General features: G+C 66.3%; 47 protein-coding genes, 1 tRNA gene and 1 pseudogene (1 of these 49 only partly in view). 28 read left to right on the plus strand and 21 right to left on the minus strand.

Going from position 1 to position 57070, the window contains the following annotated elements:
- Positions 1-176, plus strand: the 3' portion of a protein-coding gene (locus VVR85_RS05510) for a 2-polyprenylphenol hydroxylase (RefSeq protein WP_368519944.1). 1006 nt of this gene lie to the left of the window's left edge; only the last 176 of its 1182 coding nucleotides appear in the window; the start codon falls outside the window, past its left edge; the stop codon is at positions 174-176.
- Positions 177-189: 13 nt separating this feature from the next.
- Here the strand turns inward: VVR85_RS05510 and VVR85_RS05515 are convergent, their stop codons facing one another.
- Positions 190-1005, minus strand: coding sequence for a carbon-nitrogen hydrolase family protein (locus VVR85_RS05515; protein ID WP_368519945.1), 816 nt, complete (start codon positions 1003-1005; stop codon positions 190-192).
- Positions 1006-1109: 104 nt separating this feature from the next.
- Here VVR85_RS05515 and VVR85_RS05520 point away from each other — a divergent pair, with 104 nt between their 5' ends.
- Together VVR85_RS05520 and VVR85_RS05525 are read left to right on the plus strand one after the other, a co-directional pair.
- Positions 1110-1391 (plus strand): hypothetical protein, encoded by a 282-nt coding sequence (locus VVR85_RS05520; RefSeq protein WP_368519946.1) that lies wholly within the window; start codon positions 1110-1112, stop codon positions 1389-1391.
- Positions 1388-2569: an alpha/beta hydrolase gene (locus VVR85_RS05525; protein ID WP_368519947.1), complete on the plus strand. Its 1182-nt coding sequence runs from the start codon at positions 1388-1390 to the stop codon at positions 2567-2569. Before VVR85_RS05520 ends, VVR85_RS05525 begins: the two co-directional genes overlap by 4 nt.
- Here VVR85_RS05525 and VVR85_RS05530 read toward each other — a convergent pair.
- The 5 genes from VVR85_RS05530 to dnaK all read right to left on the minus strand — a co-directional run bounded on the left by VVR85_RS05530 (position 2566) and on the right by dnaK (position 8695).
- Positions 2566-4086: an aldehyde dehydrogenase family protein gene (locus tag VVR85_RS05530; protein ID WP_368519948.1), complete on the minus strand. Its 1521-nt coding sequence runs from the start codon at positions 4084-4086 to the stop codon at positions 2566-2568. The genes VVR85_RS05525 and VVR85_RS05530 overlap by 4 nt on opposite strands.
- Before the next feature lie 268 nt (positions 4087-4354).
- Positions 4355-4765: a heat shock protein transcriptional repressor HspR gene (locus VVR85_RS05535; protein ID WP_368519949.1), complete on the minus strand. Its 411-nt coding sequence runs from the start codon at positions 4763-4765 to the stop codon at positions 4355-4357.
- 13 nt (positions 4766-4778) lie between these two features.
- Entirely contained in the window at positions 4779-5969 is a 1191-nt protein-coding gene (dnaJ, locus tag VVR85_RS05540; RefSeq protein WP_368519950.1) for a molecular chaperone DnaJ, read from the minus strand.
- A gap of 126 nt (positions 5970-6095) precedes the next feature.
- The gene (gene grpE, locus VVR85_RS05545) at positions 6096-6833 is read right to left on the minus strand and encodes a nucleotide exchange factor GrpE (RefSeq protein ID WP_368519951.1); all 738 of its coding nucleotides are present in this window, start codon (positions 6831-6833) and stop codon (positions 6096-6098) included.
- Positions 6833-8695 carry a molecular chaperone DnaK gene (gene dnaK / locus VVR85_RS05550; protein WP_368519952.1) on the minus strand — a complete coding sequence of 621 codons (1863 nt, stop codon included), beginning with the start codon at positions 8693-8695 and terminating at the stop codon, positions 6833-6835. Before dnaK ends, grpE begins: the two co-directional genes overlap by 1 nt.
- Before the next feature lie 421 nt (positions 8696-9116).
- Here dnaK and VVR85_RS05555 point away from each other — a divergent pair, with 421 nt between their 5' ends.
- The 6 genes from VVR85_RS05555 to VVR85_RS05580 all read left to right on the plus strand — a co-directional run bounded on the left by VVR85_RS05555 (position 9117) and on the right by VVR85_RS05580 (position 17259).
- Positions 9117-9308 carry a hypothetical protein gene (locus tag VVR85_RS05555; protein ID WP_368519953.1) on the plus strand — a complete coding sequence of 64 codons (192 nt, stop codon included), beginning with the start codon at positions 9117-9119 and terminating at the stop codon, positions 9306-9308.
- Between the two features lie 317 nt (positions 9309-9625).
- Positions 9626-10810 (plus strand): sensor histidine kinase, encoded by a 1185-nt coding sequence (locus VVR85_RS05560; RefSeq protein ID WP_368519954.1) that lies wholly within the window; start codon positions 9626-9628, stop codon positions 10808-10810.
- A gap of 96 nt (positions 10811-10906) precedes the next feature.
- Positions 10907-11071 carry a hypothetical protein gene (locus VVR85_RS05565; protein ID WP_168166941.1) on the plus strand — a complete coding sequence of 55 codons (165 nt, stop codon included), beginning with the start codon at positions 10907-10909 and terminating at the stop codon, positions 11069-11071.
- Positions 11056-11724, plus strand: a complete 669-nt coding sequence (locus VVR85_RS05570) for a response regulator (protein ID WP_368519955.1) — start codon at positions 11056-11058, stop codon at positions 11722-11724. Before VVR85_RS05565 ends, VVR85_RS05570 begins: the two co-directional genes overlap by 16 nt.
- A 650-nt stretch (positions 11725-12374) precedes the next feature.
- Positions 12375-15839 carry a proline dehydrogenase family protein gene (locus VVR85_RS05575; RefSeq protein ID WP_368519956.1) on the plus strand — a complete coding sequence of 1155 codons (3465 nt, stop codon included), beginning with the start codon at positions 12375-12377 and terminating at the stop codon, positions 15837-15839.
- Between the two features lie 52 nt (positions 15840-15891).
- The gene (locus VVR85_RS05580; RefSeq protein ID WP_368519957.1) at positions 15892-17259 is read left to right on the plus strand and encodes an AI-2E family transporter; all 1368 of its coding nucleotides are present in this window, start codon (positions 15892-15894) and stop codon (positions 17257-17259) included.
- 90 nt (positions 17260-17349) lie between these two features.
- On the opposite strand, the gene VVR85_RS05585 is transcribed toward VVR85_RS05580, so the two are convergent.
- From VVR85_RS05585 to VVR85_RS05600, 5 genes are all read right to left on the minus strand, one after another.
- Positions 17350-17943 carry a nucleosidase gene (locus tag VVR85_RS05585; protein WP_368519958.1) on the minus strand — a complete coding sequence of 198 codons (594 nt, stop codon included), beginning with the start codon at positions 17941-17943 and terminating at the stop codon, positions 17350-17352.
- Positions 17944-18030: 87 nt separating this feature from the next.
- A complete protein-coding gene (locus VVR85_RS05590) occupies positions 18031-18846 on the minus strand; it encodes an arylamine N-acetyltransferase (protein ID WP_368519959.1) in 816 nt (271 codons plus the stop codon).
- Entirely contained in the window at positions 18846-19358 is a 513-nt protein-coding gene (locus tag VVR85_RS11185; RefSeq protein WP_409338182.1) for an amidohydrolase family protein, read from the minus strand. The genes VVR85_RS05590 and VVR85_RS11185 overlap by 1 nt, the downstream gene beginning before the upstream one ends.
- Positions 19325-19846: an amidohydrolase family protein gene (locus VVR85_RS11190; RefSeq protein WP_409338183.1), complete on the minus strand. Its 522-nt coding sequence runs from the start codon at positions 19844-19846 to the stop codon at positions 19325-19327. The genes VVR85_RS11185 and VVR85_RS11190 overlap by 34 nt, the downstream gene beginning before the upstream one ends.
- A gap of 33 nt (positions 19847-19879) precedes the next feature.
- On the minus strand, positions 19880-21289 hold the full coding sequence (locus VVR85_RS05600; protein ID WP_368519960.1) for an MFS transporter: 1410 nt from the start codon (positions 21287-21289) through the stop codon (positions 19880-19882).
- 238 nt (positions 21290-21527) lie between these two features.
- On the opposite strand from VVR85_RS05600, the gene VVR85_RS05605 reads away from it, so the two are divergent.
- Positions 21528-22415, plus strand: coding sequence for an Lrp/AsnC family transcriptional regulator (locus VVR85_RS05605; RefSeq protein ID WP_368519961.1), 888 nt, complete (start codon positions 21528-21530; stop codon positions 22413-22415).
- Between the two features lie 18 nt (positions 22416-22433).
- On the opposite strand, the gene VVR85_RS05610 is transcribed toward VVR85_RS05605, so the two are convergent.
- From VVR85_RS05610 to VVR85_RS05620, 3 genes are read right to left on the minus strand one after another with little or no spacing between them, the layout of a single operon-like run.
- Positions 22434-23729 (minus strand): sulfate adenylyltransferase subunit 1, encoded by a 1296-nt coding sequence (locus tag VVR85_RS05610; RefSeq protein WP_368519962.1) that lies wholly within the window; start codon positions 23727-23729, stop codon positions 22434-22436.
- Positions 23729-24628: a sulfate adenylyltransferase subunit CysD gene (gene cysD / locus VVR85_RS05615; protein WP_368519963.1), complete on the minus strand. Its 900-nt coding sequence runs from the start codon at positions 24626-24628 to the stop codon at positions 23729-23731. The genes VVR85_RS05610 and cysD overlap by 1 nt, the downstream gene beginning before the upstream one ends.
- The gene (locus VVR85_RS05620; protein WP_368519964.1) at positions 24628-25413 is read right to left on the minus strand and encodes a phosphoadenylyl-sulfate reductase; all 786 of its coding nucleotides are present in this window, start codon (positions 25411-25413) and stop codon (positions 24628-24630) included. The genes cysD and VVR85_RS05620 overlap by 1 nt, the downstream gene beginning before the upstream one ends.
- A gap of 201 nt (positions 25414-25614) precedes the next feature.
- On the opposite strand from VVR85_RS05620, the gene VVR85_RS05625 reads away from it, so the two are divergent.
- From VVR85_RS05625 to VVR85_RS05660, 8 genes are all read left to right on the plus strand, one after another.
- A complete protein-coding gene (locus tag VVR85_RS05625) occupies positions 25615-26034 on the plus strand; it encodes a methylenetetrahydrofolate--tRNA-(uracil-5-)-methyltransferase (RefSeq protein ID WP_368519965.1) in 420 nt (139 codons plus the stop codon).
- 126 nt (positions 26035-26160) lie between these two features.
- Positions 26161-27882 carry an ABC transporter ATP-binding protein gene (locus tag VVR85_RS05630; RefSeq protein WP_368519966.1) on the plus strand — a complete coding sequence of 574 codons (1722 nt, stop codon included), beginning with the start codon at positions 26161-26163 and terminating at the stop codon, positions 27880-27882.
- A gap of 3 nt (positions 27883-27885) precedes the next feature.
- Positions 27886-29856, plus strand: coding sequence for an ABC transporter ATP-binding protein (locus VVR85_RS05635; RefSeq protein ID WP_368519967.1), 1971 nt, complete (start codon positions 27886-27888; stop codon positions 29854-29856).
- A 75-nt stretch (positions 29857-29931) separates the two neighbouring features.
- Positions 29932-32985, plus strand: coding sequence for a (Fe-S)-binding protein (locus tag VVR85_RS05640; protein ID WP_368519968.1), 3054 nt, complete (start codon positions 29932-29934; stop codon positions 32983-32985).
- Between the two features lie 91 nt (positions 32986-33076).
- Positions 33077-34546, plus strand: coding sequence for a cation:proton antiporter (locus VVR85_RS05645; RefSeq protein WP_368519969.1), 1470 nt, complete (start codon positions 33077-33079; stop codon positions 34544-34546).
- Positions 34547-34556: 10 nt separating this feature from the next.
- Positions 34557-35192, plus strand: a complete 636-nt coding sequence (locus tag VVR85_RS05650; protein WP_368519970.1) for a DUF1707 domain-containing protein — start codon at positions 34557-34559, stop codon at positions 35190-35192.
- 56 nt (positions 35193-35248) lie between these two features.
- Positions 35249-36481: a pyridoxal phosphate-dependent aminotransferase gene (locus VVR85_RS05655; protein WP_368519971.1), complete on the plus strand. Its 1233-nt coding sequence runs from the start codon at positions 35249-35251 to the stop codon at positions 36479-36481.
- Between the two features lie 94 nt (positions 36482-36575).
- Positions 36576-37835 (plus strand): YibE/F family protein, encoded by a 1260-nt coding sequence (locus tag VVR85_RS05660; protein ID WP_368519972.1) that lies wholly within the window; start codon positions 36576-36578, stop codon positions 37833-37835.
- Here VVR85_RS05660 and VVR85_RS05665 read toward each other — a convergent pair.
- A complete protein-coding gene (locus tag VVR85_RS05665; protein WP_368520043.1) occupies positions 37774-39090 on the minus strand; it encodes a UDP-glucose/GDP-mannose dehydrogenase family protein in 1317 nt (438 codons plus the stop codon). The two genes, VVR85_RS05660 and VVR85_RS05665, sit on opposite strands and share 62 nt — an antisense overlap.
- Positions 39091-39160: 70 nt before the next feature.
- Positions 39161-39724 carry a dCTP deaminase gene (dcd, locus tag VVR85_RS05670; RefSeq protein ID WP_296203483.1) on the minus strand — a complete coding sequence of 188 codons (564 nt, stop codon included), beginning with the start codon at positions 39722-39724 and terminating at the stop codon, positions 39161-39163.
- A 115-nt stretch (positions 39725-39839) separates the two neighbouring features.
- On the opposite strand from dcd, the gene VVR85_RS05675 reads away from it, so the two are divergent.
- The 4 genes from VVR85_RS05675 to VVR85_RS05690 all read left to right on the plus strand — a co-directional run bounded on the left by VVR85_RS05675 (position 39840) and on the right by VVR85_RS05690 (position 41935).
- Positions 39840-39913 (plus strand) — tRNA-Gly (locus VVR85_RS05675).
- 350 nt (positions 39914-40263) lie between these two features.
- Complete coding sequence (locus VVR85_RS05680; protein WP_368519973.1) at positions 40264-40677, plus strand: hypothetical protein; 414 nt, start codon at positions 40264-40266, stop codon at positions 40675-40677.
- On the plus strand, positions 40677-40886 hold the full coding sequence (locus tag VVR85_RS05685; RefSeq protein ID WP_368519974.1) for a PLDc N-terminal domain-containing protein: 210 nt from the start codon (positions 40677-40679) through the stop codon (positions 40884-40886). Before VVR85_RS05680 ends, VVR85_RS05685 begins: the two co-directional genes overlap by 1 nt.
- Positions 40887-41590: 704 nt before the next feature.
- Positions 41591-41935 (plus strand): pentapeptide repeat-containing protein, encoded by a 345-nt coding sequence (locus VVR85_RS05690; RefSeq protein WP_368519975.1) that lies wholly within the window; start codon positions 41591-41593, stop codon positions 41933-41935.
- 142 nt (positions 41936-42077) lie between these two features.
- Here VVR85_RS05690 and VVR85_RS05695 read toward each other — a convergent pair whose 3' ends face one another.
- Together VVR85_RS05695 and VVR85_RS05700 are read right to left on the minus strand one after the other, a co-directional pair.
- The gene (locus VVR85_RS05695; RefSeq protein WP_368519976.1) at positions 42078-43769 is read right to left on the minus strand and encodes a VanW family protein; all 1692 of its coding nucleotides are present in this window, start codon (positions 43767-43769) and stop codon (positions 42078-42080) included.
- 124 nt (positions 43770-43893) lie between these two features.
- Positions 43894-45168: a glycoside hydrolase family 3 N-terminal domain-containing protein gene (locus VVR85_RS05700; RefSeq protein WP_368519977.1), complete on the minus strand. Its 1275-nt coding sequence runs from the start codon at positions 45166-45168 to the stop codon at positions 43894-43896.
- Positions 45169-45228: 60 nt separating this feature from the next.
- Here VVR85_RS05700 and VVR85_RS05705 point away from each other — a divergent pair, with 60 nt between their 5' ends.
- Genes VVR85_RS05705 through VVR85_RS05715 form a run of 3 tightly spaced genes read left to right on the plus strand, consistent with a single transcriptional unit; the run spans position 45229 to position 49109 of the window.
- Positions 45229-45735, plus strand: a complete 507-nt coding sequence (locus tag VVR85_RS05705) for a universal stress protein (RefSeq protein ID WP_368519978.1) — start codon at positions 45229-45231, stop codon at positions 45733-45735.
- Between the two features lie 18 nt (positions 45736-45753).
- Positions 45754-45951 carry a DUF2613 domain-containing protein gene (locus tag VVR85_RS05710; protein ID WP_070768425.1) on the plus strand — a complete coding sequence of 66 codons (198 nt, stop codon included), beginning with the start codon at positions 45754-45756 and terminating at the stop codon, positions 45949-45951.
- A 53-nt stretch (positions 45952-46004) separates the two neighbouring features.
- The gene (locus tag VVR85_RS05715; RefSeq protein ID WP_368519979.1) at positions 46005-49109 is read left to right on the plus strand and encodes an alpha-(1->3)-arabinofuranosyltransferase family protein; all 3105 of its coding nucleotides are present in this window, start codon (positions 46005-46007) and stop codon (positions 49107-49109) included.
- Positions 49110-49171: 62 nt separating this feature from the next.
- Here the strand turns inward: VVR85_RS05715 and VVR85_RS05720 are convergent.
- A pseudogene (locus VVR85_RS05720) lies at positions 49172-50185 on the minus strand (acyltransferase family protein); the annotation flags it as partial.
- Between the two features lie 101 nt (positions 50186-50286).
- Here VVR85_RS05720 and VVR85_RS05725 point away from each other — a divergent pair.
- Both VVR85_RS05725 and VVR85_RS05730 read left to right on the plus strand, forming a co-directional pair.
- Positions 50287-51459 carry a porin PorA family protein gene (locus VVR85_RS05725; protein ID WP_368519980.1) on the plus strand — a complete coding sequence of 391 codons (1173 nt, stop codon included), beginning with the start codon at positions 50287-50289 and terminating at the stop codon, positions 51457-51459.
- Between the two features lie 18 nt (positions 51460-51477).
- Entirely contained in the window at positions 51478-53067 is a 1590-nt protein-coding gene (locus VVR85_RS05730) for a hypothetical protein (RefSeq protein ID WP_368519981.1), read from the plus strand.
- Here VVR85_RS05730 and VVR85_RS05735 read toward each other — a convergent pair.
- Positions 53021-54124 (minus strand): glycosyltransferase family 4 protein, encoded by a 1104-nt coding sequence (locus VVR85_RS05735; RefSeq protein WP_368519982.1) that lies wholly within the window; start codon positions 54122-54124, stop codon positions 53021-53023. The genes VVR85_RS05730 and VVR85_RS05735 overlap by 47 nt on opposite strands.
- Positions 54125-54147: 23 nt before the next feature.
- On the opposite strand from VVR85_RS05735, the gene VVR85_RS05740 reads away from it, so the two are divergent.
- Entirely contained in the window at positions 54148-54912 is a 765-nt protein-coding gene (locus VVR85_RS05740) for a class I SAM-dependent methyltransferase (RefSeq protein WP_368519983.1), read from the plus strand.
- Between the two features lie 5 nt (positions 54913-54917).
- On the opposite strand, the gene VVR85_RS05745 is transcribed toward VVR85_RS05740, so the two are convergent.
- Positions 54918-56747, minus strand: a complete 1830-nt coding sequence (locus VVR85_RS05745; protein WP_368519984.1) for a phosphoenolpyruvate carboxykinase (GTP) — start codon at positions 56745-56747, stop codon at positions 54918-54920.
- Between the last annotated feature and the right edge of the window lie 323 nt (positions 56748-57070).

Raw genomic sequence — 57070 nt, forward strand, 5'->3', positions numbered from 1 at the left:
GCCCGGCGGATCCGGCGCAATCGCTGAACGTCGAGGTTACCGACGACCCGGCGGCGGCCATCACCGCCATCGCCGGCGGGCGGCCCACCCACGTGGTCGGCCCGGGGATTACGCAGCTAGCCGGCCGCGTGGCGGCGCAGGCCGCGGACTGGCAGCCGGCCGGTTTTCAGGCCTAGCCGACTACGGCTTTTAGGTCCGCGACTCCAGCACCGGCAGGGAACGACGCATGTCCGCGACCTCGTCGGCGTCGATATCGGCGTAGATGATCTCTTCCTCATAGCCGGCCTCGGCGAGGCGCCGGCCCTGCGGGTCCACAATGACCGAGTGGCCGATGCCCGTGGGCCCGGAGGGGTTGCCCGCCTCGTCGTTGCCGCCCGGGCGGGCCTGGCCGGCCGCGCACAGGTAGCTGGTCGAGTCCAGCGCGCGGGCCGCAGACAACAGGCGCCACTGCTCGAGCTTGCCCGGGCCGTCGGCCCAGCTGGTGGGCACGACGATGAGCTGCGCGCCGCGCTGGGCTAGGGCCCGGAACTGGTCCGAGAAGCGGATGTCGAAGCAGACGGCCACGCCGACGGTCCACTCGCCCACCTCGAAGGTCACGAGGTCGACGCCGGGGCGCACGGTGTCGGATTCGCGGTAGTCGAAGGCGTCGTAGGTGTGGATCTTGGCGTAGCCGCGGTGGATATCCGGCCCGGTTATTAGCGCGGTGTTGTAGACGCGGTTGATGGTCTTGTCGCCCTTGACGTAGCTGTCGGCGGGGCTGAACATGCCCGCTACCACGGTGACGCCGAGCTCGGTGGCGAGCGCGTGCAGGCGCTGAGCAAATTCACCATCTAGGTCTTGGGCGCCCTCGTCGAGACGACCCGTGGCAAAGGCCTGCATGGTCGCTTCCGGAAGGACCACCAACTGCGCGCCTTCCGCCGCCGCTTTGCGTATCTGACCTTCGGCTTTGGCGAGGTTCTCCGCCCAGTCAGGGCCCGTGGTTACCTGGACTGCTGCAATCTTCATGGTCTCCACAGTAGGGGGATATCCGCCCGGTTGCGAGAAAAATTCTGGCACTAGATCCGTGACAGCCCTAGCGCCCGCGGCGCAAAGGGGCCCAGACTAAAGGCATGAACCAGTTAACTATTAGTAGCTCTGCCCGTGAATTAGTACGCCAGCAATTAGCCACCACCTACCCCTACCCGGCGGCGGAGACCACCCCGCACCTAGGGCGCTACGGCGCCCGGACGGCGGCGGCCCTCCACCGCGCGCACGCCGCCTGGAGCGCCCGCACCACCGGCTGGGAGGCGCGCCGGAGGGCGCAATTAGCCGACCTGTCCTACTTCCTCGACCACGTGGCCGACACCGATGAGACACTGTCCGCCGCCTTCGAGAGAGGGCAGCACCGATGACGACCTCGCTCGCCCTGCGCCAGGCCGCCGGGACCCTAGACGCGGCCAGCGGAACGCTCGCCGGCCGCTCTGCACTACTTACCCATGATGGGGCCGCGCTATTGTGGGCTGGACTAAGCGGCGACGCACCGCTGGTGGCCAGCCAAAACCTGCGGCACTACGCCCGGCAGCTCGAGCCCGAAGCACAGCAGATGCGACTGGCGGCCGGGCTCCTGGAGGCCTACGCGGAGCTCCATGCTCGCCTCGAAGACTTGGAAGGCCGCGCCGTCCTAGCGCTGGGCGGGACCGCGGCCACGCCGCTGCTGCTGGCCCTGCGCGGCATCGGCGACGGGCTGGACTGGGCGTGCGCGCGCAGCATCGACGCGCTGTGCACGGGCACGCTGCCGGAGCCGCCGCAGCGGCTGGGCGATTTCGAGGACCTGAGCGTCGATGCCATCCACGAGCTCAACCTGGTGACCTCCTCCGAATTCGTCCAAGAACTGGCCCGGGCCAACCCGGATATCCGGCTCCTGGAGGTCTCGAAAGGCCGGATGGTGGCGATTGTCCCGCCGCCCGGGGAGCCGGTATCCACCGAGCCGGCCAGTGTTACCACCTTCATCGAGGGGGTCGGCTCGGCCGAGCCGGAGAAATGGCAACGCACCATCGACAGGACGCGCCAGATAGCCCAGGCCACGGGCGGGACGGCCGTCGCGTGGGCCGGTTACGCCGCCCCTCCCGGCCTCGCGCACGGGGTCCACGCGGAGCCCGCCCAGCGCGCCGGCCGCGACCTGGCCCGCTTCCAGCGCTCACTGCGGCAGCGTTACCCGGACGCGCGGCATACGGTGGTCGGCTACTCCTACGGCAGCGTCGTCGCCGGCTCCGCCGCCACCCAGCCGGAAGGCCTGGCGGCGGACGACCTGGTCCTGCTGGGCAGCCCCGGCGCGGTGGCCGAAAACGCGCAGGACTACCGCCTGCACGGCCACAACCCGCAGGTGCACGCGCTCACGGCGAAAGGGGATCCGATCGACGCGGTCGCCTCACCGTGGGGCGGGATCCACGGTCCCGATCCCACCAGCCGCGGTTTCGGGGCCCGGCCCTGGCCCGAGCCGGTGTACGGCGATCACGGCGCGTATTTCTCGGATCCCCGGTTCTTCGCCCACCTCGGCGACATCGCGCGAGGTAAGACAGGAGGTGCTTAGAACAGGCCCGTCGGCTTCTCGGAGTAGGACACGAGCATGTTCTTGGTCTCCTGGTAGTGGTCCAGCATCATCAGGTGGTTCTCGCGACCCAGGCCGGACTCCTTGTAACCGCCGAAGGCAGCGTGCGCCGGGTAGTTGTGGTACTGGTTAATCCACACGCGACCAGCCTGGATGGCGCGGCCAGCGCGGTAGCAGATGTTCTGGCTGCGCGACCACACGCCGGAGCCCAGGCCGAAGTTGGTGTCGTTGGCGATCTGGATGGCTTCGTCGAAGTCCTTGAAGGTCGCCACGGACAGCACCGGGCCGAAGATCTCCTCTTGGAAGATCCGCATGTCGTTGGTGCCCTTGAAGACAGTCGGCTCGATGTAGTAACCGTTTTCCAGGCCGTCGAGCTGGTTGACGTTTCCGCCGATGAGCGTCTCGGCGCCCTCTTCCGGGCCGATTTTCAGGTACTCGGTGATCTTGTCCATCTGCTCCTGGGAGGCCTGCGCGCCCATCATGGTCTCGGTGTCGAGCGGGTGTCCGATCTTGATCTTCTTCACGCGCTCGATGGCCAGCTCCAGGAACTTGTCCGCGATGTCCTCGTGGACCAGCGCGCGCGACGGGCAGGTGCAGACCTCACCCTGGTTCAGGGCAAACATGACGAAGCCCTCGACGCACTTTTCCAGGTAGGAGTCGTCCTCGTCCATGATGTCCGGGAAGAAGATCGACGGGGACTTGCCGCCGAGCTCCAGGGTGACCGGGATGACCTTGTCCGCGGCGGTCTTGTTGATGATCTTGCCGACCGGGGTGGAGCCGGTAAACGCAATCTTGGCGATCCGGTCGGAGCCGGACAGCGCGGCGCCGGCCTCGTCGCCTAGGCCGTTGACCACGTTGAGCACGCCCTCCGGCAGGAGGTCGCCGATAAGATCGAGCAGGAAGAGGATGGAGGCCGGGGTCTGCTCGGCGGGCTTGAGGACAATGCAGTTGCCGGTGGCCAGGGCCGGGGCGATCTTCCACGCGGCCATCAGGAGCGGGAAGTTCCACGGGATGATCTGGCCCACGACGCCGAGCGGCTCGTGGAAGTGGTAGGCCACAGTGTTCTCGTCCAGCTGGGAGATGCCGCCCTCCTGGGCGCGGATCGCGCCGGCGAAGTAGCGGAAGTGGTCCACGGCCAGCGGGATATCCGCGGCGAGGGTCTCGCGCACGGCCTTGCCGTTTTCCCAGGTCTCGGCGACGGCGATCTTTTCGAGGTTTTCCTCGATGCGATCGGCGATGCGCAGCAGCACGAGGCTGCGCTTGGCCGGGGAGGTCTTGCCCCAGGTCTCGAAGGCCTTCTCGGCGGCATCGATAGCCAGGTTGATGTCCGCTTCCTTACCGCGGGCGACCTGGCAGAAGACCTCGCCGGTCACGGGCGTGATGTTGTCCATGTACTCGCCATCGACCGGCGGGACCCACTGCCCGCCGATGTAGTTGTCGTAGCGCTCGCGGAAGTTGGCGATTGCGTCCGGGGTGCCGGGGTTTGCGTACTGCGTCATGGTGTGGAGTCCTTCAACTGGTAGTCGGCATTGAGTGTGGTTTATGTGAAGACCTTCGCACCAAGCTCTACTTAGTGAGCCCAGTCACGAAATCTTGCACGCCATCATATCCAGTCGTTCCGGCTGCCGCTAGGGGGTGATCCTTTCCTGCTACGAACTACCAGTTGGGACAAGCAAAAATCCCTGCCCCCGGAGTCGGGGAACAGGGATTGACGTGGCCGCGCACAACGCACACGGCGCGGCCTAAACAACACGCAAACGGAGGCGCTTAGGCGGGGCGGTGTTTGCCGCCGCGGCGCGGGGACCACATGACCACGGAGGTCGAGCGCGGCACGTGGACCAGCTCGCCGCGCTGCGGCTGGTTTCCGCGCTTTTGTAATTCGGCGCGCAGCTGCGCGACCTCGTTTTCCAATTCGTCGCGCTCGGCGGCCAGCTTGTCGCGTTCCTCGGTGAGCTCGATGATTGCCTTGATGCCGGCCAGGTTGACCCCGTCCTCTTGGGACAGGTTCTGGATCTTGCGCAGCATCGAGATGTCGCGGTCCGAGTAACGGCGGCCGCCGCCGCTGGTGCGGGCCGGGGTGACCAGCCCGAGGCGGTCGTAGGTACGCAGCGTCTGGGCGTGCATACCGGACAGTTCCGCTGCCACGGAGATGACGTACATGCTAGAAAACTCGCTCATAGCTTTTCACCTCCTAGTTCCGCGTGGTGTCCCCGGCCCATCCGGCGCGGGGGTTGAACCCGGAGTCCTTCTCGGCCTGGGCGTAGGAGCGCAGCGCGCTGAAGGCGGCGGCGTCCAGGTTGTTCGGAACCTTGACTTGGACGGTGACCAGCAGGTCGCCGGACTTGCCGCCCCGGGCCGGGATGCCCCGGTTGCGTACGCGCAGCGTCCGGCCGTCCGGCGTGCCCGCCGGGACCTTGACGCGCACCGGGCTATCCAGGGTCGGCACCGTAATGGTGTCGCCCAACGCTAGTTCCGCGAAGGAGACCGGGACGGTGATTTCCAGGTCGTCGCCCTTGCGGGTAAAGACCGGGTCGGATTTCACGTGCACGGAGACGAACAAGTCGCCGGCCGGGGTGCCGTTGGGCCCGGCCTCGCCCTGGCCCGCCAGGCGCACCTTCTGGCCGTCGATAACGCCGGCCGGGATGCGCACGGTGATAGAGCGGGTGCGGTGGACGGTACCGGTGCCGTTGCAGGTCTCGCACGGATCGGTGACGGTCTGCCCGGTGCTGCCGCAGTTCTGACAGGGAGCGGAGAAGCCGAAGCTACCGCGGTTTTCCGAGGTAAAGCCCGTGCCGTTGCACTTCGTGCAGGTGGTGGTGTGGCCGGTCTTCGAGCCCGAGCCGTGGCAGGTGGTGCACGGGGCCTCGCCGCTGAGCTGCAGCGGGATGGTGCCGCCCTTGGCGGCCTCGCGGAATTCGAGGGTTATTTCCGTTTCGACGTCCGCCCCGCGCGTCGGCCGAGCTGCGTGGCCAGCACCACCGCCGCGGTTGAAAACGCCACTGAAGATATCCCCAAAACCACCGCCTCCAGTTTGTCCAGAGTTCCCGAAGAGGTCGGAGAGGTCGAAGTCTTGCGCCCCGTGCGTTTGGCGAAACCCGCCGGGAAATCCGGCGCCTCCTGCCCGGCCGAAGCCGCCGCCCCTGCGCAGCATGGCCTTAAAATCGTCGTACTCCTTGCGTTCCTTCTCATCGGAGAGGACGTCGTACGCCTCGGCGGCTTTCTTAAACTTCTCCAGCGCCTCCGGGTTGTCCGGGTTGGCGTCCGGGTGGTTTTCCCGGGCTAGCTTGCGGTAAGCGTGCTTAATCTCGCTAGCGCTCGCGGACGAGGAGACCCCCAGATCCGCGTAATAATCTTTGTCTGCCCATTCTGGTTTAGCGCTCACTGGGCATCTCCTCCTTTCGAGGTGAAATAGTGTTTCTCAGCCTCGCTATGTGTTTACTAAAAATTTTATCTAAGACTAAATAAAAGGGGCGCCGAGGATAACCTCCCCCGGCGCCACCATTAGGAACTAGCTCTGCTCGGACCCGTGCGAGTCCGCGCCGCCTTCCGCCTCATCCGCGGATGCGGACGAACCACTGGGGTCGGCGATGATAACCATCGCGTTGCGTACCAGCCGGTCGCCGACACGGTAGCCGCGTCGCAAGACGGTGCCCAGCACCTTCTCGTCACCGCTGGAAAGGTCCTGAACTGCTTCGTGGATCTCCGGGTCGAAGGCGTCGCCCTCTTCGCCGAAGGCGGCGAGCTTCTGGCCCTGCAACACGTTGTTGAGCTTGTCGGCCATCGACTTCAGCGGGCCTTCCTCCAAGTCCCCGTGCTGGCGGGCCAGCTCGAGGTCGTCGAGGATGGGCAGAAGCTGGGCGATGACCTGGGCCTTGGCGTTGTCAATAACACCCTGGCGCTCGCGCTCGGTCCGGCGGCGGTAGTTGGTGTACTCCGCGTTCAGACGCTGCAGGTCCTCGGTGCGCTCGGCCAGCTGTGCCTCGAGGTTCGGCTCGGCGGCCGCCTCCGGGTCGACGTCGCCTTCGACGTCGGCCAGGGCCTCGTCCACATCTGCCTCGAGCGTGGGATCCAGCACGGCTTCTTCGGCGGCGTCCGCCTCCGCGTCGGCCTGGGCGTCCGCGGCTTCGGCCGACTGGGCATCGGCAGCCTCGGCGGCAGCTTCCTCAGCACGGTCCGCCGAGGTAGCCTCCGGATCGGTGTTGTCCGGGTCGCCGGGGTTATCCGGCATTCCGTTGAACTGAGTCATTACTTGTCGCCATCCTTGTTGTCGGTGTTGTCGGTGTCCTCGTCCACGACCTCAGCGTCGACGACGTTCGGATCTCCCTGGGCGCCAGCGTCACCGGCCTGGCCTTCCTGGCCAGCCTCGGCAGCCTGTGCCTCGTAGATCTCCTTGCCCATCTCCTGGGAGACGGTGGACAGCTTCTCCACGGCGGACTTAATAGCCTCGATGTCGTCACCCTTGAGGGCCTCGTCGACGGCATCGGCAGCCTCGGTCACCTTGGTCTTGGACTCCTCGGAGACCTTGTCGGAGTTCTCGTCCAGGAACTTGCGGGTCTGGTAGGAGGTGGATTCCGCGTTGTTGCGGGTCTCCTGCTCCTCGCGGCGCTTCTTGTCCTCTTCGGCGTGCTGCTCGGCGTCCTTGACCATGCGGTCAATCTCCTCCTGGGACAGGCCGGAACCATCCTGAATCTTGATGGTGTTTTCCTTGCCGGTGCCCTTGTCCTTGGCGGACACGGAGACGATGCCGTTGGCGTCGATGTCGAAGGTGACCTCAATCTGCGGAACGCCACGCGGTGCCGGGGCGATGCCGCCCAGCTCGAAGGAACCCAGCAGCTTGTTGGCGGAAGCCATCTCGCGCTCACCCTGGAAGACCTGGATCTGGACGGAAGGCTGGTTGTCTTCCGCGGTGGTGAAGGTCTCGGACTTCTTGGTCGGGATGGTGGTGTTGCGCTCGATGAGCTTGGTCATCACGCCACCCTTGGTCTCAATGCCCAGGGACAGCGGGGTGACGTCCAGCAGGAGGACGTCCTTGACCTCGCCACGCAGGACGCCGGCCTGCAGGGCAGCGCCCACGGCGACTACCTCGTCCGGATTAACGCCCTTGTTCGGATCGCGGCCGGTCAGTTCCTTGACCAGGTCAGACACGGCCGGCATACGGGTGGAGCCACCAACCAGGACGACGTGGTCGATATCGCCGACGGACATGTCAGCGTCCTTGATGACCTGGTTGAACGGAGCCTTGGTGCGGTCCAGCAGATCCTGGGTGATCTTCTGGAACTCGGTGCGGGTCAGGGTCTCGTCCAGGAACAGCGGGTTCTTGTCAGCATCCACCGTGATGTACGGCAGGTTGATGTTGGCCTGCTGGGAAGCGGACAGCTCAATCTTGGCCTTCTCCGCGGCCTCGCGCAGACGCTGCAGAGCCATCTTGTCCTTGGTCAGGTCAATGCCCTGGGCGCTCTTGAACTTCTCGACCAGCCAATCAACGATGCGCTGGTCCCAGTCGTCGCCGCCCAGCGAGTTGTCACCGGCGGTGGCCATGACCTCGACGACGCCGTCGCCGATTTCCAGCAGGGAGACGTCGAAGGTGCCGCCGCCCAGGTCGAAGACCAGGATGGTCTGCTCCTGCTCGCCCTTCTCCAGGCCGTAAGCCAGTGCAGCCGCGGTCGGCTCGTTGACAATACGCAGGACGTTCAGGCCTGCAATCTGGCCGGCCTCCTTGGTGGCCTGGCGCTGCGCGTCCTCGAAGTAAGCCGGCACGGTGATGACCGCGTCGGTGACATCCTCACCCAGGTAGGACTCCGCGTCGCGCTTCAGCTTCATCAGCGTGCGGGCGGAGATCTCCTGCGGGGTGTACTTCTTGTCATCAATGTCGACGGTCCAGTCGGTGCCGATGTGGCGCTTGACGGAGCGAATGGTGCGGTCGACGTTGGTCACCGCCTGGTTCTTAGCGGACTGGCCGACCAGGATTTCCCCGTTCTTGGCGAAGGCCACGACGGACGGGGTGGTGCGGGAGCCTTCCGAGTTAGCGATAACGGTGGCCTCGCCACCTTCCAGTACGGAAACCACCGAGTTAGTGGTACCGAGGTCAATACCTACTGCGCGTCCCATAGTTCTTTACTCCTTCTAAGTGTTTGTTTCTCGTAAGTTGATTGCCTGTGGCTCAACTTCTGATGAGTACGTCAGCCACTCTAACAGAAGTTTGCTTCAAGTCGTTCCAAACCTGAGTGCTGGCCACTCAATCTACACAACGCACCACTCGTCAAAGTTGTTCCCACTCGACTCAACTTTTTAAATCTTTTTCGTTTTCCCAGTTCAGAACACGTCGTCCACCTTCGGTTCCGCGAGCGTGTCCGAAAGTTACCTCCAACAAGTATCCGAAAGAGGATAGGCAGCAGGCCCAAAACTCGGCAGACTGTAAAGCACAGCAGCCGGGAACGGTCGCAACAGCAACGGGACTGGCTGGTTTTCGACCACCCCGGGCTGCTCCTACTCGAGAGACTCAGATTCTTATACACCGAAAGGAACTTTCATGTTCGACTTCCTGACCGACCTCAGCTCCGCCATCGACTTCGAGCAGCTCATCAAGGGCATCTCCGGCCTGATCGACAGCTCCTCCGAGGGCTCCGAGGGCGAGGGCCTGTCCTCCGCTTTCGAGGGCCTGTCCTCCTCCGAGGACTCCGCTTCTGAGGCTGCCGAGTCCACCGAAGCTGCTTCCGAGTAAGCCTTAAACCTCCACTAAACAGAGGCACGAGACTCTTTCACTGAACTTCCCCCGCCGCCCGAGTTCGCGCCGCTCCCAAAAAGAGCGTCGCATGGGACAGACTCGGACGGCGGGGGTTCCTCTATCTTCAGCCCGACCACAGCCCACCGGCACACCAGCGCTAACGATGCCACCCGGCCCGCACCGGCCGCTCCGCCCCACCGCCCCAGCTCGGCCCATCCGACTCCGCATAGCTCGGACGATTCCTTTACGGACTAACGTTGAATACAGAACTTTCATCAAGACCGCACCTCGTTCCGCTCGCCAAAGGAGTCCGCATGTCGGCACTACGACCCCTGCCCGCCCTGCGCAAGCTCCGATCCGTCATGACGCTCGAGCGGGCCGCGATCGTCGTGGGCGCCTTTTGCCTGCTACTTACCCTGCTCGGTGCCGCCATGGAGCCGCCGGAACTCCAACTGGTCTCCGTAGTATTGGGAATCGCGCTGAGCTGCGCGACCGTAGGGGCCTACCGCTATCCGCTGGCTATGACGACACTCTTCCTCATCGTCTGGTTGACCGCCTCGCTCAGCACGCACAACACGTATCTCAGCTGTATCTTTATCGTCCCAGTCTTGGCCGCCATCGTGGCCTACCACGGACGGGTGTGGCTCACCGCGGGCGCTGGGCTCACGCTGTGGGTGGCCGGGCTCATCGATCCGGTCTCAGACCAGAGCACCGTCAACCTCCCTACGGCTGCTACCTGGGGTATGTACGTCAGCCTGGGCATCGTCATCGGCAGCGCCTACGGCCACTCGGCGCGGCGCTACAAAGCGGCCATGGTGGAATGGGACCGTGACGTCCGGAGGCGGCAGAACGATCTCGCCGAGATGCTGCATAATTCGGCCGTGTCCAGCATGACGGTCAACACCATGCAGCTGGAGGCCTTGAGCTTGGAATACGCCAAGGACCCCAAGCTGGCCGAGCGCCTCGATGAGCTCAGTGACTCCATGCGCGCGACCATGTCGGAGATCCGCGCCTTGACTAGCGTGCTGCGCAGCTCCAACGACGATCCCCAGTCGGTCCTCGGCATCGGCGACAAGACCGGCAAGAAGCCCACCACGTTCGCGAAGCTGCTGACCGAAGAAGCCTCCCGACTCCAGAAGCTGAACCGCCAGCCTAAGACGACGGTCCAGCTGGACGATTTCGATCCCAGCTTCAGCCAGGACGTCCTCGACGCGGTCGCCGCCATCGTCAACGAGGCGTGCATCAACGCCGTCAAATACTCCCCGCCCGGCGCGGACATCGACCTACTTGTCCGGCCTTATCTGGGATGGATCAGCCTGACGATTTCCAACCCGATCGCCACGTCCCGAGTCGCTGACAACGCCATGTCTTCGGGCATCGGCCAGGCGTCCATGCACCGGATCGCCACCACTATCGACGCCAAGCTCAGCAGCACGGAAAACGACGGCAACTGGGAAGTCACGTTGTCTCTTCCACCACATAGCTATACACGTCGATGATCTCACATAACCTTGGCGGCTATCATTGAGCTAAGTTATGCTAACGCTTGCTACCATCTCGAACACTCTCTAGAGACATCCCTGGAAAGGACCCCAATGAACGCTCTCGCAGGTTTCCTCGCACCTTTGCTCCTCTCTTCGCAGCTGATCGGCGGCGCCCCCGCCCTTAGCTCCCAGGACGCACCGGTTACCGTCGCCCCGTACGAGTCCGCCGCTGAAAAGGCCTTCGGCTGCCCGTCCCCGTTTTGCCCGGGTCGGTAATTAACCTCCTGGTCGTCGACGACGACCCGCTGGTACTCGAAGCGCTAGGACACTACTTCGCTAGCGCGGACGACATGAAGGTGGGCGCTACCGCCGAAAATGGAAAAGCCGCCCTTGCTCTGCTCGGGGAGCAAGATTTTGACGTCATCGTGGCAGATATTCACATGCCGGAAATGGACGGCACGACACTGCTGCGCAAGGTCGGGGAGATGGACAATCCCCCGGTCTTTATCGCGATGACCGCCATGGACAATGACGACACCCTGTTGGACGTCATGTCCCACAAGGCGGCCGCCTATATCCTAAAAAGCTCGAAGCCCGCCTATATTTTGGAAACGGTGCGCGAAGCCGTGAAGGGCGGCACGGTGGTCACGCCGCAGTCGCTGACCCGCCTGGTTGAGCACCTGCCGGAGCTACAGAACACCACCACTATGCGGCCGACGGCGGCGCTCGACAATCACGATGTTCCCCCGGCGCAGCTGCGGGTACTGGAGCTGCTGTGCGAGGGCCAGTCGAACGCGGAGATCGCGGCATCGACGGGCTATGCCGACGGCACGATTAAGAAATACATCTCTTACCTGCTGGCCGAATTCCAGGCCAAGTCTCGTCTTGATCTCGCCATCAAGGCGCTCAAAGCCGGCTACGGCCAGTAAAAGCTGCCCAGCCCCGCCCTACCCCCTAGGTCGGAACTTCCTGCGGAAACAAATCAACCTTTCTACCCCCATCGGGCATTTTCGCCTACCCACTAGCGTCAGTTGTGTGGGTTTCTTATAATGACCGCAATAGCAAGCAGCATTACACCCACCCGCTTGTGGTTGCTTAGGTCACAAGGGGAGTAGGGTGGCTGCACAACATAACGGCCGTTCCGCCCGGGGCGTCCGCAACCACGAGTCTTAGTCTTAGCTCTAGTGCCTGTGTGCTAGCTCCAGACCTAGTTCTATCTCTTTGTCCTCTAGCCAGGTAAGGAAGGTGAGCGTTGAACGTCTTTCTGGCGCGGATTCGCCGCGCGAGTGACCGGCCTCCCGTATAGATAGCCGGCACACTCCGCCAAAAGATTGGTCCAACCTGCGGCACGCGCACCCGCGTGCACGGCAAGCGTATGGCTGCTTCCCCGCCAGAGACTTCTGCCCCAACCCTGTTGGGGCGACGTTTGGCGCGGCGGAAGCGTTAAACAACACTTTCCATTTCCACCCGGCCCGGGTAAGACCCGGGACGCTCGACTAACCCGCATGCCAGCTGGAGATAGCCGCAGCGGGCCACCATCACCGGCCCGGGTCTCACCGCACAAAGAGGTAGAACCACTATGACTTCTCCTGCCAACACCCGTTTGCCCGAATCCGACGACGTCGAAGCCATCGTCGAATCCGCCGTCCGCCAGGCCCGCACCTGGCTCGCCGCTAGCGCCAACGAGAAAGACCAGGCCACCGAGCAGCTCGCGGACCTGCTGCGCGACACCGACGGTGTGAAGTTCACCATGGACTTCGTCGACCGCGTTATGCGCCCGGAAGACGACAAGGTCGCAGCTCACGCGCTGAAGAAGATTAACGAAAACTTCGATCCGGCCTTCCTCGGCAAGATCAACGCCTCCCTGATCGGCTTGGGAGGTTTCTTCGGACCGATCCTGCCGAACCTCGTGATGCCGCTGGCCCGCATGCGCATGCGCCAAATGGTCGGCCACCTGGTCGTCGACGCCGAGTCCGACGCCCTGAACAAGACCCTGGACAAGGCCACCGAGTCCGGCGAGCAGCTCAACCTGAACCTGCTGGGCGAGGCCGTCCTCGGCGAGGACGAGGCCCGCTCCCGTGCCGAGCGCACCCTGGCGCTTATCCGCAACCCACGCGTGACCTACGTGTCCGTGAAGGCCTCCTCCATCGTGGCCCAGCTCAACCCGTGGGACATCGACGGCTCCGTCGAGCGCCTCAAGGAGCGCCTGCGCCCCCTCTACGAGGAGGCCGCCAAGCGCAGCCCGAACGTCTTCATCAACCTGGACATGGAGGAGTACCACGACCTCCACCTGACCATCCGCCTGTTCAAGGAACTGCTCAGCGAGCCGGAGTTCAAGGAGCTGGAAACCGGCATCGTCCTGCAGGCCTACCTGCCGGACACCTTCGCCGCCCTGCAGGAGCTGGCCGAGTTCGCCAAGCAGCGCGTGGCCGAAGGCGGCGCCAAGATCAAGATCCGCCTGGTCAAGGGCGCCAACCTGTCCATGGAGCACGTCCAGGGCGAGGTCCACGGCTGGCCGGTCGCCCCCTACATCACCAAGCCGGAGGTCGACGCCAACTACTTCCGCCTGCTGGACTACATCCTGCGCGAAGAATTCGCTGACTCCGTCCGGATTGGTGTAGCCACCCACAACCTCTACACCGCCGCCCTGGCCGCGGAGCTGGGCAAGAAGCGCGGCGTGATGGACATGATGGATTCCGAGATGCTGCAGGGCATGTCCCCGGCCCAGCAGGAGGCCGTCCGCAAGGTCTTCGGCGGCCGCCAGATCCTCTACACCCCGGTCGTGCACATGGAAGACTTCGACGTCGCCGTGTCCTACCTGGTCCGCCGTCTGGAGGAGAACTCCGCCCCGCAGAACTTCCTCTACGCCCTGTTCGCCCCGGACGAGGCCCGCAGCGATCACCTGACCCCGCTGCAGGATCAGGAAGCCCGCTTCCGCCGCGCCGTGGAAGACCGCTGGGACACCTTCGCCGGCGCCCGCCGCCAGCAGGACCGCACCGCCGAGGAGGGCCAGGGCCGCCAGGCTCCGGTCACCGGCCGCTTCGTCAACGAGCCGGACACCGACCCGGCGCTGCAGGCCAACCGCGAGTGGGCCCTGAAGTGGCTGTCCACCGACCCGGGCGAGCACACCGTCACCCAGGTCACCGATCCGGCCGAGGTGGAAACCGCCGTGGCCAAGGCCAAGACCCTGGCCGAGGACTGGGGCTCCAAGACCGGCCACGAGCGCGCTGAGGTCCTGGAGACCATCGGCGACCGCCTGGCCGATTACCGCGGCCGCCTGGTCAGCGTCATGGCTCACGAGGCCAACAAGACCGTGACGCAGTCCGACCCGGAGGTCTCCGAGGCCATCGACTTCGCCACCTACTACGCGCACTCCGCGCGCCTGCTGGACGAGGCCCGCTCCAAGTTCACCCCGAACCGCGTGACCGTGGTGACCCCGCCGTGGAACTTCCCCGTGGCCATCCCGGTCGGCGGTGTGCTGTCCTCCCTGGCGGCGGGCTCCACCGTCATCATCAAGCCGGCCCCGCAGGTGGTTCACTGTGCCCAGGTGGCCGTGGAGGCCATCCACGCCGGCCTGAAGGAGCATGGCCTGGACACCGACCTGGTCCAGCTGGTCTACACCGATGAAAGCGAAGCCGGCAAGACGCTCATCTCCCACGCGGACGTCGACGCCATCATCCTGACCGGCGCTTCCGACACCGGTGCGCTCTTCCGCTCCTGGCGCCCGGACATGAACCTGATGGCGGAGACCTCCGGCAAGAACGCTCTCATCATCACCCCGGCCGCCGACCCGGATCTGGCCATCCAGGACCTGTACCTGTCCGCTTTCGGCCATTCCGGCCAGAAGTGCTCCGCCGCCTCCCTGGTGATCTTCGTCGGCGCCGCCGGCACCTCGGAGCGCCTGCGCAACCAGCTGCTGGACTCCGTGCGCACGCTCATCCCGGGCCCGGGCTACGAGGTCAAGACCACCATGAACGGCCTGGCTGAGCCGCCGAGCGAGAAGCTCTACCGCGGCCTGACCCAGCTGGAGCCGGGCGAGAAGTGGCTCATCAAGCCGGAAAAGCTCAACGAGGAGGGAACCCTGTGGTCCCCGGGCATCCGCGACGGCGTCCAGCCGGGCTCCTGGTACCACCTCAACGAGTGCTTCGGCCCGGTGCTGGGCATCATGCACGCCGAGACCCTGGAGGAGGCCATCGAGTGGCAGAACTCCACCGGTTACGGCCTGACCGGCGGCATCCACTCCCTGGATGACGAGGAGATCGACTACTGGATCGACCACGTCGAGGTCGGCAACGCCTACGTCAACCGCGGCATCACCGGCGCTATCGTCCAGCGCCAGTCCTTCGGCGGCTGGAAGAAGTCCGTCATGGGCCCGGGTGCCAAGGCCGGCGGCCCGAATTACGTGCCGCAGATGGGCACCTGGGAGGACGGCGAGCTGCGCGCCCGCGACGTGGACATCAAGGCCAACATCGCCGGCGAGCTGCGCCAGTGGACCGACCGCCTGGACTCCGTGCTGGACGAGGGCGACGCCGCCTGGCTGTTGCGCGCCGCGGAGCTGGACCAGCTGGCCTGGCAGGAAGAGTTCGGTCGCAACCACGACCGCACGGCCCTGATCTCGGAGGCCAATATCTTCCGCTACCGCCCACTGCTGTCGGCCCTGTCCGTCCGCGTCGGCGAGGGCTACAAGGTCCGCGACGTGGCCCGCCAGCTGCTGGCCACCGCCATCACCGGCACCCCGATCGACATCTCGGCCCCGGCGAATATCGCCGCGGACCTGCGCGACATGGGCTTCCGCGCCCGCACCGCCAGCGCCGAGGAGTTCGCCAACGAGGTCGCCGAGATGTCCTCGGCTCGCATCCGCGCCCTCGGTGCGGTGGAGCAGCCGGTCCAGGAGGCCGCGGTCAAGTCCAACTCGGTCGTCCTCGACCAGCCGGTCCTGGCCGACGGCCGCCGCGAGCTGCTGCCGTACCTGCTGGAGCAGGCCGTCTCCGTGACCATGCACCGCTTCGGCATCATCCGCGAAATCGGCGATATCCGCCGCTAGGGGCGGTACCAGCGTTTCCGCGGCCGCCGCTTGTATGGCATAGTTGGTTCCTATGGATAGCCAGCATGACGATATAAGCACCGGACAGGCGTCCGCCTCCCGCCAGGCGGACGCCCAACCGGCCAAGGAAAACGCTGAACAGGACGCTAAGAAGGACCAGACCACCACCCTGGTCAGCCAGGACGACCACGGCCTGGGCCGGGAGACCGCGCGCGATACGCCCGGCGACCCGGACAAGAAGGCCCAGGTCCTGCGCGCGGACTTGAAGTCCGCCTCGCTCACCTCGCTGCAGCTCATCGCTGTCATCGCGGGCGTGGCCGTGGTCGGCTACCTCCTGCGCTTTATCTGGGTCGGGCTCCTGCCGGTCATCCTGGCCATCCTGGTCAGCACCGTGCTCTTTCCCATCACGGCCTGGCTGCGCCACCACAAATTCCCGCGCGCTCTCGCCGCGGTGACCACTTTGCTGGCATTCTTGCTCATCTTCGTCGGCATCTTCTCCGCGATGGCCCCGGTGGTCTCCAACCAGGGCGCGACCCTGGTCAGCCAGGCCGAAAGCGGCATCAATGAGCTGGGCCGCCTGGTCGAAGAATCCCCCATCAACGTCGACGGGCAGCAGCTCGAATCCGTCATGGAAGACGCGGTCAACTTCCTCAAGGGCCAGGCCAGCAACATCGCCACCGGCGTGATGACCGGTGTCTCCGCGGCCAGCTCCATCCTGGTGGCCTTTGTCATCATGCTCTTCGTGACGTTCTTCATCATCAAGGACGGCGACAAGTTCCTGCCGTGGCTGCGCAAGTACACCGGCTCCGCCGCCGGCTGGCACATCACGGAGCTGGGCTCCCGCATCTGGGCCACCCTGGCCGGGTTCATCCAGGCGCAGGCCGCCGTGGCCTTCGTGGACGCCGCGCTCATCGGCCTAGGCCTGTGGGCCCTGCAGGTGCCGCTGGCCTTCGTCATCGCCGTGGTAACCTTCTTCGCCAGCTTCATCCCGATCATCGGTGCGGTGACCGCCGGCGCCCTGGCCGTCATCATCGCGCTGGTCTCCAACGGCCTGACCAACGCCCTGCTGGCGCTGGCGCTTATCGTCATCGTGCAGCAGGTCGAGGGCAACCTGCTGCAGCCGCTGCTGCAGTCCAAGGCCATGGGCCTGCACGCCGCCGTCGTCCTGCTGTCGGTGACCATCGGTTCTACCCTCTCCGGCATCATCGGCGCCTTCCTGGCCGTGCCGGTGGCCGCGACCATCACCGTCATGCTGCGCTACTACGCCGAGATGACCGGCCTGCGCTCCGGCGAGATCGCCCCGGACGAGCTGGACATCTCCACCGGCGAGAAGCAAAAGGATAAAGACTCCGACAGCGACGCCCCCACCCCGCGCCAGAAGGTCGCCGAGCTCTTCCAGTCCATGAGTCCACAGCGCTAAGCACCTGGCCGCCCCAGCCCAGCTGCGCGCGCACTAATACCCGGGTCGGTTTAGACCGGCCCGGGCATTGTTGTGTTTTAGGCGGCTAGGCTAGCGCGGCAGCAGGCCCAAGTCGGTGACGGCGGACATCAGCTGGCGGGCGCCGCGGTCCAGCACGCCGGCCCAGGTGCCCACGGAGGACTCGTCGGCCGGGTCGGAGACCTGCTTGAGCAGGGTGCAGGGCACCTCGAAGCGCTGGCAGACCGCGGCCACGGAGTAGCCCTCCATGTCACACAGCGCGGACTCCTGGGCCAGGCGGTTGCGGGTCTGGGTATCAGAGACGAATAGGTCGCCGGTGGCCAGCGAACGCACCGGCAGGCGCCCGGAGGTAGGCAGCTCAATGCGCTCGGGCAAAAGGTACTTGCCGAGGTCGGACAGGACCTCCAGCTTGAAATCATGCTTGGTAACCGCGTCCACCTCGAAGACGCCGGCCAGGCCGTCGTGTAGGGCGCCGGCGGTGCCGATATTGACCACCCGGGAGGGCATCTCGTCACGCAGGCGGGCCTCGGTCAGAACCTCCGTCAGGGAGATTGCGGCCGGCAGCGTCCCAATGCCGGTAATCAGCAGTGCGGCGTCGTCAGGGACGTGCGCCGCTTCAGCGTCGACGGCAGCCACAAACAGCGGTTTATCAGCAATGCATCTCATACTTTCGATCTTACTTGGACGCCAAGTGACTTAGCACGGCGGCTCGGGTTTAGCCCGCATCCGCGCCTCCACAATCACGCCGCGGCCTCAGCCCTGGTGGGCGAATTGCCACAGGGTGGCTGCCTGGTGCGGATCCACGTCGATGTCGAAATGCTGCTGCAGCGCGCCGCGCAGATCCTCTGGGTCGCTCAGCTCTCGGGTCTCCTGCGCGGTTTTCAGCTTGGCATTGAAGATGGACTCGGTGCCCTCGCCGCGGCGCACCACGACGAGGTTCCCGGTAAACATCTCGCCCTCCCGGGTGGCCGCATACCAGCAGGCCATGTCCAGATCCGCCGGCTTAGGGTGCCAGTTGCAGATCCCGTAGACGTCCTTGTAGCCCGTGGGATGTTTCTCGGAGACCTCGGTACGTGACTGCAGGATGTAGTCGACCGCGCGCGGGTCGTCGTCGGCCGCGGGCACTAGGCGGAAGCCGGCGCGTTCCGTGCCGTCGAAGGGAACCGCCACGGTGGGCGTTCCCCCGCCGAAGCCGGGATCGATGAGGTAGCGCTCCCCACCAAAATGCGCGATATTGCCGCAGTGGGTGGCCGCGCCCGGCTCCTGGCTGCCGCTGAGCAGCACCCGGGCCAGGAAGCGGTGGTGGTTTACTCCTAGCTCGTCCAAGGCCTGGTGGATGATTTCCGCGTGCTCGAAGCAGAAGCCGCCGCGGCCCTGATCCAGTAGCTTGCGGCGCACGTCGGCGGGCTTAATACTCACCCCGCGGCCCAAGGCCACGTCCACGTTGTCGAAGGCAATCGTCTTGGTGTGGCGGTCTACGACCTCGTCGAAGAAGGCGACGCCGTGGTCCGCTGCGGCATCGACAAGCGCCGCCGGACCTCCGATCCGATCGCGGTAGTTTTCCAGCATTATTCCTCCTCACTCTGGCCCGTCCGGGCGCTATCCGCGAGCTTAAGCAGGTTTGCGGCGTTGGACCACAGAATCTGTTCCTTTTCCTCCTCGCTGAAGCGGGAGTTACGCACGTAGTCGAAGGCGCGGACGTATTTTTCCTGCTGGAAATACGGGAAATCGGAGCCGCCCATCAGCTGCGAGAGTCCGAAGGTTTCCGCGGCGAGCGCTAGCGAGGGCTCGTGGAAGTTGGCGGCGTCGAAATAGAACTGCCGCAAGGTCGCGTTCGGCGATGCCGGGAACGCGTCCCAGTCCTCGTAGTTGTCCTCAATCCGCTGCGCCAGCATAGGCAGGTCGCCGCCCAGATGCGCAACGTGGAACGTAATCTTCGGGAAGCGGCGGGGGATATCGGCTTTCAGCAGCTCCAACGTGGCGGTGGCGTCCTCGACCGGTGCGCCGTTCACCCACTCCAGGTGCTGATCAAGCAGCCACTTCGAGTTCACGCCGCAGCCGGTCGGGTGGATATTGACCACCGCGCCCTTTTCGTTGAGGAAGTCCCAGACTGGGTCGAGGTGCTTTCCGACAGGTAAGGACGCTGCGCCAGCAGGGTCGGCAGCCCGATGCCGCAGAACTGGCCGGAGCTTTCAATCCACTCCAGTTCCTTTAAGGTCGCGTCGACGTGCGGGAGTGGCAGGGCCGCGTAGTTATAGAAGCGGCCCGGGTACTGGTCCGCGATGTCGATATAGCGCTGATTAATCATGCGCGCGGCATAAGCGGCGTGTTCGGCTTCGGGCAGCGCGGGGCTTTGCGGAGTCACCGCGAGCACCTGGGCCTTGACCCCGGCTTTATCCATCCATTCGATCCGCGCCTGCATGTCCTCGCTACCGGAATCAGCGCCCATGCCCTTGGCGATCTCGGTGCTGCCTTCCGGGGCGCCGTGCGCGCCGAGGTAATCCAGGTAATCGTCCGGGTAGACGTGCGCGTGCGTATCGATGGCGTCGAGAACTCGTTCGTGCTGCATCAACTTCCGTCCTAACTGTCGGTGTTTATTGGCCTATTCCTGCCCACGAGCGCCGCGGGGAGTGCGCGCTGCGGCGGCGAAGGCAACTGCGGCTGCCCCCAAGACTATGCCGATTACTGCGAGCAGGTTGAGGGCGGCTGCGCTCGGGCTGTGTTCTGCCATGAGCGCGGCGGTGACGGCGGAGACCAGCGCGGAGGAAATCGACATGCCGATGGAGCGCATCAGGGCGTTCACGGCGTTAGCCGAGCCGATCTCCGCCGCCCGGACATGATCGACCAGCATCATCGGCAGGCCGGCGTAGCCGATGCCCACGCCGATGGAAATCACGGTCGCCCAGACAAGGATCCACCCGCCGTTGAAGTCAATAACCAGGCGGCAGAGGTAGCCCAGCGCGGTGATGACGGAACCGATGGTGATGACCATCCGCGCCCCCAGCGCCTGCGCGAGCCGGGCGCTGACCGGGGCGACGAGCAACATGGCGGCGGCGGACGGCAGCATCACGAGGCCGGCCGCGGCGGCGCTCCACTCGTGCCCGCCCTCCGTAGTGGGGTTCTGCAGCTCCAGGGTGGTCAGCAGCAGGTTTGTGAACATGAGGATGCCCAGCAGGATCGAGGCGAGGTTGGTCAGCAGCACCGGCCGGTAGGTGGTAGTGCGCAGGTTGACCAGCGGGAACTCCTGGCGGACCTCCCAGCGGATCCAGGCGGCGAAGAACACCACCGCCAGGATGAAAAGGGCGACGGTCGGCAGGCTGGCCCAGCCCCACGCCGCGCCCTGGGAAAGCGCGGTCAAAAAGGCGCTCAGCCCCAGCGCCAGCCACACCGCACCGCCGTAGTCGAATCGGCCGGCCACGCCGCGGGAAGAGGGAACGAAAACCCCCACTGCCACGAAAGAAATGACCGATATGGCGGCGGCGATCCAGAACATGGACTGCCAGCCGAAGGAGTTAAAAAGCACTCCGCCCAGCGGGATGCCCACGCAGCCGCCGATGCCCAGGGTGGCGCTCAAGATGGCCAGGGCGGAGCCAATCTTTTCGCGTGGCAGGCTATAGCGCATCTCGGCCATCGCCACCGGGATGAGCGCCGAGCCGATGCCCTGCAGAGCACGACCAATGATGAGGGTCGCGATGTTGCCGAGCGGCGCGATGATGGAGCCCGCGACAACGGCCGCGATGGTCACCAGCATGACCGTCTTGCGCGAGTACATATCGGCCAGCCGGCCGATGATTGGGGTTGCCACGGCGCCGGCCAGCAGCGTCGCCGTGACCGCCCAGGACACCGCCGTGCCGGAGGTGCCGAGGATGCCCGGCAAGTTCGGGATCGCCGGAACGACGATCGACTGCAGCAGGGTGACCACGAGGCAAGAAAAGCCGGCGACGGCAATCAAGATCCCCGGCACCGCGCTGACCCCCGCCTGCGGCCTTTCCTGGTGCTTTTGTCCTTCCATAAGTCTGCTCCCATCCTTAGTGGCTCGATTGGGTTAAATGATCTGGAAGCGACACTAAGGAACCGGTGCATAAAGACGCTTATTAAGGCATAGTTTGAGCCATTTTTCTTTCATGCAGCATATATCCGTTACTTTTTCACTCGATGCTGCCTAGTTCCGCCACGGGAACCGGACTACGCTGGAAGCTACGGGGATAATCACCCCGAATGGCATCTGTACACACCTACGAGGAGCCGCCGTGCGCATATCCCCGTCCGCCCTGGACGACTTCGATCATCGCCTCTTATCTGCCCTGCGGCGCGCCCCCACCGCTTCTTTCGCGGACTTGGCGGCGCAGCTGGACTCGGCACCGCGGACCGTCGCGCGGCGCTACCACCGGCTCACCTCCAACGGGATTCTCAGGGTGGTGGGCCGAACCGCGGCAGCGTCGCCGGCCTCCATCGCCTGGTTGGCGCGGCTTTATGGCTCTCCCCAAGAATTGGAAAAGCTGGGGTCGCAGCTCGTGGAGCGCAAAAACACCCGGTGGATCCGTATGGCCATCCACCGCGGGGAGCTCATGTGCGGCTTCGCCACGCCCGCCCAGAGCAAGGAACCGCTCCTCGACCAGCTGCGGACCTCGCTACCCTTCGACCAGGTCGAGACTTTCCAGCTGCTGAAGATCTGGGGAATCCCGGTCGCGAACTCCGGCGCCTTCGCCGCCCTCGATGCCACCGATAAACGCATTCTCGCTGCTCTAGCCGTTAACGGTCGCGCCAGCTCCGTGGAGCTCGCCGAGGCCGCCCACGTGGATCAGGCAACCGCCTACCGGCGCCGGAAAAAGCTGGTGGAGTCCGGGATACTCTATTTCGAGGCGGACATCCCCCGCCAGGCCACCACCCATATCGCGGATGCCATGGCCTGGTTCAAAGTCGCCCCCGGGCACATCGCCGCGCTCGGCGATGCCCTCTCCGCCTCGGGCTCCACACAATTCGTAGCCGCCACGACAGGGCGCTTCCAGCTGGTGGCCAACCTCTGGGCCGACTCGCAGACGGAGCTTTTCAGCTTCCTCGACTCCCTGGCCGGGTTCCACATTGTGGACACCGAGCTCGTGCCGATGGGCCCCTCGTTTAAACAGGTGCCCTTCTGACCCGGGGACGCCGGCCGGCTAGCGCAGGCGCCGGCCCACGAAGCCGGCGGCCAGGGTGTTGCCGGTGCTCGGGTCCACCAGCAGGAAGTTGCCCACCGCGCCGCGGGCGGCGTAGTCCTCGACCGGCAGCTCGACCGGGGTCTGGACCACGACGTGCGCGATCTCGTTGAGGGTGGCCGCCTCCGGATCTTCCTGGTCGGCCACGCCGTCTAAATCCAAGATGCGCTCGACCTGGGTGATGCGGGCCTTGACCACGGCGGTGCCGTAGCGCAGCTTGACCATCGGGCCGGGCTTTAGGTCCTTTTCCGTCAGCGCGACGACGGTGGCGGCGAACTCGCGGGTGGCCTCCGGCCGGTCGGTGCCGGCGATGAGGTCGCCGCGGGCCAGGTCCACGTCGTCAGCCAGGCGCAGCACGACCGATTCGCCGGCGCGGGTGGCCTCTACCTCCCCATCGGTGGTGTCGATGTGGGTGACGGTGCTGGTGCGGCCCTCCGGCAGGGTCACCGTGTCGCCGACGGCGATGGAACCCGCCTGCACGCGGCCGGCGTAGCCGCGGTAGTCGCTGGCGTGCTCGCGGATGACGTACTGGATGGGGAAACGGAAGTCCAGATCCTCGGCGCGGCCGCCGGCCACCGGCACGTCCTCGAGCGCCTGCAAGACGGTCGGGCCGGAGTACCAGTCCATCTGGGTGGAGGGCTCGACCACGTTGTCGCCCTTGAGCGCGGAGATCGGCACGACCTGGGTATCGGTCAGGCCCAAGCGTTCGGCCAGGGTGCCGAATTCTTCCTCGATGGCGCGGAAGGTCGCCTCGTCGTAGTCGACCAGGTCGATCTTGTTGACGGCCAGGATGACGTGGCGCACGCCCAGCAGGGCCGCGACGTTGGCGTGCCGGCGGGTTTGCTCGACCACACCGTGGCGGGCATCGATAAGCAGCACCACGACCTGGGAGGTCGACATGCCGGTGACGGTGTTGCGGGTGTACTGCACGTGGCCCGGGGTGTCCGCCAGAATGAAGGTGCGCTTGTCCGTGGCGAAGTAGCGGTAGGCCACGTCGATGGTAATGCCCTGCTCACGCTCGGCGCGCAGGCCGTCGACCAGCAGGGACAGGTCCATGCCGTCGAAGCCACGGTCGGCGCTGCTGCGCTCCATGGACTCCATCTGATCGGCCAGCACGGACTTGGTGTCGTGCAGCAGGCGGCCGACGAAGGTGGACTTGCCGTCGTCGACGGAACCGGCGGTGCACAGGCGCAGCGTCTCGCGCTCTTTGAGCTGATCCACTCCCTGGACCGGGGACGGGCTTTGGGTGGTAGGCATCAGAAATAGCCCTCCTTCTTGCGATCTTCCATGGCGGACTCGGATAGCTTGTCGTCCGCGCGGGTCGCGCCCCGCTCGGACAGGGTGGAAATGGAAATCTCGGCCAGCACCTCGTCCGGGGTGGAGGCGGTGGACTCAACAGCACCGGTGCAGGACATGTCGCCGACGGTGCGGTAGCGCACGGTCTTGGTCACCAGCTCCTCGCCCTCGGCCGGCCCGCCCCACTCGCCCGGGGCCAGCCACATGCCGTTGCGGTTGAACAGCTCGCGCTGGTGGGAGTAGTAGATATCCGGCAGCTGCAAACCGCGGGCGCCGATGTATTCCCAGATATCGGACTCGGTCCAGTTGGAGATGGGGAAAACGCGGATGTTCTCCCCGGCCATCTTGGCGCCGTTGTAGAGGTTCCACAGCTCCGGGCGCTGGCGGCGCGGGTCCCAGCCGCCGAAGGAGTCGCGCACGGAGAAGATGCGTTCCTTGGCGCGGGCGCGCTCCTCGTCGCGGCGCGCCCCGCCCAGCACGGCGTCGTAGCCGCGCTCGGCGATGGTCTCGACCAGCGGGACGGACTGCAGCGGGTTGCGGGTGCCGTCGGGGCGCTCCTGCAGGTCGCCGCGGTCGATCCAGTCCTGGACCTTGGCCACGTGCAGGCGGGCGCCGGATTCCTCGACCAGGCGGTCGCGGAACTCGATGACCTCCGGGAAGTTGTGCCCGGTGTCCACGTGAAGCAGCTCGAAGGGCACGGTGGCCGGGGCGAAGGCCCGGCGCGCCAGCTCGAAGACCACCACGGAGTCCTTGCCGCCGGAAAAGAGCAGCCCGACCTTGTCGAACTGGCCGGCTACCTCGCGCAGGATATGGAGGGATTCGTTTTCTAGATCTTTCAGGTGTGGGGAAAGTGCAGTCATTATTCGTGTAACCCGCATTCTGTCTTGCCGTCAGCGAATACTCGTCCCGAGCGGGCGTCGTCGCCCTCTGCCACGGGGAAGGTCAGGGGCGCGCACCCGATGGAGCGGTACCCCTGCAGGGTAAGGGGGTGGATGATGAGATCGTGGTCTCGGATGTAGGCGTCCGTGTCATCCAGGTCCCAGGTAATCATCGGCGAAATCTTGAGCCGGCCCGTGCGGTCCAGGCTGAGCGCCGGGGCCTCCGCGCGGTGCTCGGAGTCCGCCCGGCGCAGGCCGGTAATCCAGCCCACGTAGTCGTCCATCGCCATGTTCAGCGGCTCCACCTTGCGCATGCGGTTGTAGGAGGCCACGTCCCAGGAGTACATGCGCGGGCCGTAGATTTCGTCCTGCTCCTCCGGGGTCAGCAGGGGCCGGATGCGGCGCAGCGGCAGGTCCGGGTAGCGCTTTTCGACGGCGTCGGCGGTCTCCAGGGTCTCCGGGAAGTGGAAGCCGGTGTCGATGAAGAGCAGATCCCCGTCGAGCCCGGCCTGGTGGGCCAGCTCGGCGAGCACGGTGTTTTCCATGGACATGGTCACCGCCACGCGGCCCGGCGCGTGGTTCACGGTGAAGTCCATGATCTCTTCCGCGCTGGCGTTATACAGCTTGTCCGCCCAGCGCTCCACCAGCTCCTCGTTGGCGGCGGCTACCGCGGGCGACAACGGCGCGGTGTCCCGGGTTCCTTCCGGACTCTGGCTGGCGTCGCGATAATTCTTACCACCACCCAGCAAGTTCACGTTTGTTGTCATTATTTTAAGTGCGCTCCTTTGGGGTCAGTGCACCTTACTCTAGGTAATGCGGGCGGTTCGTGCAGCAGAAATTCCAGCTCCGGACGGCCGTGGGGGCGCTGTACTTGGGGAACGGGCAGAATATAATTGTCCCCATACTGAACCGCTCGGACTATATTTACAGACAGTACGGTCTAGACGAATTGCACTAAGGAGGTCATCATGCCTAGCGCCCTCGGCTCGCGCGTCGCTGTCATCGGCGACGGCCCCGCCGCGCTTTCCGCCACGGAACGACTCATCGGGGCCGGCATGTGTGTCGACCTCATCTCCTCCCGGCCCGCCCCCTTCGGGTTCCTGCGCCACTTCGCCGCCTCGGGCACGGCCACTGACGGCACGCCGCACCTGCGGCTTATCGGCAACGTGCGTGTGGGGGTCGACGGCGACATCACCCACCGCGAGCTGCACGCCCTGAGCAACCACCCCGACCCCGACCTGCTGGTCCTTGAGCTCCACGCCCGCGGCCTGGCGATTACCACCTGGGAGGGCTGCTTCCACCCCGCCGCGACGACCGCGGAACCCACGACGCCCACCGACTGGGACGCCGTCATCAACCGCGCCAGCCTGGCGCCGCTGTGCTTCTAGGATCCCCGGCTTTTAGACTCCCCACCGGCCCGGACCACTTGAGACATTAGCGCTGCACAGGCAGTAAATCCCCGGCGACTTGCACCCACCCAGTCGGGTGTCCCGCCTTAGGCTACTATTGCCTGCGTGGAACTTATCCGAATTATTATGAGCCGCTCGAAGCCCTACGTGGGCTTCGTCATCGCGGTGCTCGTGCTGCAGTCGGCCTCGACTGCGGCGACGCTCTATCTGCCCTCGCTGAACGCCAGCATCATCGATGAGGGCGTCTCCCGCGGCGACGTGCCCTTTATCTGGCGCACCGGCTCCATCATGCTGGGTGTGGCCTTAGTCCAGGTGCTCACCGCCGTCGCCGCGGTCTGGTTCGGCTCCCGCACCGCCATGGGGCTGGGCCGGGACCTGCGCCGGGAGGTCTTTGCGAAGGTCACCAGATTTTCCTCCGAGGACCTGCACCACTTCGGCACGCCGACGCTGATCACCCGGGCGACCAACGACGTGCAGCAGGTGCAGATGGTCTACCTGATGGCGCTCAACTTCATCATCACCGCGCCGATCATGTCCGTCGGCGGCGTCATCATGGCCATCCGCGAGGACGCCGGGCTGTCCTGGCTGGTCTGGGTCTCGGTGGGCGTGCTGCTGGTGGTCATCGGACTCCTGATCGCCAAGCTGGTGCCGCTGTTTGGCCGCATGCAGCTGCAGCTGGACGCGCTGAACGGCACGGTCCGCGAACAGATCGCCGGCATTCGCGTGGTGCGCGCCTTCGTGCGCGAGCGCTTCGAGACCGAGCGCTTTACCGAGGACAACCGCCGGCTGACCCAGCTGTCGCTGCGCATCGGCCAGCTCTTCGTGCTGATGTTTCCCATCATCACGGTCATCCTCAACGTCGCCACCGGTGCGGTGTTGTGGTTCGGCGGCCACCGCGTCGAGGCCGGCGACGTCGCCGTCGGCTCCCTGACCGCGTTCCTGCAGTACCTGCTGCAGATCCTCGCCGCGGTCATGATGGGCTCGTTCATGGCCGTGATGTTCCCCCGCGCGATGGTCTGCGCCCGGCGCATCACCCAGGTGCTGGCCCACTCGCCCAGCATCGACGAGCCGGCCACCCCGCAGGACCCGCCGGCCGCGGGTTCCGGCTGCACCGTCGAGATGCGCAACGTGAGCTTTAGCTACGCCGGCGCCGAGGAGCCCGTGCTCAGCGACATCAGCTTCACCGCGCACCCCGGCCGCACGACCGCGATCATCGGCTCGACCGGCGCGGGCAAGACCACGCTGCTCTCGCTCATCCCGCGGCTCTACCTGCCGGCTTCCGGACAAGTGCTCATCGACGGCGCGGACGCCGCGCTGATGTCGCAGGCCGCCCTGGTCGAGCGCGTCAGCATGGTCCCGCAGAAGCCCTACCTGTTCAGCGGCACTGTGGCCAGCAACCTGCGGATGGGCGACCCGGAAGCTAGCGATGCCGACCTGTGGGACGCCCTGCGCATCGCCCAGGCCGACTTCGTCGACGACCTCGACATGCCGATCGCCCAGGGCGGCACGAACGTCTCCGGCGGCCAGCGCCAGCGCCTGTGCATCGCCCGCATGCTGGTCGCCCGCCCCAAGGTCTATCTCTTCGATGATTCCTTCTCGGCCCTGGACGTGCTCACCGATGCCCGCGTGCGCGAGGCCATGCAGGAACGCACGCGGGAGGCGACCACCATCATCGTCGCCCAGCGCGTGGCCTCCATCCAGGACGCGGACCAGATCCTCGTGCTCGAGGCCGGGCGGATCGTCGCCCGCGGCACCCACGAAGAATTGCTCACCACCTCCCCGACGTACCAAGAAATCGTCGAATCCCAAGAGACTGCGAGGGCCTAAACCATGGCTGATACTCCTTCCACCTCCCAGCCCACCGATTCCCAGCCCACCGACGCGGAGCTGGCGGCCCTCGAGTCCCAGGTCTCCGGCGACGACTGGTCCGGGGCCGCGCCCCGCCAGGCCAAGCACTTCTGGCCCTCGGCCACGCGGCTGGTCGGTCTGCTCGCGCCGTACAAGTGGCAGCTCGCCTTCGTGGGGCTTTTGACCGTCGGCTGCGTCTTCCTCACTGTCTACGCGCCCCGGGTGCTCGGGCGCGCGATGGACGTCATCTTCTCCGGCGTCGTCTCGCGCCAGCTGCCCGCCGGCCTCAGCACCGAGCAGGCCGTCGAGGGCCTGCGCCAGACCGGTCACGACCGGATGGCCGACATGGCGGCCGCGATGGATCTGGTGCCTGGCAGCGGGATCGACTTCACCAAGCTCGGCCAGCTCATCCTCATCGTCATCGGCATGTACGTCGTCTCCTCCGCCTTCCAGCTCTGGCAGGGTCTGGTGCTCAACCGCCTGGTGATGGACACAGTCTTCAAGCTGCGCCAGGACGTCGAGGCCAAGATCCACGCACTTCCGCTGAGCTACTTCGACACCACCCAGCGTGGCGACCTCCTCTCGCGCACCACCAACGACCTGGACAACGTCCAGCAGGCCCTGCAGCAGGCGCTGTCCCAGCTGTTCTACAACCTCCTGCTCGTGGCAGGTATTACCGTCATGATGTTCACGGTCTCCTGGCAGCTCGCGCTCGTCGCGCTACTGGCCATCCCGCTGACCGGCGTCATCATGGCGGTCATCGGCACCCGCTCGCAGCGCCAGTTCGTTTCCCAGTGGCGCTCGACCGGCCAGCTCAACGGGCAGGTCGAGGAGTCCTTCACCGGCCAGGAGCTGTCCCTGATTTTTGGGCGCACCCAGGCCATGCGGGAGGAATTCGATAACCGCAATACCGCGCTCTACGAGGCCAGCGCCTCCGCGCAGTTCCTGTCCGGGATGATGATGCCCATCATGCAGTTCGTCTCCTACCTGTCGTACGTGGCCATCGCCGTCCTCGGCGGCCTGCGCGTGGCCCACGGGCAGATGACGCTGGGTGATGGCACCGCGTTCATCCAGTACTCCCGCGAGTTCAACCAACCGCTGGGCCAGCTCGGCGGCATGATGCAGCAGATCCAGTCCGGCGTCGCCTCGGCCGAGCGCGTCTTCGAGTTCTTGGACGCCGACGAGCAATCCCCGGAGCCGGCGCCGGCCGAGGGGCGCTCGCCGCAGCGCGCCCGCGGCTTGGTCGAGTTCCGCGACGTCAGCTTCTCCTACGACGAGGACACCCCGCTCATCGAGGGCCTCAACCTGCGCGTCGAGCCCGGCCAGACGGCCGCCATCGTCGGCCCCACCGGGGCGGGCAAGACCACGCTGGTCAACCTCATCATGCGCTTTTACGACATCGACTCCGGGCGGATTCTCCTCGACGGCACGGACACCGCCGAGCTCTCCCGCGGGCAGCTGCGCAGCCAGGTCGGCATGGTGCTCCAGGACGCGGTCCTGTTCAAGGGGACCATCGCGGACAATATCCGCTACGGGCGCCTGGACGCCACCGACGAGGAGGTCATCGAGGCGGCCCAGGCCACCTTCGTGGACCGCTTCGTGCACTCGCTGCCGGATGGCTACGACACCGTCATCGACCAGGACGGCGGCTCGGTCTCGGCCGGCGAGCGCCAGCTCATCACCAGCGCCCGCGCCTTCCTGGCCCAGCCCGCGCTGCTCATCCTGGACGAGGCGACATCCTCGGTCGATACCCGCACCGAGATGCTGGTCCAGGACGCCATGAACGCCCTGCGCGCCAACCGCACCTCGTTCATCATCGCGCACCGGCTCTCTACTATCCGGGACGCGGACGTCATCATCGTGATGGACAACGGGCGCATCGTCGAGCAAGGCAGCCACTTCGAGCTGCTCGCCCGGCGCGGCGCCTACTGGCGGATGAATATGAAATCTTGATTCCACGCCCTACCCTTTAGGCTAGGTTAGGTACTTCCCCCTTGACTTATCCGCAGCCAATGAAGGAGCCCGCCCATGCTTGCCGGCTGGATCGCCGTTGTCCTCTCGTTGCCCGTCTGGGCGTATTTCGGCTACCGCGCCTGGGGCATGTTTACCTTCATCCGCTCCGGCGGGCCCACCCAGCTCAACCGCTTCGACCAGCCGCTGCGCCGCCTGGGCCGCGTGCTGGTGGAGGTCTTCGGGCACGCCCACTTCAAGGGGCGCCCGCTAGTCAACGCCGCGCACTGGCTGGTCATGATCGGCTTCCTCTTCGGCATCCTGGTCTGGTTTGAGGCCTATATCCAGGCCTTCAACCCGGCCGGCGGCTGGCCGCTGTTGAGCGACTGGCCGGTCTACCACTTCCTCGAAGAGGTCCTGGCGCTCGGCACCGTCTTGGGCATCGGCTTCCTCGTCGCCGTCCGCCTGAAGTTGGGCCATACTGAGCGGGGCAGCCGCTTCTATAATTCGCAGACCACCAGCGCCTACCTGGTCGAGGCCATCGTCTTTTCCGAGGGACTCGGCATGCTGCTGGTCAAGGCCTCCAAGCGCGCTACCTACGGCGGTGGGAGCTGGGCTACCGACTTTGTCAGCCTCCCGCTTTCGCAGTTGCTGCCGGCCTCCCCGGGCCTTATCCAGGCCTTCGCGCTGTTCAAGCTGCTGACCGGCCTGGCGTTTATCGTGTTCATCTCCCGCCAGTTCACCTGGGGCGTGATGTGGCACCGCTTCCTGGCGTTTTTCAACATCTTCTTCCAGCGCAACCCGGATGGGGAGAAGGCCCTGGGCAAGCTGCCGACCCCGGATCTGGAAGAAGACCTCACCCCGGGCAGCTGGAAGCTGCTGCTGGACACCGGCACCTGCACCGAGTGCGGGCGCTGCCAGGACCTGTGCCCGGCCTGGAATACCGACAAGCCCCTGTCGCCGAAGAAGCTGGTCATGGACCTCGGCTCGGCCGCGGTGGATAACTACAACCCGCACGCGGGCGTGGACGTGCTGTCCATGGCCGGGGTCATCGATGACGATGTCCTGTGGTCGTGCACCAACTGCGGCGCCTGCGTGGACCAGTGCCCGGTCGACATTGAGCACCTCGACCACGTCGCGGATCTGCGCCGCTTCAAGGTGTTGGCCGAGTCCGATTTCCCCTCGGAGCTGACCGGCCTGTTCAAGAACCTGGAGACTAAAGGCAACCCGTGGGGCCGCAACAATTCTGAGCGCCGCACCTGGGTGGACCAGGCCCGCGCCGACGGCATTGAGGTCCCCATCATCGGTGAGGACGAGACCGATTTCGCGGACCTGGAGTACCTGTTCTGGGTCGGCTGCGCCGGCGCCTACGACGACGCCGCCAAGGTCACCACCCGCGCCGTCGTCGATCTGCTGCACACCGCCGGCGTGAAATTCGGCGTGCTCGCCACCGGGGAGACCTGCACGGGTGATCCCGCCCGCCGCGCCGGCAACGAGTTCCTGTTCCAGATGCTGGCCCAGGAAAACGTCGCCACCCTCAACGAGACCTTCGAGGGCGTGCCCGCCGGGCAGCGCAAGATCATCACCACCTGCCCGCACTGCTTCAACACCCTGCGCAACGAGTACCCGGACTTCGACGGCCACTTCGACGTCTTCCACCACACGCAGCTGCTCAACCGCCTGGTGCGCGACGGGCTGCTCAAGCCGGTGCCCCGCACGGCGGAAAACCGCAAGCCCATCACCTACCACGACCCCTGCTTCCTGGGCCGCCACAACAAGGTCTACGACCCGCCCCGGGAGCTCCTGGAGGCCACCGGCGTCAAGGTCAACGAGATGGACGCCAACCGCGACTCCGCCTTCTGCTGCGGCGCCGGCGGCGCCCGCATGTTCATGGAAGAAAAGCTCGGCACCCGCGTCAACGAGTTCCGCACCGAGCAAGCACTGTCCACCGGCGCCGAGGAAATCGCCACCGGCTGCCCCTTCTGCAACGTCATGCTCACCGGCGGCGTCAAGACCCTCAACGAGGGCAAGACCCCCGTCACCGACGTCGCCCAGATGCTGCGCAGCTCCATCGCTACCGATGCCGACGGCACCCTGCCGCCAGCCCGCCCCAAGGCCTTCCTGGGCGAGCCCATCCGCCTGACCCGCAAGACCGACCAGCCCACCGAAAACACGACCGACACCGCCCCCGCCAAGCCGGCAGAACCAGCAACCCCCGCTGCACCTCAGGCTCCGGCACAGCCGGCAGCCCCAGCGGCGCCTGCTTCCCAGGCCCCGGCAGCACCTAGCGCGCCCGCGGCACCCAGTGCCCCCACTGCCCCGAGCGCTCCAACCGCGCCGGCCGCACCAGCCGCTGCTCCAAGCGCTCCAACCGCACCTTCTGCACCCAAGGCACCGGCTGCCCCAAGCACTCCTTCCGCGCCGGCTGCGCCTTCTGTACCCAAGGCACCTGCTGCCCCGGCATCGCCTGCGGCTTCTGCTCCAGGAGCACCTAGCGCTCCCGCTGCACCAAGTGCGCCGAGCGCTCCTGCCGCCCCGGCAAGCCCCGCGTCTCCGGCTCCCGCAGCTCCCCAGGCACCTTCCGCGCCGGCCGCACCCAGCGCGCCCACTGCCCCTGCGGCACCTGCTTCGTCAGCCCCGGAAGCACCGAGCTCACGCACTGTGCCTTCGGCACCCAAGGCACCAGCAGCGCCTGCAGCACCGGTCGCACCTTCTGCCCCGGCTGCACCAAATGCACCAAATGCGCCTGCAGCCCCGGCCGCTCCTAGTGCTCCCGCAGCACCCCAGGCACCTGCCGCGCCTAGTGCCCCGAGCGCGCCCTCCGCTCCCGCAGCCCCGGCAGCACCTGCACCATCGGCCCCGACCGCGCCGCAGGCCCCAAGTGCACCAGCCGCGCCAAGCGCTCCTGCCGCCCCGGCAGCACCGAAGGCTCCTTCTGCACCCGCTGCTCCCCAGGCACCTGCCGCACCTTCCGCGCCGGCAGCGCCGAGCGCACCCAAGGCGCCCAGTGCTCCTAGCGCACCCGCAGCGCCCGCTGCTCCTTCGGCCCCGGCTGCTCCCCAACCGCCGGCTGCTGGCTCGGCATCGGATGCTGACTCGGACGCTGAGGCAGACGCCGACCAGGACGACTAAGGCGGGCGTCGGCTGCGGCGGCATCGTTAGTGAGCTGCGTGACGCTGCTTGAGTTCTGGGAAAAAGGCCTGTTCCGGCTAAGGTATAGCAGGTGTTCAATAGCGACTCCGGCGCCGCCCTGATTCTGGCGGCGAGTGACGAAGGAATTACGAATTCGCTGGTCTCCTTCGCGTGGATTATGGCCGCTGCGCTGGCCGCACCCCTGGTTTCCTTCATGACTGTGCGGCGGCTGCCGGCCGTGCCGTTGCTGCTGATTTTCGGCATGATTATCGGCCCGTCGGTGCTGGATCTGGCGCACGAGGACCCCGGCATCGAGATGCTCAGCGAGATTGGCGTCGGTGCACTGTTCTTGCTGGCCGGCTTCGAAATCAACATCGCCTCGCTGAAGTCCAAGGAAGCCCGCACGGCGGCCTCCACCTGGGCGCTGTGCCTGGCGGCGAGTCTGCTGGGTGCGTGGGCGATCTTCCGCTTCGATAACCTGCCGCTGGCCATCGTCATCGCCATTGCGGTGACCTCAACGGCGCTGGGCACCATCACGCCTATGCTCAAGCAGAACGGCATGATGGGCACCCAGGTGGGGCGCTCAGTTATGATCCACGGCGCCATCGGTGAGGTCGGCCCCATCCTGGCGATGGCGCTGCTGCTGTCCACGCGTTCTACCTGGCAGACCGGGCTAATCCTGCTGGGCTTTTTCGCCATCGCGGTGGCCCTGGCGATGGTGCCAGGCCTGGTCGCCAAGGCCATGCCGCTGGTGCGCAACGCCTTTCTGCAGGGCGCCGGTTCGACGAACCAGACCATCCTGCGGCTCATCATGCTGGTGCTCGCCGTGCTGATGGCGGTGGCCGCGGTCTTCGAGCTCGACATCGTGCTGGGCGCGTTCGCCGCGGGCATGATTTTCCACCAGATCATCCCCAACGAGTTCCACCAGCGCCTCGAGCACCGCCTGGACGTGCTGTGTTATTCCATGCTCATCCCCGTCTTCTTCGTGGTCTCCGGCATGTCGATCGACTGGAACGTCATCACCAGCCGCCCACTGCTCGTAGTAAGCATCCCGCTGCTCATCCTCATCACCCGCGGCCTGCCAGTCTTCCTGCGCGAGAACCTCCACCACACCGGCTCCGAAATCGAGACTGTCCGCGAGCGCCTCCAAGTCGCCTTCTACGCGGCCACCGGCCTGCCGATCATCGTGGCGGTGACCTCCATCGCGGTCAGCTCCGGGATCATGGACAACGAGCAATCCTCGCTCTTTATCGCCGGCGGCGCGCTGACCGTGCTCATCTTCCCCATCCTGGCCAGCCTGTGCCAGGAAAAGGACCCGGTCACCGGCAAGCGTTCCACCTACCGTGCGCGCGTCGTGGAACAGACCCCGGCGCATGATTCCGAACCGACCTCCCTGGCCGAGCTGCGCGACCGCGACAACGCCGAACACGAGAACCTCAAGCGCCACGAGGCCAGCCACAACGGACAGGGGTCCGAGGCGGATAGGTCTGAGTCCTCTGGAGCTGAGGCTACTGGGGATGGTGTCGCACAGGATGGCGACGGCGGCGGCAAGAACGGATAGACTTTTGGGTATGAGCTACGACGATTCCCTGCGCCTGTCTGATGCCGAACGCAACGACGCCCTGACCGCTTTGGCCAAGGCCGTCGGCGAGGGCCGCCTCAGCGTGGACGAATTCGAGGAACGCTCCGATTCCGTCATGGGCGCACGCACCCGCCGCGACATCGTCCCCCTGTTTACCGACATCCCGGACCAGCCCATCGCCGAGCCGAAGATCTATTCCCGCGCCGACGTCGAGCGCGCCTGGGAGGCCGGCCGCAAACCCAAGCTGGCCACCGGGCTCATCGGCAGCCTGCTGCTGACCATCGGCGGGACCTCCGCATTCATCGGCGCCTTCGGCGCGGCCGGGGTCGGCGCCGCGGTGGGGTTGGTGTCTGCCTCCGTCGCCGCCTTCCTGCTCATCCCGGTGCTGTGGATCGCGCTCTACGTGCTCAAGGTAGGCCCCAGCTCCTGGCACGCGCCCAGCCCGCGCCAGGTAGAGCGCCAAAAGCGCAAGGAAATCCTGGCCACCCAGGCCGAGCAGCGCGCCCTGATGTGGGCCCATAACAAGCAGACCGCGGGCGAGCTGACCGGCCAGGCCCTCGACTTCGCCAAGCGCCGCGTGGACAACTGGAGCCAGCCCAAGGACACCAAGAAGCACAGCAATTAGGGCACTTCCCGGCCCAAATTTCGTCACCACGGTCCAAAAGATGGCACAATTGCGGCATGACTACCACGCCGAACCGCCGAATTTTTGACCAATCCGACAAACTCAAGGGTGTCGCCTACGACATCCGTGGGGAGGTCTCGGCCGAGGCAGAGCGCATGGAGCTCGACGGCCACAACATCCTGAAGCTCAACACGGGCAACCCGGCGGTCTTCGGCTTCGACGCCCCGGACGTCATCATGCGCGACATGATCGCCGCCCTGCCCACCTCCCAGGGCTATTCCACTTCCAAGGGCATCATCCCCGCCCGCCGCGCCATCGTCACCCGCTACGAGCTGGAGGACTTCCCGCACTTCGACGTCGGGGATGTCTACCTGGGCAACGGTGTCTCCGAGCTGATTTCCATGACCACCCAAGCGCTGCTCAACGACGGCGACGAGGTCCTCATCCCGGTCCCGGACTACCCGCTGTGGACGGCGGCCACCTCCTTGGCCGGTGGTACCCCGGTGCACTACCTGTGCGACGAGGAGGACGACTGGAACCCGTCTATCGAGGACATCAAGTCCAAGGTGACGGAGAAGACCAAGGCCATCGTGGTCATCAACCCGAACAACCCGACGGGCGCGGTCTACTCCCGGCAGACGCTGCAGCAGATCGTGGAGATCGCCCGCGAGCACAACCTGCTCATCCTGGCTGATGAAATCTACGACCGCATCCTCTACGACGGCGCGAAGCACACCTCCATCGCTTCCCTGGCCCCGGACCTGCTGTGTATTACCTACAACGGCCTGTCGAAGGCCTACCGCGTGGCCGGCTACCGCGCCGGCTGGATGGTGCTCACCGGCCCGAAGAACCACGCCTCCGGCTTCATCGAAGGCCTGGAGCTGCTCGCCGGCACCCGCCTGTGCCCCAACGTTCCGGCCCAGCACGCCATCCAGGTCGCGCTCGGCGGGCGCCAGTCCATCTACGAGCTGACCGGCACGGACGGCCGCCTGCTCAAGCAGCGCAACATCGCCTACGAAAAGCTCAATGAGATCCCCGGCGTCAGCTGCGTGAAGCCGATGGGCGCGCTTTATGCCTTCCCGCGGCTGGACCCGAACGTCTACGAGATCCACGACGACTCCAAGCTGATGCTGGACATCCTGCGCTCGGAAAAGATCCTCATGGTGCAGGGCACCGGCTTCAATTGGCCGGACCCGGACCACTTCCGCGTGGTCACCCTGCCGTGGGCGTCCCAGCTGGACAACGCCATCGAGCGCCTGGGCAACTTCCTGGCCAGCTACCGCCAGTAGCCGCGGTAAGCACGGTCCCAGCCCCGGAGTGATTTTTCGCTGCCGGGGCTACTTTGTGCGCGCACAGAATTGAAAACATTTACTATTAGTGGCTATGGCACGACACTCAGTAAAGCCGGCCGGTCTGAACCTGTGGCAGCGCCTCCTCTTAGGTCTGCTGGGGCTGGTAGTAGCCGCCACCGCCGTGGGGCTCGTCTGGCTCTGGCCTAGCACCGGCCCGGACACGAGCGAAGACTTCGACCGCGCGTACTCGCTGAACCAGCAGCGGGTGACCGGCACCGTCACCCAGGTCGATTCCAACGCCTGCGCTTCCCCGGCTACCGGCACGGCCTTTGATACCCCGCCGCGCACTACCGCCGCGGAGGCCGCCGGGGCCCACGATGATTCTTGCCGCCGCGCCCTGGTGGACCTGGAAGACGGGCCGGATGCAGGGAAGATGACTCAGCTGGTGCACTACGGCGTGGCCGGCGAGCCGGTACTTGAGGTAGGTGACCACATCACCATGACCCTGTCGGAAAACCCCGCCGACGGGCAGGCTCAGTACGCTTTCGCCGACTACGAGCGCAGCTCCGCCCTGTGGGCCTGGGGCCTGGTCATCGTCGCCGCCATCCTCATCTTCGCCGCCTGGCACGGGTTGCGTTCGCTCATCGGCCTGGCCTTCAGCCTGGCCATCGTCTTTTTCTTCCTCCTGCCGGCCATCACCGCGGGCCAGCCCATCATCCCCGTCACGATTATCGCCTGCGCGGCCATCCTGGTGGTGGCCATCCCCTTGGTCCACGGCTGGAACTTCAAGTCCGCCTCGGCGCTGGCCGGCAGCCTGGTCGCCCTGGCCGTGGCCACGGTCGTGGCCATCATCGCCATCCGGACGTCCCACCTGCAGGGCCTGTCCTCCGAGGACAACCTCAAGCTGCTGCTCTACCTCCCGCAGCTGTCCGTGGTCGGCGTGCTGCTGGCCGGGTTCATCGTCGGCGCGCTGGGCGGGCTCAACGATGTCTCCATCGGGCAGGCCTCCACCGTCCACGAGCTGGCGGCCATCGACCCGACGATGCCGCGGTGGCGGCTGTTCGTCTCCGCCATGAAGGTCGGGCGCGACCACATCGCGTCCATGGTCTACACCATCGTGCTGTCGTATACGGGTGCGGCGCTGCCACTATTGCTGCTCATCTCCGCGGCCGATGCCTCCGCCGGCCAGGTCTTGAGCAGCGACGTCATCGCCACCGAGCTACTGCGCTCCGGGGTGGGCGCGCTTTCCCTGGTCAGCGCCGTGCCGGTCACGACGCTGATTGCGGCGTTTACACACTCCGACCCAGGGCCACGAGATCCCAACCGGCCGCCTGCCATTCACGCACATTAAGCACGTTGCGCCCGTCGATGATGTGTTGGCGGGCGACCAGCTTGCCGGCGGCGACCGGGTCGAGCTCGCGGAACTGCTTCCACTCCGTAGCCAGGATGACCAGCTCGGTACCCTTAAGAGCCGTATCCACGTCGGGGGCGTAGTCCAGCGTCGGGAAGACCTTCTTGGCGTTGTCCATGCCTTGCGGGTCGTAGACCGTCACCGCCGCACCCGCCAGGGACAGCGAGCCGGCCACGGATAGCGCCGGCGAGTCGCGCACGTCGTCCGAGTTCGGCTTGAAGGAGCAGCCCAGCACCGTCACGCGGTGGCCCAGCAGGGAGCCGGCGAAAGACTCCTTGGCCAGGTCCACCACGCGGTCACGGCGGCGCATGTTGATGGCGTCGACCTCGCGCAGGAAGGTCAGTGCCTGGTCCGCGCCGAGCTCGCCCGCCCGCGCCATGAACGCGCGGATATCCTTCGGCAGGCAGCCGCCGCCGAAGCCCAGGCCGGCGCCCAAGAACTTGCGGCCGATGCGCTCGTCCAGCCCGATGGCATCCGCCAGGGCCACGACGTCGGCGCCGGCGATCTCACAGATCTCCGACACGGCGTTGATGAACGAAATCTTGGTGGCCAGAAACGCGTTCGCCGAGACCTTGACCAGCTCCGCGGTCTGCAGGTCCGTCACGATGAAGGGAGTGTCCTGGCGCAGCGGCTCGGCGTAAATCTCGCGGGCAATCTCCTCCGCGCGGGACTCGCCCTCCCGGCAGCCGATGACGATGCGATCCGGGGTGATGGTGTCCTTGACCGCGTAGCCCTCCCGCAGGAACTCCGGGTTCCAGGCGATCTCCACCTCGGTGCCCTCCGGGGCCAGCTCGTTAGCCATCTGCTGCAGCTCCGCGGCGGTGCCCACCGGCACGGTGGACTTGCCCAGGATAAGATGCTGGCCTTTGAGCAGCGGGACCAGCTTTTCGATGACCGCGCGGACATAGGTCATGTCCGCCGCGTAGGAACCGTGGCGCTGCGGGGTGCCCACGCCCAAAAAGTGGACGTTGGCGAACTCGGCGGCCGCGGCGTAATCCGTGCTAAAGCTCAGCGTCCCGCCGCCTAAGTTGCGCTCGAGTACCTCCGGCAGGCCCGGCTCGTAGAAGGGAACCTTGCCCGCTGCCAGGGAGTCGATTTTTGCTTGGTCCACGTCCACGCCGAGAACCTCGTGGCCGAGCTCGGCCATGCAAGCGGCGTGCGTCGCACCCAGGTATCCGGTGCCAATCACAGTCATGCGCATAAGCGGTTATCTTAAGCGCCCGAGTTGAACACAGGATTAAATCTGGGTGCCGGATCCTAAAACCTTAGCGAAAGTTCAGGTAGGACTTCGACGGGGTCGGCCCGCGCTGGCCCTGGTACTTCGAGCCCAGCGCCCCACTGCCATAGGGATCCTGCGCCGGCGAGGTCATCTTGAAGATCGCCAGCTGGCCGACCTTCATGTTCGGCCACAGGACGATCGGCAGGTTCGCCGTGTTCGACAACTCCAGGGTGATGTGCCCGGAAAAGCCGGGGTCAATAAAGCCCGCGGTGGAGTGCGTGAGCAGGCCCAACCGCCCCAGGGAGGACTTACCCTCCAGGCGGCCGGCCAGGTGCGGCGGCAGCGTGAACTTCTCCAGCGTGGCCCCCAGGACGAACTCGCCCGGGTGCAGCACGAAGGCGTCTCCGTCGGCCACCTCGACCAGGCTGGTCAGATCCGGCATCTCTTCCTTCGGATCAATATGGGTGTACCGGGAGTTGTTGAACACGCGGAAGTACTTATCCAAGCGCACGTCCACGGACGAAGGCTGGATAAGGTTGGCATCGAAGGGCTCGATCTGCAGCGATTCATCCTCGATGGCGGCCCGGATATCTCGATCTGATAAAAGCACGTGTCCGAGTCTACTAGCAGCTAGGCGACCCGGTTTTCACCCGGGGTCAGCGAGGGTGTAGAGTGTTTCCCAGCGCTTGATGTATGCCCAGCAATGGGCGCACAATTCAGGCTCTGCCGGCGTAGTTTAATGGTAGAACATCAGCTTCCCAAGCTGAGAGCGCGAGTTCGATTCTCGTCGCCGGCTCCACACATGAGCTACACCTTTTGGTGTGGCTTATTTTTTATAGGACGGCAGGTAGGCCCAAACTATCCAACTTTCCCTAGGTCTTCCCACACCGCGTGCGTAGCCGCCGACGGCACCCACCCCTCATGCGTCGTATGCTCCACTCCGGCGGACTTGACCCTTTAGAACAATTATGGATCTTGAAAGCAATGCAGAATACCCTGTTACTTAACCGCAATCATCCACAAGCAAGGACAATCCTGAAACACCGTCTCCTCTCAATCCCCCCTTGCCACGCTCACTGCACTCAGCTTGACAACCGGGACAGCCCACGCCACCGAGACCCCAAGGAAGAGAAGCTAGCGAATCAAGTAATGAACGCTGCTGATCCCAACGAGGAGTACAGCAAGCTCACCAACGAGGAGAAATCCATCTTCTTGAGGGCAATGAATCCCGTCGCAGTCGAACAGAAGGTTACTCAACCGAAACAGACAACCACATCGATTCGATCGGCAGGAAACGAAGTAACAAGCGTGGAGATCACCAACCAAGGTGGAGAAACCAAGACCCCGGGTTACACATACACCGGAGTGCTCAACAGTGGTGCACGACCGGCCGGTCCAGTCGGCCGAGCATATTCAGAGGTTGGCCTCAAACTGGGCGAGAACATTCCAGTAGTCAATCAGCTGCCGGCGCTCACACCGTGCATCAAGCTCACCGGCCATGCCGACGGCCACTCCGAATCGATGGCGGATGTAGGAGCCGGAAACGGATGTAGGGATATCTAATGGAGATACCAGTTACTTATGACGCACTATGGGTAGGAATTCCTCTCTTGTGCATTATCCTCGCTAGCATCGTTGCCATTTGGGAGAAGCAGCGCGGAAGTTCTACCACCCGAATATTCCTGTGGTGTCTTGCCCAATTCGTGATTCCCCTTGCAGGTTTCTTGATTTGGATCGTGTTCCACAGGTTTTCCTCTAAGAGGCAAACCTAAGTAATAAACTGTTTCCCGGTAGCCAACGAGGAATTGATGCCCTGACTTGCCCCGATCGTTAATGCCATCATCCAGCGGGCGCGGATCATGAGCGGCCCGTCCTCGATGACACGTAGTAGCCCGGCGAATTCGGCACGAGAAAAGGCTTGCCCCTCTGTGCTGTTGGCGCGGGACGCATCCATTCGGTCGCGAGGGTTGTGCGGAATTTTGCCCTCTCGTACCGAGTCCTTAAGCGCTCCGCTTAGCGTGAAGAATGTGGCTTAGCAGATGCGGCCGCTAAGTCCGTTCTTCTTCATTGCTTGCAGCATGCAGCAGATGTGATCAGGGGTGATTGTGTTGATGCGGTTTTTGCCGATATGGACGATATGCCCGCGGGTCAAGTCCGCCGGAGTGGTGAATCTACCCGGGCGGTTCTGGCTACGACAAAATATGCCCCTAAAATAATATGCCCCTAAAATAAAGAATTTTGGCAACCGGTATGAATACAGATTGCCGATGGATCACATTTCTTGCAAAGGCTGGGAACCGCTGAGAAAGTGCCGAAAGCTTGAAACTAAAAATGTTTTGACGGTAGTTGGTTTCAATAAGATACAGGATGGTAAACCTTACGGAGTGGTTACCACACGGAGTGGTTACCACCTATTGCGAAGGATTCGACGGCCGTTGCCCCCAGTGGATTATTAACTCTCCACAGATTAAATAACATGTATAAAGCAATGCCTATTTCACGGTCTACTGATTTGGCCGGCAAAGACATTTCTGGAAGAGATATGTCTAATTATGACCTAACTGATATCAACCTTGAAGGAAGCGTGTGCCGGGGATGCTCATTCCGAGGCTCCATGTTGGCATGGGCTAATTTGAAATCAGCAGATTTCACCGGCGCAGATTTTACGGATGCAATCCTTAGTGAATCAGATTTTCGTGGAGCGACGCTAACCCATGCTGACTTAACAGGCGCATATCTAGTTCCCATTATTGCTGATGAGGAACAATTTTCCGACTGCATAGGGGTTGAGGAATCTGCGATTGAGTTTCCCAGTTCTTGATCTGGTTTGTGCTCCCAAAACTCGGCTACAAACTCCGCTGACGCACAACATCGTCGCCGGCTCCATGCGTAAAGGCAGGACACCACTCGGTGCCCTGCCTTTTCTCATGCGGTCTTTAGACCGCGCTGTGGTTGATTCTTGCCTAGCTGCAGGTGACGATCGGCTGCGGGTCGTAGACCGTGGTGGTGGTCTCCCGGGAGATTTCCTGTCCGCTCAGGTTGCGGATGACGCGCGTGTCCGAGGTGGTAAAGCCCGGCGCGCCTGACGACGGCGAGCAGTCCTCGGCATCGACCTGCTTGGGCTGCGGCTGGGTCTGGGCCCACCGGCCGTTGTTGATGGATTCGACCTCGACGGTCTTGGTGCCCTTGAGCTGCACGGTGATTTCGCTGTTGCTGTAGCTAGTCGAAATCATCACTGGGTGCTCGGAGTTGTTGGTGAACTGCAGGTCGATAGCGCCCTCGTACACGGTGGCCTCGCGGCCGGCCGGGTAGCGCGAGATGTAGTAGGAGTGCGGGGTGTGGGCGGTATCTTCCATGCCTGCGAAGTAGGCGGCGTTGTACAAGGTGGTGGCGAACTGGGAGATACCGCCGCCGACGGCCTCGCCCGCGCGGCCGTCGATGATGATGCCGGACTCGACATAGCCCTGCGCGGTGCCGCGCGGGCCGGTGTAGCCGTTGAGCGAGAAGGTCTCGCCCGGGGCGAGGAAGGCACCGTTGACCTGGTCGGCCACGCGCTTGATGTTCTGCCCCGACGCGCCGGAGAAGCCGCCGGTGGTGAACTCCCCGATGACGTCGTCGAAACTGGCGTTTTCGGCCTGCTCGGTGGTGAACGTGGCGGGCTCGTCGCGGTACTCGGCGTCCCACTCGCGGTCCTTGTTGTCCTTGACGCGCTCGTCAAAGCCATCCATGGTCTTGTCCCAGTCGATGACCACGCCGTCGCGGTGCGGGGTGACCTGCTTGGAACCGCCGGCAAAGGAGATGGTGGCGTTCTGCTTGACCTGGACCGAAGGCTTGAGGGCCTCCCCGATCATCTCCTGGGCGCGCTCGTTGTTGATCTTCAGCTCCAGCTTGCCGTCGTGGGGCTCAATCGTGACGAACTGTTCGATCTCGTCCGGGGTGATGCGGGACTCGACGTCGTCGCGGCCGCGGGTGACCAGATCGCCAGCCACGGCATCGGCGGCGTCGCCCTCGGCCATCTTTTCCACCTCGTCCTGGGTGATGGCGGGCTCGGTTTCCTCCGCGTCCACCTCGACGCCCTCGGGGTTGACCCACCCCTCGGAGACCTCCGTGGCCAGCTCCTCGCGGTCGACGGACTGGCCGGTCACGGCGTCAGTGACGTTGACCTTGCCGCCGGCGAGATTAATCGCACCGTCCTTGGGCTCGACGGTCAAGTCTTGGTTGAGGCGATCGACGGTCGGCTGGAACGCAGCCTCGTCAACATCGGTGTCCACGTCGTATTCGCGCTGGGGCGCGAAGAAGCTGTAAACGCGGGCGAACGGGTTGAGGGAAGCGTTCTCGATGCCGTCCACGGCCTTCTTAAAGTCCATCCGCAGGCCGGCCTCGTGGGGGATGAACTCCGTGGTCTTTTCCCCGGCGGTGACCGTCACGGGCTGGTTTTCCACGTCCCCGAGCTCGTCCTCCAGTTTCGCCACGGCATCGCGGCGTTCCATGTTGGAAATATCTACTCCACCGACGGAGACGGCCCGGGGCGTCTTGCCTTGGTTCGCCACGACATCCATGGCGTAGGCAACGCCCGCGATGACGAAAAGGCCGACCAAGATGCCCAGGGCAATGGCCCAACCCTTCACTCCGCGTTTTCCGTTCGCTTTACTCACACGCACTACAGTAATGGCTTACCGGCCCTAATTCCTAGTCAGGAGGCCTAAAGTATTATCAAGACAACCGCGCCGGGGCGGGTAAAGAGGACACCGGGGGTGACATATGTAGCGGCCTCGGCGGCTACTCCGCGGGTGGAGCCGTCCCGGGATCCGCGCCTGGGGCGGGCTCGGGTTCCGTGTGAGATTCGGCCACGCGCAGGGCGGATTCAGCCACCCGCGCGGGCGGGAGTTGGCCGCCATCCACGGCCGCTTCCAGGTGGTTTAGGACGCTCTGGAAATCCACGGCGGTCGACCATAGCGCCTGGTCCGCGCCGGCGGCCAGGGAGGCGGTGACGGCTTCCTCTGGGGACATCTGGTCCGTAATCGCCTTCATGCCGGTGAGATCGTCGGTATAGGTCAGGCCGCGGAAACCGGCGTGCTCGCGCAGCAGCCCGTAGGCGTGGTTGTTGAGACTGGCCGGGGTGACCCCGTCGCCCAGCCCCGGCACCACCAGGTGCCCCACCATGACCCCGGCGCCCGGCGATTGGGGCAGCGCGACGTCGAAGGGCACCAGGTCGTAGCCCACCAGCTGGTCCAGCGGCGGGGTGGTTGCCATTCCCTGGTGCGTGTCCCCGCTGGCGCGGCCGTGCCCCGGGTAGTGCTTGAACACCGGCCGCACCCCGGCGTTGTGCAGGCCCCGGGCAAAAGCGGCGCCGAGCTCACCCGCGGCGGCCGGATCCGGGGAGAAGGAACGGTCGCCCACCACGTTCAGGCCACCGCCGTCGACGTCGATAACCGGAGCGAAGTCCACGGTAACACCGTGGGCGGACAGGGTCTGGCCCACCGCGAAGCCCTGGCGCTCGGCCTCTGCGGTCCCGCCGGCGACCATGTCCCGCGGGGTCGGGAAATCCCCCAGGATTTCCGAGAAACGCTGGACCCGTCCTCCCTCAAAGTCGATGGAGACATCAAAGTCGCGACCGACCGCCGCGCGCAGAGCGTGGATATCCCGCCCCGGGGTCTGCAACAACTCCGGGTCCGCCCAGCTGGTGATGAAGATACCGCCGGCCCCGGCCTTGAGCTTCGCCAGCGCGTCGTCGTAGTTGACCACGCCCGGCATCAGCAACGAGGCGAGCTGCTCGCGCCGGGTGGCCGGCAGCTGCACCGCCGGTGCCGGTTCCGGCTGGCTCGTGGAAGAGCTCGTCTGCGGGGCCGAAGAACTCGTTTTAGTTTCGCTGCTGACCACACCAGCCGGGGGCGCGGCCTGCTCTGCCTCGTCCGACGAGCAGGCGCTGAGCGCGCCACCACCGGCCACGAGGGTTACCACGGCAACCAGCGCGACCCGTGCACACGGGGTACCAATGCGGGTGGCAGCGAGCAGGCGACGACGCCACTGCGCGGGCCGGGGAAACGGAATCATGGCATATAGTCTGCCATTAGTCAGCCACATCACGCCCGAATGCCTACTAAGATGGCGGGCATGAGTAACGGCCAAACCATGTTAATTGCGTTCGACGGCTCGGAGCGCGCCGCCCGCGCCATGCAGCAAGCCGCTCAGCTGCTGCGCCCCAGCACGGTGGAGATCCTCACCGCCTGGGAGCCGGCCGCCCGCCAGGCCGCCCGTGCGGTTAGCCGCACCGGCCTGCACCAGTCGACGGTCTCCCCGGAGGCCACCGAGGAAGACCCGGCCTACGAGGAGGCGCTGGCCATCTGCCGCCGCGGCGTCGAGGTGGCCGAGGGGCTCGGCCTAGCGGGACGCGCCCACCTGGTCGAATCCGCCACGACTATCGCCTCCGCCATCGTGGATGCCGCCCAAGAGCTGGACGTGGACGTCATCGTCACCGGTACCCGCGCGCTGACGGGCTTCCGCTCCTGGTGGACTAACTCCACCGCGGACCAGATCGTGCGCAACGCCGGCATCCCGGTCTTTATTGTCCCGCCGGAAAACGACGAGGACGAAGAAGATGCCCCGGAATACTTCGAGTAGCTGCTAGGATTTGGTCCCATGGCAGTAGAATCCGACTCTTTGACAAAGCGCACGCTGGGCCCGGCCGTCGGCAGCGCCGTGGTCGGCCTGGTGCTCGGCGTGGTCACCATCGTGGGGATCGCCCAGTTCAGCGACGCTGATACGGTGCCTTCCGGCCACGCGGTGCCGGCCGATGACGCCGTGCTGGGCGGGCCTGAGTACGGCTCCCGCCAGTAGGCGTGCCCCGGCTGTCTACTAAACTCCGCCCCCACCTCGCCGGGTGGGGGCTTTTGGCGATCGTCGTCTTTGTCCTGCAGTTCGGGCACAACACCCAGGTCGCGGCCGACACCAAGCACGACCTGCTGGTCGACCCGGCGGGTTTTCTGCGCGGGGCGCTGACCCCCTGGACGGATGTGTTTACCCTGGGGCAGCTGCAAAACCAGGCCTACGGTTATCTCTTCCCGCACGGGCTCTTCTTCCTAGCCGCCGATCCCCTGCCGGAGTGGGTGGCGCTGCGGCTGTGGTGGCTGCTGGTGACCGGCGTGGGCTTTTCCGGGGCCTTCCTGCTGGCCCGGCGCGCCACCGACGCGGGCCCGGGCTGGTCGTTTATCGCGGCGCTGGCCTACGCGCTTTCCCCGCGCGTTATGACCACGCTGACCACGATCTCCTCGGAGACCTGGCCGGTCATGCTGGCCCCCTGGGTCCTGGTGGCTTGCCTCGCCCCGCGGTCGGGGCGCTGGCAGTGGGCGGCCGCGGTCATCCCGGTCGCGCTGATGGGCGCGGTCAATGCCACCGCCACCCTGGCCGCCTGCGTGCCTGCGGCGGTGGTCTTGCTCTGCCAGCGGCGCTGGCGTTTCTTCGGCGCCTGGCTGGCCGGCTGCGCGCTGGTCAGCGCCTGGTGGATCGTCCCGCTGCTGGTGCTGGGGCGCTTTGCGGCGCCCTTTACGGAATTCATCGAGTCGGCATTCGTCACCACGCGCTGGCTCAACCTGGCCGAGATCCTGCGTGGAACTACCAGCTGGTCCCCCTTCGTGGACACCGAGCGCACCGCCGGCGTGCTGCTGGTGGCCGAACCCGTCTTCGTCCTGGCGACCGTAGCCGTGGCCGCCGCCGGGCTGGTGGGACTGTGCCGCCTGCCGCGGACGTGGTCGGTGGTGCTGATAGTGGGCATCGCGGTGCTGGGTACCAGCCTGCCGGCTTACCGGGAGCTGCTCGACGGGCCGCTGGCCGCGCTGCGCAACCTGCACAAATTCGATCCGCTGGTCCGCCTGCCGCTGGTACTCGGCCTGGCGCAGCTAGGCGCGCGCCTCGGCTGGCCGCGGACCTTGCGCCCCGACCGCCGGCAGACCGCCGGGCTGCTGCTGGCCGTGGTGGTCGCGGCCAGCGCGTTCCCGGCCCTGTCCGGGCGCCTGCTGCCGCGCGGGGCCTACGATAAGGTACCAAGCTACTGGACCGCTGCCACTGATTTTCTGAACGAACACGCCGCCGGCACCCGCACGCTCATCTACCCGCCCGCGTCCTTTGCCCGGCAGGACTGGGGCTGGACCCGCGACGAGCCGGCGCAGCCGCTGCTTGAAGTCCCCTGGGCCGTCCGCGACGCCATCCCGCTTATCCCGCCGGAGGCCATCCGCGGCTTGGACGGGATTACCGCGGCCTTGGAACACGACCCGGCCGCGGGGGCGAAGGCCCTACAGCGCCTGGGCATCGGCGCGGTGCTGCAGCGCCACGACCTGGACGAGCCGGCGGCCAGCGATAGCTCGGTGCGCGCGGAAGACCTGCCGGGCACGGTCCACACCTTCGGCGAGGTGGACGTGGTGCTGCTCGACCCGCAGCAGGACCTGCAGATGGCTGACGGCGCCCCGGTGCGCGTGGCCGGCGGCGGCGAGGTCCTCGCCCTACTGGACATGGTGGATGCGCCCGGCGCGCGCGAGCTCGTAGACGCGGACGCCGACATCGTGACCGATACCCCGCTGCTGGTGGACCGCAACTACGGCACGCTAGACGGCCCGGTCTCCGCCCCGCTGGCCAAGGGCGATAGCTCCCGGGTCCACAACCGGCTGCGCGACTACCCCTCGGCAGGACAAACGGTGGCGGTCGAAGAACACGGCGGCCGCGTGGTGGCGGAGTCCTCGGCCGCCGATGCCGACTCCTTCGGCGGCGCCGATCCCGCCCGCTCCGTGACCGCCGCGGTCGACGGGCAGGACGACACCGCCTGGTGGCCGGCCCCGGGGCAGACCGGCTGGCTGGAGCTCCAGGCCCCGCAGGGCGAGGTCTTTGCCTCCCCGGTGCTCAGGCTCACCGCCACCGACGACACCCGCGCGACTGTCTCGTCCGGCTCCGCCTCCGTCGAGGTGGAGCTTAGCGCCGGCGAGGAGTCCACGGTGCGCGTGCCCGGCGGCGACAGCGCCGCGGTGCGCATCACCCCGCACGAGCGCGTCGGCATCACCGCCGCCGAGGTCGCCGGCCACCCCATCGAACGCGTCGTGACGGTGCCGGATACCTCACCTAACGTGGAGGCCTTCTTCTTCCAGCGGCTGACCGTGGACACGGGTGCCATCATCCGGGACTTCACCGCGCCGCGGGAGATGGAGCTTCCCCTGCGCGCAGGCGCTGAATCCGACGCCGACAAAGACGCCGAGGCGCCGGGGGTGCGCATCGACGGCCGCGACTACCGCCCGGGCGAGACGGTGCGGCTGCCGGCCGGCCCGCACCGGCTGGAAACCGCGGCGGCCTGGGTCCAGCTGGGCGAGCTGCCGCGCACTCCCCTTGAGCCCACCGGGGAGGCTATCGCCCCGGCAGACCACGAGCGCCTGCTGATTACCGGGCGAGCGTATAACGCCGGGCTCAACGGCTGGCTGGACTATGCCCCGCTGCAGGCCCGACAGGTGGACGCGGCCACCCAGGCTTTTGTCATTCCGGCGGGCGCGAGCGGCACCTTCCGCCTGACCTTCGCCGCAACGGGCGCGTACCAGGCCGGCCTTCTCGGCGGCGGGGCGCTGGGGCTGCTGACGGTTATCGCCTGCGCGGTGGTCTGTTGGCGCCGGCGCGGCGAGCACGTGCCGCGCTCCTTCCCGGAGCCGCCCCGGGCGCTGTGCCTGGCACTGGCCGCGGGCGGGCTCGCGCTGGTGGGCTGGCCGGCCCTGCTGGCGGGGATAGCGGCGTTCGCGGCGGTGCGCTGGACGACGCTGCCGGCCCCGGCCTTGTCCGCCGCGCTGCTGGCGGCCGCCGGGGCAATGCTGGCCCGCGCGCCCTGGCCGAGTGCGGGCTATGCCGGCGATTCGGCGCTGGTCACCGCCCTGTGCGCCGGGGCGGTCGCGTGCGTGTTCGCCGCTTCTTCCCGCACCGGCCACAGCGTCCGCACCACGCGCGCGCCGGGGCGTTCCACCCATTCGTAGCCGGCGGCGCTGACCACTACCGTGCCGGCCACCGTGGCCAGCCACACGAGGACGAAGTTTATGGCCCCGCCGCTAAACAGATCGATCCCCAGCAGCGGGAAGACCAGGTCCAGCACCGCCACGTGCCAGAGGAAGATGCCATAAGACCAGACTCCGGCCGCCTGCAGGGGCGCGGATTCCAGCACCCGCGAGCGCGGTGCGAAGATGAAGGGCAACACCACGCAGGCGGCGAAGACCCCGCCGACCAGGATGCGGCGGGCAAACTCGTCCGGGTCCGGGTGGGTCAGCCCGCGCGGGCCGAACCACTCCCGGCTAGCCAGCCAGATGCACCCGGCGGCCAGGCCCAGCCACATCCAGCGCCACGAAGCCACCCGCTGGACCCAGGCCGGAACGCGGCCTTCGGCCTCGGCGGCCAGCATGCCCACGGCGAACCACAAGGTATAGGCCGGCGGCCAGATCTGGGTATTAATCCCGTCCGGGTCCGCGTTCGCCACGAAGGGCAACAACGCCCAGCCCAGGCTCAGCGCGGCCGAAGCCGCAATCACCAGGCAGCGCACTCGGCGCCCGCCCGGGAGGAGTTGGGCGGCGATGGCCAGCAGGGGCATCGTTAAGTAGAAGGCGATCTCCACGCACAGCGACCACAGGTGGGTCAGCCCGGGGGCCAGGCCGTCTGGCCAGAAGATCTGGGTCGAGGTGAGGTTGGCTACAACCTGCTGGAGGCTCACCCCGGCGGCCGAGGGCAGGAAGGCCAAGACCGCGATCACGCAGGCCAGGTAAGCCGGCGCGATGCGGGCGGTGCGGCTGCGGTAGTAGCGCGACCAGCCGCGGGCGGCGTAGCGCTCCCGCCGGCGCCACAGGACGAAGGCGCTGAGCGCGAAGAAAACCGCCACGAAATAATCGAAGCGCTCGGCCCAGCCCCAGCCGGTGCCGGTCTGGAAGCTGACGTGGGTGACGATGATGCCCAGCGACGCGACCGCCCGCAGACCGTCTAGGGCGTCGAGCCGCTGCGGTAAGGTGTTATGCACGCCGGTGTGGGGCGCGGCGGGCTGGCGGTGCTTCGCGTGAGCGTGCGGCACGCTGCCTCCTTCCCTCGCCGGGGCATGGTCGCTTGGGGCTTCACCGCAAGCGTCCGTGCAACCAGAACCTGTAACTTTCCGTGATTGGACATGATACTGCAATGAAGCGCTTCCTCCGGCTCCGCGGCCGCCTGTTCTGGACCGTGGTGGCGGCAGCCTGCGCGCTTATTATCGGCGCGATGGTCCCCGCGATGTATGAGAACCAGACGCGCCAGCTTTCCCGCGACATCGACTACCAGGTAACGGCTACCTCCCGGGAGTCGATGGTGCTGGACTACCAGGCCTTCCGCGCCGGGAAGCCGAACTCGCAGCGCTCCGCCAGCCCCGCGTGCGAGCCGGCAAAGCTAGCCAACGGCCAGACGCAGTACCCGCTGGCCTGCTTCATCCGGGACGTGCCGATGGAGGTCGAGCGCCACACCCAGACCGGCAAGGCGGACGACTCCACGCTGGCCAGCTCCGAATCCGAGGTCACCACCCTCATCGACGACCACCTGGCCGCGCGCGTGAGCGAGTCTTCGGTGCTGAACCGGGAGTCGACCTTCCCGGCCTCCGGGCCTTCGACCGCGCTGACGCTGTCGCTGGGTGAGGGCGGCGACGAGATCACGGACCCCGGCTTCGAGCGCGACGGGCTGCAATACTTCTTCCCCGCCGACACCGAACAGCGCTCCTACCCGCTCTACGACCCGCTCCTGCACGGCTCGGAGCCGCTGGATTTCTCCGGCACCGAGAAGGTAGACGGCATCCCCACCTACACCTTCCAGCAGGACCTGCACGGCCGTGAGCTCGACCCGGAGGTGGAAAAGCTGCTGTTTTCCTCCCTCGCCGGCGCGAGCGCGGACGCGGAAGAGGCCACCGAGGTCGTCGGCCCGGCGGGGAACTTCTATTCGCAGGCCGACATGGAACGCTTCGGCTACCACCCGGAGGACACGGTCGTGCTGGAGCCGTATTACTCGGTCAGCCGCACGGTCTGGGTCGAGTCCACCACGGGCACCATCGTTAACGCCGTGACCCACGTGGACATCAGCTTTGCGACCTCCCCGCAGGAAGCCGCCCAGCTCGACGCCACCGACCCGGCGCGCGAGCGGGCCGTGGTCAACGCGCGCCTCGAGTGGAGCCCGGACAGCCAGCAGCGCGCCCTGGACAAGGTCGCCAGCACGGTCAACATGACCAAGGCGATGTCGATTCTCGGCTGGGGCGGCAAGGCCCTGGGCGTGGTCCTGCTCATCATTGCCGCGCGGATGTACATGCGCCGCCGCGCCGGCGAGGCGAACTAACCGCCCGCAGGTCCGCCCATGCCGCGCCTTCTTCCCGCCAGCCGCCCCGCCGCGGTGCGCGCGGCCTGCTTGATCGCGGTCGCCGCCGCGTGCATCGCTAGCGTTACCTGGCCTTTTGTCCTGCCGGGCGAGCTTGTCTGGCGGGACATGGTCGTGCCCGCGGATATGGCGTTCAGCCCCGCCAATTTCGGCGGCGGGGACCTGCCCGCCCGGGCTGTTCCCCAGGACGGGCTGCTCGCCCTAGCCGCCCAGCTCGTGCCGGCGCACTGGCTCGTGCGCGCGCTGGTCATCGGCTCGGCAGTCGCCGCCGCCTGGGGCGGCTGGCGGCTGACCAGGTTGTGCGCGCCGGCGGCAGGGCAATCTCCGGAAGTTGTGGCGGACCGGCACCTGCTGGGCCCGGCCGCGGCCATCGCCTTGTGCGTGGCCAACCCCTTGGTGATCGAGCGGCTCCTGCAGGGCCAGTGGTCCATCGCGGCGGCCGCCTGGCTGGGCCCTGCCATCGCCGCGGCGGGCCTGGCGGGGCGGCGGCCCGGGCAGTGGGCGGCCATGTTCGTCTCCTCGCTGACGCCGACCGGCGCGCTGTTGGGCGCGCTGACGGGCATCGCCACCGCGCGGCAGCGGCTAGCCACGGCCTGCTACGGCCTGGCGCTGTGCCTGCCATGGGCCCTGCCCGGCCTGCTGGGGGTCGTGCGCGGCACCGCGCCGGGGATGGATGCGGCCGCCGCCGTGGCGGCCTTCGCGCCGCGCGCTGAGGCCCACGCCGGGCTGCTGGTCACCGTGCTCGGTCTGGGCGGCATTTGGAACGCGGACGCCGTGCCCGCCTCCCGCCAGGCCGGTTTCGCCCTGGTCGGCGTGCTGCTTATCGCCGTGGTGACGCTCGGCTGGGCCCGGCTTTTCGGTGCGGGCCGGGGCGCGGGCTCCGTGCGCTGGCCGACCGGCGCCGGGGCGCTACTTGTCCTGGCCGCGCTCGGGCTGGGCGGGGTTCTGCTGGCTGCGTTATTCCCCGGCGCGCTGGCCTGGGTCGTGGACACGGTGCCGGGCGGCGGGCTGCTGCGCGACAGCCAGAAATTCCTGGCCCTGGCCGTGCCCGCCTACGCGGTGGGCCTGGGCGCGGTGCGCGGCCCGAGTGCCACGGCCGGGCTGGTGGCCGTGGCACTCTTGGTTCCCGATGCCGCCCGGGCGGTGGCGCCGCTGCAGCCGCGGCCGGAGGGCACGGACAGCGCCCTGGTCCACCAGCTGGGCGGCCGGGACGCCCTCTTCGTCGACCGGCCGGAGCTGGTGGAGGCCCCCGGCGGCGTGGCCGTGGATCCGTATTCCAAGGTTGCGGCGAAGGTCCAATCCGGCGCCTTGCGCGTCGACGGCGCTCTCCTGGACTACCCGGCGCCGCGCTGGGTGGCCGCCCAGCGCGCGTGGCAGGAGCGGGACTTGGGACGGTTGGAGCACCTCGGCGTGGGCGCGGTCGTCGAGGGCGGCCAGGTTGTTGCCGAGACCGGCGCCGGCCCGCAGCCGCGGCCCTGGGGCCTGGTCGTGGCCTGGCTGCTCACCCCGCTGGCGGCCGGGCTTATCGCGCGCTGGTTTTCCCGGTCACGCGCGCGAGCAAATCCATAAACCGGCGGCCGGTGGTCTCCCAGGAAAACTGGGCGGCGAATTCTTGCGCCCCGGCACCGAGGCGGTCGCGCTCGGCCGGGTCGGCGATAAGCTCGCGGGTGGCCTGGAGTAGCTGCGCCGGGGTCTCCACCAGCCGGCCGGTGGCCTGGTCGTGGACGCTGTCGCGCAGGCCGAAGGAATACCCCACTGTGGGCACCCTATGTTGGGCCGCCTCCATGACTGCTAGTCCCCATCCTTCCTTGCGGGAGGGCATAAGGTGCAGGTCCGCCTGGGCCAGCAGGGCGTGCTTGTAGTCCTCGGTTACCTGGCCGCGGAAACGCACGCGCTCGCCCAGCCCCAGCTTTTCGGCGTACTCGCGCAGGCTGTGTTCCCACCAACCGGAGCCGACGATGTCCAAGACCGCCTCCGGGATCTGCGCGACGGTGTCCATGGCGTGCTCGATCTGCTTGTGCGGCACCAGGCGCGACAGGGTCACCAGGTGGATGGCGGCCTCGCGCTCCAGGCGCGGCACGTGCGGCGGGATTGGATCCACGCCGTTTTCGATGATCTCGGCCCCCTGCACGCCCAGGGTCTCCAAGTCCTGGCGGGACGCCGGCGAGACGGTCACGTACGGCGCGCCGCGGTAGACCGCCGGCGCCACGCGGGACTCCAACCACCAGCCCAGGCGGGCCAGCACCGGGCCGGCCACGGGCCACTGCTCCTTGTGGAGGTGGTGGGTCAAAAGGACCGCCGGCACGCCGGCGACGGGACGGGCGAAAAACGGGATGCCGTTCTGGGTATCCACCACCACGTCGATGCCGCGCAGCGGGCCCAGCCCCACCCGGCCGGCCAGGATGGCGGCCAGGGCATAAGGGTAGACGCTGTACTTGCCGCCCACGCGCCAGTAGTTCACGCCGTCGCGCTTGTCGTGGCGGGCGCCGTTCATGTGCCGGGAGGTCCAGTAGATGACCTGGTGGCCGTGAGCGGCGAGGTATTCGCCGACCCGCTCCAGGTAGCGTTCGGAGCCGCCGCCCTGGGGGTGGGTGGAATCGCGCCAACAGAGTAGAAGTATTTTCATGTCGAGCTACTAGCCTAGTGGCTATGCGCTACACCCGAGCCCTGGCCACGCTGAGGAGATCCTGGCAACTCCTGCGGGCCTTCCCGCAGGAGCAGACCCACCCCGCCGCCTTCTACGGACCCCTGGCCGAGGACACCGCCGAGCTCATCGGGCGGCTGGCTCACGATGCCGGGCTCGCCCTCCGCGGCTCCTTAGTCCTCGACGTCGGCGGCGGCCCGGGCTATTTCGCCGCCGCCTTCGACCGCCGCGGCGCCCGCTACATCGGGCTGGAGCCCGACGCCGGGGAGATGTCCGCGGCGGGACTCACGCTGGCCAACAGCGTGCGCGGCGACGGCACCCGGATGCCCTTTGCCGACGGGACCTTCGACGTGGTCTATTCCTCCAACGTGGCCGAGCACGTCCCCGACCCGGAAGCGCTGGCCGAGGAGATGCTACGGGTGACCCGCCCCGGCGGCCTGGTGGTGCTCAGCTACACCGTGTGGCTGGGGCCTTTCGGCGGGCACGAGACCGGCCTGTGGCAGCACTACGTGGGCGGGGCCTTTGCCCGGGATTACTACACTCGCCGCCACGGCCACCCGCCCAAGAACGTCTACGGCACCTCGCTCTTCGCGGTCAGCTGCGCGCGCGGGCTGCGGTGGGCCGAAAACGCGCAAAAGCGCGGGGACGCCGAGCTGTTGTTGGCGTTCCCGCGCTATCACCCGCGGTGGGCGTGGTGGCTGACCCGCGTTCCCGGGTTGCGGGAGTTTCTGGTCAGCAACCTGGTGCTGGTGCTACGCGCCAGCGCCTAGACCCTTTAGGCGCTCTGGTGCTCCTCCACGCGCGACTTCAGGGCGTCGAACTGGTCCCAGACCTCCTGCGGGACGCGGGAGCCCAGGAAGTTCAGGTAGTCGGAGTTGTCCTGGATGTCGCCGGACCAGTCCTCGGCGTGGACGGCCAGGGCCTGCTTGACCTTGTCGATCTCCACGTCCAGGCCGTGCAGGTCCAGGTCCTCGGCGCGCGCGGTGGAACCGATGATGGTCTCCTCGGCGCCGACGTTGCCCTCGATGCGGTCGATGATCCACTTGAGCACGCGGGAGTTTTCGCCGAAGCCCGGCCACAGCATCTTGCCGTCGTCGCCCTTGCGGAACCAGTTGACCAGGAAGATGGCCGGCATGCGGTCGCCGCCCTTTTCGCCCATGTTGACCCAGTGCTGCAGGTAGTCGCCAGCGTTGTAGCCGATGAACGGCAGCATGGCCATCGGGTCGTGGCGCAGGGCGCCGACCTTACCCTCGGCCGCGGCGGTCTGGCCGGAGGCCAGCAGGGAGCCGATCATCGTGCCGTGGTTCCAGTCGAAGGCCTGGGTGACCAGCGGGACGGTGTCGGCGCGGCGGCCGCCGAAGAGGATGGCGTCGATCTTCACGCCCTGCCAGTCGTCGTACTCCGGCGCGGCGGTCGGGCACTGGGAGATCGGCACGCAGTAGCGAGAGTTCGGGTGGGCGGCCTTGGTGGCCGAGTCCGGGGTCCAGTCCTCGCCGGTCCAGTCGATGAGGTGGGCTGGGGCGTCGCCGTCCATGCCCTCCCACCAGACGTCGCCGTCGTCGGTGAGCGCGACGTTGGTGAACAGGGTGTTGCCCGGCTCCATGGTCTTCATGGCAATCGGGTTGGAGGCGTAGTTGGTGCCCGGGGCCACGCCGAAGAAGCCGTTCTCCGGGTTCACGGCGTACAGGCCGTCCTCGCGCAGGTGCAGCCAGGCGATGTCGTCGCCGACGACCTCGGCGCTCCAGCCCGGGATGGTGGGCGTGATCATCGCGAGGTTGGTCTTACCGCAGGCCGACGGGAAGGCGGCCGCGATGTGGTAGTTCTTGCCTTCCGGGTTGGTCAGCTTCAGGATGAGCATGTGCTCGGCCATCCAGCCCTCTTCGCGGGCCATGACGGAGGCGATACGCAGCGCGTAGCACTTCTTCGCCAGGATGGCGTTGCCGCCGTAGCCGGAGCCGTAGGACCAGATCTCCTTGGTCTCCGGGAAGTGGGTGATGTACTTGGTCTCGTTGCACGGCCAGGCGACGTCCTCCTCGCCCTCGGCCAGCGGGGCGCCGACGGAGTGCAGGGCCTGCACGAAGGCTCCATCGGTGCCGATCTTCTCCAGCGCTTCCGCGCCCATGCGGGTCATGATGCGCATGGACAGGACCACGTAGGCCGAGTCGGTCAGCTGCACGCCGAGCTTCGGGTCCAGGTCGCTAATGGGGCCCATGCAGAAAGGCACGACGTACATCGTGCGGCCGCGCATGGCGCCGCGGAAGGCGTCGGTCATCTCTTCCTTCATCGCGGCCGGCGGGGCCCAGTTGTTGGTCGGGCCGGCGTCTTCCTCGTTCTCCGAGCAGATGAAGGTGCGGGACTCGACGCGGGCGACGTCCGAGGGGTTGGAGCGGGCCAGGTAGGAGTTCGGGCGCTTTTCCTCGTTGAGCTTGAGCAGGGTCCCCTTCTCCACCAGCTCGCCGGCGAGCCGGTCGGCTTCTTCCTGAGAGCCGTCTACAAAGACCACTTGGTCCGGCTGAAAGAGCTCCACGTTCTCATTGATCCACGCGATAAGCTCCGGGTTGTCAGTCGGAAGTTGTCCAACAAGGCCTTTAATTTCGGCGGTCATCTAAAGTCTCCTGGGGTTAATTCTTCACGTTGTCAGACTTAAGCCATGACTTATGTCTTAGAGGGCATTCCACCTCCAGCGTAACGCGCCGGCCGGCGCAAGTACCGACAATTCGCCGGGCACTGGATATATCCACACTGTTTACCACAACTTAACCGAGGGTACGCCATACCGTCACCGGCAATCTCATAGTTTTCGTACCCCCGTCCGGGGGATCGACCCGGCGGGCCAAGCCGCCGCCCTACTCACGGCGCCACCCCCAAGCAGCCCGCCTTCGCCCGGCTGGTCATAACCGGCACCCCTCCGCGCCCGAGTTCGGTCAG

Origin of the sequence: Corynebacterium sp. LK2590 (assembly GCF_040946105.1) — a bacterium.
Classification (GTDB): domain Bacteria; phylum Actinomycetota; class Actinomycetes; order Mycobacteriales; family Mycobacteriaceae; genus Corynebacterium.

What these genes read in the sequence shown, in the direction of transcription:
- VVR85_RS05650 (WP_368519970.1), top strand. Translation starts at nt 34,557, where the DNA reads ATGAGCTACGACGATTCCCTGCGCCTGTCTGATGCCGAACGCAACGAC.
- VVR85_RS05660 (WP_368519972.1), top strand. Translation starts at nt 36,576, where the DNA reads ATGGCACGACACTCAGTAAAGCCGGCCGGTCTGAACCTGTGGCAGCGC.
- VVR85_RS05520 (WP_368519946.1), top strand. Translation starts at nt 1,110, where the DNA reads ATGAACCAGTTAACTATTAGTAGCTCTGCCCGTGAATTAGTACGCCAG.
- VVR85_RS05655 (WP_368519971.1), top strand. Translation starts at nt 35,249, where the DNA reads ATGACTACCACGCCGAACCGCCGAATTTTTGACCAATCCGACAAACTC.
- VVR85_RS05735 (WP_368519982.1), bottom strand. Translation starts at nt 54,124, where the DNA reads ATGAAAATACTTCTACTCTGTTGGCGCGATTCCACCCACCCCCAGGGC.
- VVR85_RS05535 (WP_368519949.1), bottom strand. Translation starts at nt 4,765, where the DNA reads ATGAGCGAGTTTTCTAGCATGTACGTCATCTCCGTGGCAGCGGAACTG.
- VVR85_RS05705 (WP_368519978.1), top strand. Translation starts at nt 45,229, where the DNA reads ATGAGTAACGGCCAAACCATGTTAATTGCGTTCGACGGCTCGGAGCGC.
- VVR85_RS05610 (WP_368519962.1), bottom strand. Translation starts at nt 23,729, where the DNA reads ATGCCTACCACCCAAAGCCCGTCCCCGGTCCAGGGAGTGGATCAGCTC.
- VVR85_RS05690 (WP_368519975.1), top strand. Translation starts at nt 41,591, where the DNA reads ATGTATAAAGCAATGCCTATTTCACGGTCTACTGATTTGGCCGGCAAA.
- VVR85_RS05665 (WP_368520043.1), bottom strand. Translation starts at nt 39,090, where the DNA reads ATGACTGTGATTGGCACCGGATACCTGGGTGCGACGCACGCCGCTTGC.
- VVR85_RS05710 (WP_070768425.1), top strand. Translation starts at nt 45,754, where the DNA reads ATGGCAGTAGAATCCGACTCTTTGACAAAGCGCACGCTGGGCCCGGCC.
- VVR85_RS05740 (WP_368519983.1), top strand. Translation starts at nt 54,148, where the DNA reads ATGCGCTACACCCGAGCCCTGGCCACGCTGAGGAGATCCTGGCAACTC.
- VVR85_RS05525 (WP_368519947.1), top strand. Translation starts at nt 1,388, where the DNA reads ATGACGACCTCGCTCGCCCTGCGCCAGGCCGCCGGGACCCTAGACGCG.
- dnaK (WP_368519952.1), bottom strand. Translation starts at nt 8,695, where the DNA reads ATGGGACGCGCAGTAGGTATTGACCTCGGTACCACTAACTCGGTGGTT.
- grpE (WP_368519951.1), bottom strand. Translation starts at nt 6,833, where the DNA reads ATGACTCAGTTCAACGGAATGCCGGATAACCCCGGCGACCCGGACAAC.
- VVR85_RS05685 (WP_368519974.1), top strand. Translation starts at nt 40,677, where the DNA reads ATGGAGATACCAGTTACTTATGACGCACTATGGGTAGGAATTCCTCTC.
- VVR85_RS05530 (WP_368519948.1), bottom strand. Translation starts at nt 4,086, where the DNA reads ATGACGCAGTACGCAAACCCCGGCACCCCGGACGCAATCGCCAACTTC.
- VVR85_RS05555 (WP_368519953.1), top strand. Translation starts at nt 9,117, where the DNA reads ATGTTCGACTTCCTGACCGACCTCAGCTCCGCCATCGACTTCGAGCAG.
- VVR85_RS05625 (WP_368519965.1), top strand. Translation starts at nt 25,615, where the DNA reads ATGCCTAGCGCCCTCGGCTCGCGCGTCGCTGTCATCGGCGACGGCCCC.
- VVR85_RS05565 (WP_168166941.1), top strand. Translation starts at nt 10,907, where the DNA reads ATGAACGCTCTCGCAGGTTTCCTCGCACCTTTGCTCCTCTCTTCGCAG.
- VVR85_RS05680 (WP_368519973.1), top strand. Translation starts at nt 40,264, where the DNA reads ATGAACGCTGCTGATCCCAACGAGGAGTACAGCAAGCTCACCAACGAG.
- VVR85_RS05620 (WP_368519964.1), bottom strand. Translation starts at nt 25,413, where the DNA reads ATGACAACAAACGTGAACTTGCTGGGTGGTGGTAAGAATTATCGCGAC.
- cysD (WP_368519963.1), bottom strand. Translation starts at nt 24,628, where the DNA reads ATGACTGCACTTTCCCCACACCTGAAAGATCTAGAAAACGAATCCCTC.
- VVR85_RS05635 (WP_368519967.1), top strand. Translation starts at nt 27,886, where the DNA reads ATGGCTGATACTCCTTCCACCTCCCAGCCCACCGATTCCCAGCCCACC.
- VVR85_RS05580 (WP_368519957.1), top strand. Translation starts at nt 15,892, where the DNA reads ATGGATAGCCAGCATGACGATATAAGCACCGGACAGGCGTCCGCCTCC.
- VVR85_RS05745 (WP_368519984.1), bottom strand. Translation starts at nt 56,747, where the DNA reads ATGACCGCCGAAATTAAAGGCCTTGTTGGACAACTTCCGACTGACAAC.
- VVR85_RS05590 (WP_368519959.1), bottom strand. Translation starts at nt 18,846, where the DNA reads ATGCTGGAAAACTACCGCGATCGGATCGGAGGTCCGGCGGCGCTTGTC.
- VVR85_RS05575 (WP_368519956.1), top strand. Translation starts at nt 12,375, where the DNA reads ATGACTTCTCCTGCCAACACCCGTTTGCCCGAATCCGACGACGTCGAA.
- VVR85_RS05515 (WP_368519945.1), bottom strand. Translation starts at nt 1,005, where the DNA reads ATGAAGATTGCAGCAGTCCAGGTAACCACGGGCCCTGACTGGGCGGAG.
- VVR85_RS05600 (WP_368519960.1), bottom strand. Translation starts at nt 21,289, where the DNA reads ATGGAAGGACAAAAGCACCAGGAAAGGCCGCAGGCGGGGGTCAGCGCG.
- VVR85_RS05725 (WP_368519980.1), top strand. Translation starts at nt 50,287, where the DNA reads ATGAAGCGCTTCCTCCGGCTCCGCGGCCGCCTGTTCTGGACCGTGGTG.
- VVR85_RS05585 (WP_368519958.1), bottom strand. Translation starts at nt 17,943, where the DNA reads ATGAGATGCATTGCTGATAAACCGCTGTTTGTGGCTGCCGTCGACGCT.
- VVR85_RS11190 (WP_409338183.1), bottom strand. Translation starts at nt 19,846, where the DNA reads ATGCAGCACGAACGAGTTCTCGACGCCATCGATACGCACGCGCACGTC.
- VVR85_RS05560 (WP_368519954.1), top strand. Translation starts at nt 9,626, where the DNA reads ATGTCGGCACTACGACCCCTGCCCGCCCTGCGCAAGCTCCGATCCGTC.
- VVR85_RS05730 (WP_368519981.1), top strand. Translation starts at nt 51,478, where the DNA reads ATGCCGCGCCTTCTTCCCGCCAGCCGCCCCGCCGCGGTGCGCGCGGCC.
- VVR85_RS05640 (WP_368519968.1), top strand. Translation starts at nt 29,932, where the DNA reads ATGCTTGCCGGCTGGATCGCCGTTGTCCTCTCGTTGCCCGTCTGGGCG.
- VVR85_RS05700 (WP_368519977.1), bottom strand. Translation starts at nt 45,168, where the DNA reads ATGATTCCGTTTCCCCGGCCCGCGCAGTGGCGTCGTCGCCTGCTCGCT.